The following is a 56,351-nucleotide window of genomic DNA, read 5'->3' as shown; positions in this document are numbered from 1 at the left end:
GTGAACGCCGTCGCGCCGGCGGTGGTCAAGACCCGCTTCGCCCGCGCGCTGTACGAGGGCCGGGAGGAGGAGGTCGCGAGCGGCTATCCGCTCGGCAGGCTCGGCGACCCCGATGACGTCGCCGGCGCGGTCGCGTTCCTGGTGGGCGACGACGCCTCGTGGATCACCGGCCAGGTGCTCACCCTCGACGGCGGCCTGCTCGGCGCGGGAGGTACGGCATGAGCCCGGCCGAGCTCGACGACCTGCGCGACCGCACGCGCGCCTTCATTCGCGAGGTCGTCATCCCGGCGGAGCCGAAGCCCGGGGCGCCACTTGACGACGCGACCCGCGACAGCCTGCGCGCGCGGGCCCGCGACGCCGGGCTGTTCGCACCCCACGCGCCGGTCGAGTACGGCGGTGGCGGCATCCCGATCGACCAGTGGTCCCCGATCTTCCAGGAGGCCGGGTACTCGCCGATCGGCCCCGCGGTGCTCAACATCATGGCTCCCGACGAGGGCAACATGCACCTGCTGCACGTCGTGGGCGCGCCCGCGCAGCACGAGCGCTATTTGGCCCCGCTCGTGCGGGGCGACGTGCGCTCGAGCTTCGCGATGACCGAGCCGCACCCCGGTGCGGGCTCCGATCCGCGGGCGCTCTCGACAAGCGCCGAACGGGTCGACGGTGGCTGGCGGATCACCGGACGCAAGCGCTTCATCAGCGGGGCGAACGGCGCCGCTTTCGCGATCGTCATGGCGCGCACGCCGGCTGTCGAGAGCTGGGACGAAGGCGCGACGATGTTCCTCCTCCCGCTCGAAGCACCGGGCGTCACCGTCGGCCCCGACATCCACACGATCGAGGGCGCGATCGCGGGCGGGCACCCGTACGTGAGCTTCGACGGTTGCCTCGTCCCCGACGACGACGTGCTCGGCGAACCGGGTCAGGGGTTCCGGTATGCGCAGGTGCGCCTCGGCCCCGCCCGGCTCACGCACTGCATGCGCTGGCTCGGGCTCGCGCGCCGCGCGCACGACACCGCGCTCGACCGCGCGAACGGCCGCGAGCTCTTCGGCTCGCGCCTGCGCGACCTCGGCGTCGCCCAGGCGCTCCTCGCCGACAGCGTCATCGACCTCGAGACCTCCGACGCGATCATCGACAAGACGGCACGGATGCTGCGCGCCGACCCCCGCGCCGGTGAGGCGCTGTCGTCTGTCGCCAAGGTGCACTGCTCCGAAGCCGTGTTCCGCGTCATCGACCGGGCCGTGCAGCTGTGCGGCGGCGACGGCGTCACCGACGCGCTGCCTCTCATCCAGTACCTCAACGAGGTGCGCCCGTTCCGGATCTACGACGGGTCGAGCGAGACGCACCGCTGGGCGATCGCGCGGCGCGCAGCATCCGCCCGTTCCCGCGAGGTCGACGCGGGCGCGGTGCGGCTCGATGAGGTGACCCCGTGATCACGGTCGCCGACGGCGTCGAGGTGGTCGAAACCTGGGCTGACGCCGACCGGCTCGAGCGGCCGCCCCTGTTGGTGGTCGATGCCGTCGAGGGGTATCTGCGCGGCGTCGGGCTCGGCGAGGGACCCCTCGCGTGGGAGCGTATCGGCGAGGGCCAGTCGAACGTCACGTACGCGGTGTCGTACGCGGGCCGCGACCTCGTGCTGCGGCGCGGGCCGCGCCCGCCGCATCCGCCGTCGACGCACGACATGGCCCGCGAGGCGCGAGTGCAGCGTGTGCTCGGCGCGGCAGGCGTGCCCGTGCCCGTGATCGTCGCAGAGTGCGACGACACCGCCGTGCTCGGCGTGCCCTTCTACGTCATGGAGCGCGTCGACGGAGACGTGATCACGGACGCTGTGCCCCCTGCCCTCGACGACGCCGGCGGGCATCGCGGCATCGGGTTCGCGGCCGTCGACGCGCTCGCCGACCTGCACGCCGTGCCCGTTGACGGCGGCGAGGTCGCGGCGCTGGGGCGGCCCGATGGCTACCTCGCGCGCCAGGTCGGGCGGTTCGCGGCGCTGTGGGAGATGAACTCGCGGCGTTCGTTCCCGGCGGTGGCCGAGCTCGCGGCGTGGCTGGCCGAGCGGATGCCCGCGACGCAGCGCGCGGCCGTCGTGCACGGCGACTTCCGCATCGGCAACCTCATGTACGCGCCGGACGCCCCGGCCTCGGTTGCGGCGATCCTCGATTGGGAGATGGCGACGCTCGGCGACCCGCTCGCCGACCTCGGCTACTTCACGGCGACCTATTCGCGTCCCGGTTCGGTGGCGACGCCACTCGAGCTGACGCCCGTGACCAGGCTCGACGGGTTCCCCGAGACCTCGGAGCTCGTCGCGAGGTATGCGGCGCGGCATCCGATCGATCTGTCGATGCTGCCCTGGTACGAGGCGCTCGCATTCTTCAAGGCCGCCGTGTTCTGCGAAGCCCTGTACACGCGCTGGCTCGACGGCCAGCGCCCGGGCGACACATTCGGCCCGACACTCGAGGAGGGCGTGCCGCGGCTGCTCGAAGCAGCGCAGGACAGAGCCGCGGCGCTGCGGGGCTGACGCGCGCTACTCGCCGGAGGGCTCGCCCCACCCGCGGCGGATGAGCATGTTCACGTCGCGGTCGAGGTGCTCGATCTTGGTGTTGACGGTGTCGAACCGGGCGTTCATCTCAGTGCGGAGGCCGTTGACTTCGGAGCGGAGCCCGTCGATCGCATTCGTCGTGGAACGGGTGATCAGAGTCGTCATGAGTGTCATGCCGCCGAGCATGATCGTTGTGAAGACGCCGATCAGGGTCCACACCTGCGGATCGTTCATGCCGCTCATCCCTTCATTGTGCGGGGGTGGGAGCCAGATTGCCAGGGTTCGCGGGCCTGGGAGCTCGCGAACGGAGCAGCCGTGGACAACTCGTGCATACGCAACGCCGGGGGAGGAAGGCCCGCGGCCGCCCGCAGCATCCATCACCGTCTTAGGCTTCTGAGCAGGAGGTCTCCCATGCCCCACGCTGTCATCGTCGATGTGGTCCGCACCCCGTCCGGGCGCGGCAAGCCCGGGGGAGCGCTCAGCGCGGTGCACCCCGTCGACCTCGTCGCGGGGGTGCTCGAGGCATTGCTCGAGCGCAGCGGCCTCGAATCGCGACAGATCGACGACGTGCTGATGGGGTGCGTCAGCCAGGTCGCCGACCAGTCCCTCAACATCGCCCGGCAGGCGGTGCTCGCCGCCGGGTTCGACGACACGGTGCCGGCCGTCACCATCGACCGCCAGTGCGGCTCGAGCCAGCAGGCGGCGCACTTCGCCGCGCAGGGCGTGATCGCCGGCGCGTACGACGTCGTGATCGCCGCAGGCGTGGAGTCGATGAGCCGCGTGCCCCTCGGATCCAACGCCCACGGCGGCACCGTGTCGCACGGCGTCGCCCACCGCTACCCCGATGGTCTCGTGAACCAGGGCGTGTCGGCTGAGCTCATCGCACACAAGTGGGGATTCAGCCGCGAGCAGCTCGACGCGTACTCCGCCGAGTCGCATCGACGGGCGGCGGATGCCTGGGCCCGCGGCGCGTTCGACTCGCACGTCGTGCCGGTCTGGGGCGGCGGCCCCGAAGCCGTCGCGTTCGACGAGACGGTGCGGTCCGGCACGACCGTGGAATCGCTGTCCGGGCTGAAGCCGGCCTTCCGCACCGACGAGCTCGCCGCCCGGTTCCCCGACCTCGACTGGCGCATCACGGCGGGCAATTCGTCGCCGCTCACGGATGCGGCATCCGCTGCTCTCATCATGAGCGAGGAGAAGGCCGCCGAACTCGGTCTCACGCCCCGGGCGCGCTTCCACTCGTTCGCCGTGGTCGGCGACGACCCGATGATGATGCTCACCGGACCCATCCCCGCGACCCGCCGCATCCTCGAGCGCAGCGGCCTGTCGATCGGCGACCTCGACGCGTGCGAGGTGAACGAGGCGTTCGCCTCGGTGCCGCTCGCGTGGCAGCACGACCTCGACGCCGACCCGGCGAAGCTGAACCCGTGGGGCGGCGCGATCGCCCTGGGCCACGCGGTCGGTGCCTCCGGCACGCGCCTGCTCGGCACGCTGGTGGCGCACCTCGAGGCGACCGGCGGGCGCTACGGGCTGCAGACGATGTGCGAGGGCGGCGGCATGGCGAACGCGACGATCATCGAACGGCTCTGAGCGCTCGCGCCGAGGCCTACGGCGCCTGCAGGCCCGCCTGCCACCGGTGGTGCTCGCGCACCAGGAGCAGGGCGAGGATGCTCCAGACGCCGAGGTCGTCGGTGAATCCGAGGGGTCCGAGCACGAGCTCGGGGATCAGGTCGATCGGCGAGACCGCGTAGACGACTGCAGCAGTCGCGGCCAGCCACGTCGTCGGCGCGACACGGTGCTCACCACCCTTGAGTGCCTTGAAGAACCTCCACCACATGCATCGAGTGTGCGCCGCAATCCACCGATCGAGGCCCGGCGAGATCAACTCGTGATGCTGAGCATTCGCTGATCGTCGCTGCAAGCGGTTGCGTAAACGGGAGGATAAAGGATGCCTCGGCCCGCGGCATCCGCTTGATTAAGGCCTTCTCATGATGTAAGCGCTTGCAGTTCTTATGAACCTGCTGTTAGTGTCGGCCGCACAACTGCACCGCGGGCACGTCGGCGTGCCCATCGCCCCACCCCAGGAGCTCCCGTGTCGAAGTCGACCCCAGGACGTGCCCGCTTCCTCGCCGCCAGCCTTGCCGCGGCGGCGCTCATCGTGACGGGGGGAGTGGTCCAGGTCGCGCCCGCGGTCGCCGCCGAGCGTACGTTCGCCCTCGTCGGCAGCCTGCAGTCCGAACTCGGATGCGCCGACGACTGGAAGCCCGACTGCGCGGCGACCGAGCTCGCCGCGACCGACACCGCCGGCGTGTACGCGGCGGAGTTCGAGGTGCCGGCCGGCTCGTACGAGTACAAGGTCGCCGTCAACGACGCGTGGGACGAGTCGTACGGGCTGAACGGCGGGGGCGACAACATCCCGCTGACGATCGCGGGCCCGTCGAAGCTGCGCTTCGTGTTCGACGACAACACCCACCGCGTGGGCCTGGAGGCCAGGGGCCTTCGCGCGGGCTACACCGCCGACGACGATGCGCTCGTCGCGGCGCCGGTGCGGCAGCCGGGAAGCCAGGAGCAGTTCTACTTCGTGATGACCGACCGCTTCGCGAACGGCGACACGTCCAACGACCAGGGCGGCCTCGCCGGCGACCGGCTCACCACCGGCTTCGACCCGGCCGACAAGGGCTTCTACAACGGCGGCGACATCGCCGGCCTGCGCGAGAAGCTCGACTACGTCGACGGCCTCGGCACGACCGCGATCTGGCTGACCCCGAGCTTCAAGAACAACCCCGTGCAGGGCGAGGGCGCGAACGCGAGCGCCGGTTACCACGGGTACTGGATCACCGACTTCACGCAGATCGACCCGCACCTCGGCACCAACGCCGAGCTCGAGGCACTGATCGCCGAGGCGCACGCCAAGGGGATCAAGGTCTACTTCGACATCATCACGAACCACACGGCCGACCTGATCTCGAACACCCAGGGGCAATACTCGTACATCGACCAGGCGACGAGCCCCTATCGCGACGCGAGCGGAACCGCCTTCGACCCGGCCGACTACGCGGGCACCGACACGTTCCCCGCGCTCGACGCGGCGACCTCGTTCCCCTACACGCCGGTCGTGAACGACGCGACCGCGAAGGTCCCGGCGTGGCTGAACGACCCCACGCTGTACCACAACCGCGGTGACTCGACCTGGTCGGGCGAGTCCGTCACGTACGGCGACTTCTCGGGCCTCGACGACCTGATGACCGAGCACCCGACGGTCGTGAACGGCTTCGTCGACGTCTACCAGAAGTGGATCGACCTCGGCATCGACGGCTTCCGCATCGACACCGCCAAGCACGTGAACTTCGAGTTCTGGGAGCAGTGGACGACCGAGGTGCTCGACTACGCCCACTCCCTCGGCAAGAAGGACTTCTTCATGTTCGGCGAGGTGTACGACGCCGACCCGGTGAAGCTGTCGCCGTACGTCCGCGACACCGACATGAACTCGGTGCTCGACTTCACGTTCCAGTCCTCGGCCGTCAGCTTCGCCGCGGGCAATAGCGCCAAGGGACTCCAGGCGCTGTACGCGGGCGACGACTGGTACACGACGACCGACACGTCGGCGACGGCGCTGCCGACCTTCCTCGGCAACCACGACATGGGCCGCGTCGGCTACATGCTGCAGTCGACCCCTGACGCCCTCGGGCGCGACCTCCTCGCGCACGAACTGATGTTCCTCGGCCGCGGCCAGCCCGTCGTTTACTACGGCGACGAGCAGGGCTTCGCCGGCACCGGCGGCGACAAGGACGCGCGCCAGACGCTCTTCGCGACCGAGGTCGCGGAGTACCAGAACCAGAAGCTCATCGACGGCACCACCGCCGGATCGGTCGACCGCTACGACACGAACGCGCCGCTCTACGCGCGCATCGCCGACCTCGCTGCGCTGCGTGAGGTTCACCCGACCCTGGTTACCGGCGCGCAGATCGAGCGCTACGCCGACAACGGCGCCGGCGTCTACGCCTTCTCGCGCGTCGACCGCGACGAGAAGGTCGAGTACCTGGTCGCGCTGAACAACACGACGGCTGCCAAGACGGTGACCCTCACGACGCTCACTGCGAACGCGTCGTTCGCGCCGGTCTACGGCGCCGGCGCGGCCCTGTCGACGGACGCCTCGGCCGCGGCATCCGTCACCGTCCCGGCCCTGTCGGCCGTCGTCTACCGTGCAGGCACGACGGTGTCGGCTCCGGAGTCGCCGCTGGCCATCTCGGTCAGCGCGCCGAGCGCCGGTGCGGGTCTCGCGGGCTCGGTCGCCATCAGCGCCGACGTCGATGACACGACCTGGCAGGAGACGAGCTTCTCGTGGCGCGTCGCGGGCTCCGAGGAGTGGCACGCGCTCGGCACGGCCGAGGACACCGACCCGCGCGTCTTCCACACCGTCGAGGGCCTCGCGAACGGCACGCTCGTCGAGTACCGAGCGGTCACGACCGACGCCGCCGGGCGCCATGCCGCCGCGTCGACCTATGCGTCGGTGGGCAACGCCGTGTCGCTCGTCGTCGAGGAGGAGCCCGAGTCGCCGGTCGACATGGTGACCGTGCCCGGCAGCCTCAACTCCGAGATGGGCTGTGCGGGCGACTGGACCCCCGGCTGCGAGGCGGCGAAGCTCACGCTCCGCGCCGACGGCATCTGGGCGGGCACGTTCGACCTGCCCGCGGGCGCCTATGAGTACAAGGCGGCGATCAACGGCACGTGGGACGTCAACTACGGGGCGAACGGCGTACCGGGCGGCGGCAACATTGCCATCACGCACGCCGGCGGCCCGATCACGTTCTATTTCGACCCGCGCTCGAACATCGTGCAGTCGACGGCCGAGGGCCCGATCGTGACGCTGCCGGGCTCGGCGCAGAGCGAACTGGGCTGCGCCGGCGACTGGGCGCCTGACTGCCTCGCGACCCTCATGGCCGATGGCGACAAGGACGGCGTCTACGAGTTCTCGACCGACGCGATCCCCGCCGGCGCCTACGAGATCAAGGTCGCGCACGGACTCAGCTGGAACGAGAACTACGGCGTGGGAGGAGCGCCGGGCGGCGCGAACTACTCGTTCAGCGCGAGCGACGGCAAGCTGATCGTGTTCCGCTACACCCTCGCCACCCACGTGCTCGAGATCGAGGTCACCGACCCGCCGCTCGCGGGCGTGGGCGAACAGCGCGCGCACTGGATCGACGCCGGCACCATCGCCTGGCCGGCCGACCTCGGCGCCGTTCCCGCGGACGCCTCGTGGCAGCTGCACGCCTCGGCCGACGCGTCCGTCGCTCTCGTCGACGGCGAGGTCACCGGCGGTGACGCGATCGACCTCGCGGTGGTCGAGGGCGGCCTGACCGCCGAGCAGAAGGCCGACTTCCCGGCTCTCGCGAACTTCGTCGCGCTGAGCGTGCCTGCGGGGACGGATGCTGCGGCCCTCGTGCGCGGACAGCTCATGGTGTCGCAGCGCGACGCCGAGGGCGTGCTGTCGGGCTTCACCGGGGTGCAGATCCCGGGTGTGCTCGACGACCTCTACGCGGATGCCGTGGCCGATGCCGCGCTCGGCGTGACCTTCAAGGCCGACAAGCCGACGTTCCGCCTGTGGGCGCCCACCGCCCAGAGCGCGACGCTGCTCACGTGGGACGCGGGTGCCGGCGGCGACCCCGTGCGTCACGAGGCCGCGTGGGACGCAGCATCCGGAATCTGGACCGTGAAGGGCGCGAAGGCGCTGAAGGGCGACGAGTACCTGTGGGAGGTCGTCGTCTACGCGCCGACCACCGGCGCGATCGAGACCAACCAGGTCACCGACCCGTACTCGGTGGCGCTCACGACGAACTCCGAGCGCTCCGTCGCCGTCGACCTCGCCGACAAGCAGTGGCGGCCGAAGGGCTGGGAGAAGACGAAGGCACCCGTGATCGACCGCCCGGTCGACCGGGCGATCTACGAGCTGCACGTGCGCGACTTCTCGATCACCGACGAGTCCGTGCCCGAAGCCGAGCGCGGCACCTACCGCGCCTTCACCCGCGACAGCGCGGGCACGGCGCAGCTGCGCCAGCTCGCCGACGCCGGCATCAACACCGTGCACCTGCTGCCCACCTTCGACATCGCCACGATCGAGGAGGACCGGTCGAAGCAGGCCGTGCCCGACTGCGACCTCGCGTCGTACGCGCCCGACAGCACCGAGCAGCAGGCGTGCATCGAGAAGATCGTCGATGCCGACGGCTTCAACTGGGGCTACGACCCGTTCCACTACACGACGCCCGAAGGCTCGTACGCGGTGGACCCCGAGGGCGGGGCGCGCGTGGGCGAGTTCCGCGAGATGGTCGGGGCGCTGCACGGCATGGGCCTGCAGGTCGTGCTCGACCAGGTGTTCAACCACACCTCGGCATCGGGTCAGGCGCCGACATCGGTACTCGACCAGGTCGTGCCCGGCTACTACCAGCGGCTCAACCTCGCCGGCGGCGTCGAGACGTCGACGTGCTGCCAGAACGTGGCCACCGAGCATGAGGTCGCGCAGAAGCTCATGGTCGACTCCGTCGTGACGTGGGCTCGCGACTACAAGGTCGACGGTTTCCGCTTCGACCTCATGGGGCACCACTCGAAGGAGAACATGCTCGCGATCCGTGCGGCGCTCGACGAGCTCACGCTCAAGGACGACGGCGTCGACGGGAAGGCGATCTACCTGTACGGCGAGGGCTGGAACTTCGGCGAGGTCGCGAACAACGCCCTCTTCGAGCAGGCCACGCAGGGTCAGCTCGGCGGCACCGGCATCGGCACGTTCAGCGATCGACTGCGCGACGCCGTGCACGGCGGCAGCCCCGTCGCCGGCGAGACGATCCAGCAGCAGGGCTTCGGCACGGGCCTCGGCACCGACCCCAACGGCGCGCCGATCAACGGCACGACCGACGAGGCCCTCGCGGACCTCGCGCACCAGACCGACCTCGTGAAGCTGGGACTCGCGGGCAATCTGCGCGACTTCGAGCTCCTCGCGTCGGACGGCACCGTGAAGGAGGGTGACGAGCTCGACTATCGCGGATCCCCGGCCGGGTACGCCGATCAGCCCGACGAGATCATCACCTACGTCGACGCGCACGACAACGAGACGCTGTACGACCTGTCGGTGCTCAAGCTCCCCGCCGACACGACGATGGCCGACCGCGTGCGAATGAACACGCTGTCGCTCGCGACGACGGCCTTCGCGCAGACCCCGTCGTTCTGGCACGCCGGCACCGAGCTGCTTCGATCGAAGTCGCTCGACCGCAACAGCTACAACTCGGGCGACTGGTTCAACCGCATCGACTGGACGGGCCAGGAGTCGACCTTCGGGTCGGGCCTTCCACGGTCGGCCGACAACGAAGAGTCGTGGACGATCAAGCAGCCGCTGTTGGCGAACCCGGCGAACAAGCCGGCGGCGTCCGACATCGCCGCGGCCGAGGCATCCGCTCTCGATCTGCTCCGGGTGCGTGAGGAAGTGGGGCTCCTGCGTCTCGGGTCTGCCGCGCTGATCGGCGAGAAGGTGACGTTCCCGAACAGCGGACCGGATGCTGCGCCCGGCGTGCTCACGATGCTCATCGACGACCTGGTCGGCGAGGATGTCGACCCCGAGCTCGAAGGCGCGCTGGTCGTGTTCAACGCGGGCGTCGAACCGACGACCCAGACGATCTCGTCGCTCGCGGGCCGCTCGTTCTCGCTCACGCCTGCGCTCGCGAACGGCTCGGACGCGGTCGTGAAGACGACCACGTGGGATGCCTCGGCCGGCACGGTGACGGTGCCCGCGAGGTCGGCGGTGGTGCTGGTCGACCGCGAGCCGGTCGCCACGACGACGCTCGTGGCGCCCACGAAGCTGCTGGTCAAGACGGGTGGCGGCGTGACCGTGGCGGGGAAGGTCACCGCCGCCGACGGCTCGGCCCCGGTCGGCACCGTCACCGTGACCGACAACGGCAAGGTGGTCGCGACGGTGGAGCTCACCGCGGCAGCGAAGGGCAGGGTCGCGGTCGACGTGAAGCTCTCGAGCCGGGGCGTGCACCTGATCCGCACCACGTTCACCGGAGCCGGCGACTACGTCGACTCGCGCGCCGCGATCCCCGTGCCGGTGCTCGTCTACTGACGACTGCGCCGGGTGGGCGCATCCCACCCGGCGGGTCCATCGGTGCCGAGCGGCTAGGGGAGTGGGCTGCCGATGCGCAGCAGGTTGCCATTGCGGTCGACGACCGCGAACTCGCACATGCCGTAGTCGGTGTCGACCGGGAGCTCGATGCGACTCCCGGTCGGCGGATCGGGCTCGACCAGGTCGGCCCACTCGGCGTGGAGCCGTCGCGCATCGTCGACATAGAGGTAGCACATCGATGCCGTCGACAGCGGGTCGACGTCGGGATCCTCGGAGAAGTGCAGGTCGATCGTGCCGCGCCCGATGATGAGGTAACCCCATTCCTCGGGCGGCGCGCCCCGGTTCTCGAAACCGAGCCGCTCGAAGAACGAGAGCGTCTCAGCGAGGTCGCGGCTGAGGAGGATCGGGACGGCGCGCTCGCTCATCCCGGCAGGCTAGCGCGACGCCCCCGCGGGCGACAGAGCTAGAGCAGGTCCATCAGCTGCGGGCCGAACACGGCGACGGCGGCCGCGGCGACGCCTGACACCCCGATCGCGGCGATGGTGACGACCAAGATGTTGCCGCCGATCGTCAGGAGCAATGCGGCCGCGGTGGAGAGCTCTCGATGGCGGGTGACCGGGACGGTGGACGTGGTGCTGGTCATGCCTTCGACGCTACGGAGCGGGCCGCGCCACCGCGTCAGCCCGGAGTCTCATCCGGGTCCACCCGGAGGATGATCTCTCCGGTCGAGACCGGGAGGAAGCCCCTGTCGAAAAACCCTCTCGGCGAACTGTCGAGATCGTCGCGGGTCGGGCGACGACTGGAGTGAGGCTGGCGGACGGCCGCCCACAACCGGAAGGATCACCCCATGAAGTACATGATGTTCGTCGTCACGTCGCTCGAACCTGACGCCGAGGTCGATGAGTCCGACGTCGACCTGTGGGTCGACCCGCTGGACGCGAGCGGCAAGCGCGTCATCGGGGAGGTGCTCGCGCCGCAGGCCGACTCCACGGTGGTGAAGGTACGCGGCGGCAAGGTGCTCACGAGCCGAGGGCCGTTCGTCGAGACGGCCGAGGTGATCTGCGGCTTCGACATCCTCGAGGTCGAGAACCTGGAGGAGGCGATCGAGATCGCGTCGCGGCATCCCATGGCCCGCAACGGTCAGCTCGAGCTGCGCCCGTTCATGGTCTGGGACCAGTGACACGCAGAGGCGGCCCCCACCCGGAGGTGGGGGCCGCCCTCGTGCGTACGGTGCGTCAGTCCGCGGTGGTCTCGCGGCGCTTGCGGATCACGAAGAGCGCCGCGCCGGCGATCATCAGTGCCGCTGCGCCGCCGACGGCGATGCCCCACGGGAACTCCGAGCCGGTGGCGGCGAGGGCCCCGGGCGCCACGACGGTGACGCCGACCTCGATCGGGTCGAGACCCGCCGACGTGATCACCAGGCGGTGGTCGCCGAGCGCGAGGTCCGACGGGATCGTCACCGTGAAGCTCAGGCGGCCCTGCGCATCGGCGGCCGGGATGCCCGAGACGACGACGGGGTCGCTGAACAGCGTCGCAGCGACCGTCTGGCCCGGCTCGAGGCCCGAGAGCGAGACGCGGAGCGTGCCGCCCTGCTCGACGCGGCCCGAGCCGACGTCGACCTGGGCCCAGTCACCGCCACGCTGCACACCCGCGGCCGGCGGGGTGCCGCCGGGGTTCACGGGCGTGGGCGGGGTGGTGGTGCCGGGTTCCGTCCCCGGATCGGTGCCCGGGTCTGTGCCGGGGTCGGTGCCCTCGACCGGGGGCTGCTCGCCGAGCAGGTACGCGCGGTTCGCGGGCGACGGGGCGACCGGGCCACCGGCGGCGGCGAAGAAGTCCACCGTGGCCTGGAGGTCGATCTGGCCCGAGTCGAGCACGTTCGTGCCGTCGGCGAAGGAGAAGAAGTTGTCTCCACCGGCCGAGAGGAACGAGTTCGTCACGACGCGGAACGTGTCGGTCGGATCGACCTCTTCCCCCTGATACTGCATCGACACGATGTGCGCACCGCGGGCGGCCGCCGGGTCGTACTCGAACGTGAAGCCCTTCGACACGCCCAGGGCGAGCTTCGGGCGCGATGCGCCGTCGGGCTGCCACTGCTGCTCGAGGATCTCCTTGATCTGCGCGCCCGTCAGGTCGAGCGTGACCAGGGTGTTGCCGAACGGCTGGACGTTCGCGACCTCGCGGTACGACATCGCGCCGTTGTCGTCGCCGAACAGCAGGTCGTTGCGCAGGCCTCCCGGGTTCATGAACGCGATCTGCGCGTCCTCGCCGCCGTAGGCCGGGTTCGCGCTCGTCGCCCACAGGTAGACGTCGGCGACGGTGTTGCCCAGCGTGGAGTGCACGCCGCGGTCCTAGCTGCCGGTCGAGGTCTTGCCGCGGAGGATGTCGGCCGTGATCGAGCCGACCTGCACCTGCCCCTTCTCGTTCGCGACCGTGACGGCCTGGTCGACGATCGCCTTCGTCGCGGTCTGCGGGTACGCGACGTGCTGGCTCACGACCGAGTCGTACAGCGACACGGTGCCGCCGGTGATCGACTCGAGCTCGCCGGCATCGGTCAGCTCGATGTCGAGCGTGCCGAGTGCCGTTCCGTACTGGTGCGCCTGGATGACCGGGCGGCCGCCGATCTCGTGCGCGTACCGCTGGTGCGTGTGCGCCGAGACGATGGCGTCGATGTCGTCGGAGGCGTTCTCCACCAGGTCGCCGAACGCATCGTCCGCCTGGCTGGCCTCGATCGCCGAGCTCGCGGCACCCTCGTGGGCGAGCAGGATGACCACGTCCGCGCCTTCCGCCACCGCATCCGCTGCCGCGTCGTTCGCCGAGCCGACCAGGTCGCGGAACTCGATGTCGGCGATGCCGTCGGGGCTCACCATGCCGGCCGTCTGCGTCGTGACGACGCCGACGAACGCGATCTTCGTGCCGTTCACGGTCTTGATCGTGTACGGCTGGAGTGCGGGAACGTCGGTGCCCTTCACGAAGACGTTCGCACCGAGCGCGAAGTCGCTCATGGCGTCGGCGTTCTCGTCGCCCTCGAAGCTCGGGATGACGTCGTTCACCAGGTCGTCGAAGCCCTGGTCGAACTCGTGGTTGCCCACCGCGCTGGCGTCGAGACCGGCGGCCACGAGCGCGTCGATGGTGGGGTCGTCGTCGTCGATGAACGACTCGAACGCCGACGCTCCGATGTTGTCGCCGGCCGAGACGAACAGCGTGTTCGGGTTCTGCTGGCGGTACTTGTCCACCGCACCCGCGAGCACCGCGGCTCCTGCGACGCCGCCGGTCTCCTGCACGAGGCGACCGTGGAAGTCGTTGATCGTCAGCACGCGCACGTCGGGCTGCTCGGAAGTGAGCTGCTCCACGTCCCACACGGTGGTCGTACCCGAGACCTCGCTGCCCACGACGAGCTGCGGGGTTCCGGTCGACGAGCGCAGCGCCGAGATGAACTGGATGCCCTCGGGGCCGAGGTCTCCGGCGAGCGGCGACTCGACGTCCTGCGTGAAGTCGCGGTTGTTGACGTAGGTGACGTACTGGGCGGCCGTCGGGTCGGTGATGTCGTAGACCATCACGCCGCCGACGCGCTCGAGGCCGACGAAGGCGTAGGTCTTGCCGCCGACGACGCCGATCGTGACGTTCTCGGGCTCCGGGCCCTTGTCATCGCTGCGGTCGTTGCTGTTGTTGTTGTCGTTGCTGGCGTTGAAGACCAGGCCCGGGATCTGCGACGTGATCTGCTCGAAGTCGTCGCCCGAGTCGAAGACCAGGTTGCCCTTCGTGTCCCAGATCGAGAACGAGCGGCCGCCGTACGCATACAGCTCGCTGTAGCAGTCGGCGCCCTCGGCCTTGCCGAGGTCGGTGACGGCCTTCAGCCGGCCGAGGTCGGCGTCGCCCTGCGTGCCGGCGAGCGGGCTGTCGGCGCAGATGCCGGCGAGGCCGTCCTTGCCGAAGTCCTTGATGCGTGCCTCGTCGATGAAGTACGAGTCGGTGTCTTCCACACCCCACTCGCGGGCGTCGCCCTCGTTCGCGGTGACGAGGTAGGTCGCGGTCTTGCCGCCGAGCGTCGCCGAGAACGACTGGATGCCGTCGGGCATGTACAGGCCCTTGAGGCCCGGGTAGGCCTTGATGTTGACCGCCGGCGCGCCCTGGGGATCGCGGTCGCTCGCGTCGAGGCCGTTGCCTGCGGTGCCGTAGTCCTTGTAGCCGAGCGGCAGGATCGAGGTGACCTCGGGCTTGGTGAGGTCGATGACGGCGATCGCGTTGGCCTCCTGCAGCGCCGCGTACGCGGTGGTGCCGTCGACCGTGATGTACTCCGGCTCGAGATTGCGGCTCACGCGGTTCGCCGTGAGCGGCTTGTCGCCCTGGTCGGGCGCCGCGACATCGGGGCCGAAGACGCGCACCTTGGAGTCGAGCGTCTTCGCGCCACCGGGCTCGAAGGCGCCGAAGCCGGCCGTCTTGACCGCGCTCGGGGCGGGTGCGGCCACACCGGCCGGCAGCGTCACGACGCTGACCGATCCCTCGGGGTCGACCGAGAAGTCGTCGGCGGGCTCGCCCTCGTTCGCCACGACCGCGTACTTGCCGTCCTTCGACACGGTGACCATGTCGGGGAGCGCGCCAACCTCGACGGTGCCGAGCACTGCCGTATCCGCGGAGTCCTTGTTCGCGTCGAAGAAGAGGAGGTGGCCCTTGTCGGTCTTCTCCTCCGCCTCGAAGGCGACGACGCCGAGGCCGTCGTCGCGGATGGCGAGCGAGTTCGCGACGCCTGCCGAGGCGATCGAGAACAGCTCGGTCGGGTTCTCGGGGTCGGTGTTGTCGAGCACGACCACCGTGCCGGCCTGCGCGTTGACCACGAACAGGCGGTCGCGGTAGGCCTGGACGATCTCGGCGGCGGACTCCGCGTAGACGCCCGACTCGTGCGTGCCGAGCGGGGTCAGCGCGAGCGCGGCACTCTGCGCGGAGTCGCTGAAATAGTCCGTGACGAGCGCGGCGGATGCCGCGGTGCTGCTGGTCAGCGCGAGCGCGCAGACGGCCGCGGTCGTCGCGGTGAACGCGACGGCGCGGCGGAAGAGATGCGAAGGCATGCGTGTCCTCGGTAAGGGGGTGCGGGTGGCGACACGGAATGGAACCCAGCGTCCAAACCGAATCGGTTCGAGCCTCTCTGTCGAAGGTGACCCCGGGGTGAACAGCGCAGGACGATTCGGGTGCACGGATTTCCGAACAACTGCATGGATGTCCTAGTATTCTGGAAGTCGTGACGAAGCCGTCACCCTGACTCACCGGAGAGACGTAATGGACGCCACCCCTGTCCCCGTGCTCGCTCCCGTCGCCATCAGCGAAGACGAGCGCGCCGCCATCATCGAAGCCGTGCGCGATTTCGCGCAGTCCGAACTCGCGCCGCACGCGCTCGAATGGGATGCGACGTCGCACTTCCCCCGCGAGACGCTGGGCCTCGGCGGCGAGCTCGGTCTCGGCGGCATCTACGTCCGCGAGGATGTCGGGGGCTCGGGCCTCTCGCGCTCCGATGCGGCCCGGATCTTCGAGGAGCTCGCGAAGGGCGACCCCGCGATCGCCGCCTACATCTCGATCCACAACATGGTGGCGTGGATGATCGACAGCTACGGCAACGAGGCGCAACGCCAGGAGTGGCTTCCGCTGCTGACGTCGATGCAGGGCTTCGGCAGCTACTGCCTCACCGAGCCGGGTGCCGGGTCGGACGCGGCCGCCATCGCGACGAGCGCGATCCGGTCGGGCGACGAGTACGTCCTGACCGGCGTCAAGCAGTTCATCTCGGGCGGGGGCGAGGCATCCGTCTACATCGTCATGGCCCGCACGGATGCGAACGCCGGCGCCCGTGGGATCACCGCGTTCCTCGTCCCTGCTGACACCCCGGGCCTCTCGTTCGGTCAGCTCGAGCACAAGATGGGCTGGAACGCCCAGCCGACGCGCCAGGTGGTCCTCGACGAGGTGCGGGTTCCCGCGGCGAACGTCCTCGGCGGCGAGGGGCAGGGCTTCAAGATCGCGATGTCGGCGCTCGACGGCGGCCGCATCAACATCGCCGCGTGCTCGCTGGGCGGCGCGCAGTGGGCGCTCGACCGGGCCGTGAAGTACGTCCACGAGCGCTTCACCTTCGGCGAGCCGCTCGCCGAGAAGCAGGCCGTGGTGTTCGCGCTCGCCGATATGGCCACCGAACTGCGTGCGGCGCGCGCCCTCGTGCGCGATGCGGCGGCCGCCCTCGACGCGAAGGCCCCGGACGCGTCGATGCAGTGCGCGATGGCCAAGCGCTTCGCGACCGACGCCGGATTCGCCGTCGCGAACCAGGCCCTCCAGCTGCACGGCGGGTACGGTTACCTCCACGAGTACGGGATCGAGAAGGTGGTGCGCGATCTGCGTGTGCATCAGATCCTGGAGGGGACCAACGAGATCATGCGCGTGATCATCGGCCGACAGCTGCTCGCGCACTGACGATCTCAGGACGAGGAGGTCCGACATGAAGATCGCATTCCTGGGGCTCGGCCACATGGGCCTGCCCATGGTGCGGAATCTCGCCGGCACGGGTCATGAGGTGGTCGGCTTCGACGTCTTCCCCGCCGCGGTCGACGCGGCACGCGACGCGGGGCTCGCCGTCGCGGATTCGGGAACGGATGCTGCGACCGCCGCGGACGTCGTCATCACGATGTTCCAGTCCGGCGCGCAGGTGCTCGACGCCTACCGGGGTTCCGGTGGTGCTTCGGGGCTGCTCGGGGTCGCAGCATCCGCTGCCCTGTTCATCGACTGCTCGACGATCGCGGTGGACGAGGCGCGCGCCGCGCACGCGCTCGCCGAGGCCGCCGGGCACCGCTCGCTGGATGCGCCCGTCTCCGGCGGGGTGGTCGGCGCCGAGAACGCCACGCTCGCGTTCATGGTGGGCGGAACGGACGACGACTTCGAGGCCGCCAGGCCGCTGCTCGAGGCGATGGGCCGCCGCGTCGTGCACTGCGGCGGGGCCGGGCTCGGCCAGGCCGCGAAGGTCTGCAACAACATGATCCTCGCGGTGTCGCAGATCGCGGTGGCCGAGGCGTTCGTGCTGGGCGAGCGGCTGGGGCTCTCGCACCAGGCACTGTTCGACGTCGCGTCGAACGCGTCGGGCCAGTGCTGGGCGCTGACGACGAACTGCCCGGTGCCCGGGCCGGTGCCGACGAGCCCCGCGAACCGTGACTATCAGCCGGGCTTCGCCGGCGCCCTCATGAACAAGGACCTCGGTCTCGCTGAGCAGGCGGTGCAACTCACCGGAGTGGACGCCCGCATGGGCATGCTCGCGCGCGAGATCTACGCGCACTACGCCGACGGCCCCGGGGCGGGTCAGGACTTCTCGGGCATCATCAACTCGATCCGCGAGTTCTCCGACTGACCCACCCCCGCCCGAGTCGGAATCGCGAAAGGGTGGATTCCCGCACGTTCGCGTTGGCGGGAATCTACCCTCTCGCGATTCCTGGCACCTCTACGATCGAACGGACCGCACGGACGCGGCCGGGACGGAGCACGCATGACCGAGTACGAGACGATCCTGGTCGAGACGCGAGGCCGGGTCGGGTGGATCACCCTCAACCGGCCCGAGGCGCTCAACGCGCTGAACTCGCAGGTGTGCCGCGACGTCGTGGCCGCAGCATCCGTCTTCGATGCCGATGAGGCGATCGGCGCGATCGTCGTGACCGGCTCGGAGCGCGCGTTCGCCGCCGGCGCCGACATCAAGGAGATGGAGTCCAAGTCGGGGCTCGAGATGCTGATGGGCGACCACTTCGGCGGCTGGACGCAGTTCGCCGCCGTGCGCACCCCGGTGATCGCGGCCGTCTCGGGCTATGCGCTCGGCGGCGGGTGCGAGCTCGCGATGATGTGCGACATCATCCTCGCGGCCGACACCGCGAAGTTCGGGCAGCCCGAGATCAACCTCGGCGTGATCCCCGGCATGGGCGGCTCGCAGCGCCTCATCCGCGCGGTCGGCTACTACAAGGCCGCCGAGCTCATCCTCACCGGACGGATGATGGATGCTGCGGAAGCCGAGCGGTCCGGACTCGTCTCGCGCGTCGTACCCGCCGCTGACCTGCTGGCCGAGGCGCAGAAAACGGCGGACACGATCGCGTCGAAGAGCCTCCCGTCGCTGTACGCCGCGAAGGCGGTGCTCGACGCCGCGCTCGAGACACCGATGGCCGAGGGCCTGCGTCTCGAGAAGCACGTGTTCGCGAGCCTTTTCGACACCGAGGACCAGAAGGAGGGCATGGCCGCCTTCCGCGAGAAGCGCACCCCCGAGTTCACGGGGCGGTGACCTCACAGGGGGTCGGGCTGGGGCCTCGGCTCGGTGAAATCGCCGGCGTCCTTGCGGAAGCGTGCGATGATGCGCACGAGCTCCGTCGTGTCGGCGTCCGTGAGGCCGGGGTCCTCGAAGACCTCGGTGTTGAGGGCCGTCGTCGCCCGTTCCACGAGCTCGCGCCCGCTGTCGGTGAGGACGAGCATCGCCGCTCGCCCGTCGCCGGGGTGCGGCTCGCGCGAGACGAGACCGTCGCGAGCCAGACGGTCGACGGTGTTCGTGACGCTGGTCGGATGCACCTGCAGGCGGGCGATCGCGCTGGCCATCGGCATCCGTCCCTCCCTGGTGAAGCCGAGCAGGCGCAGCATCTCGTACCGCGCGAACGACAGGCCGAACGGCTTCAGGGCGGTGTCGATGCGCGCGAACAGGAGCTGCTGCGCGCGGATGATCGACGTCACGGCGGTCATGCCCGCGGCGGCACTCTCCCAGCCATGGGCGATCCACTGACGCTTGGCCTCGGCGATCGGGTCGACCGGAAGACGCTTGGGTGCTGCCATGACGACCTCCTCGTGCCCACCGTATCGGTCCAGGGGCGTGGTGATGGACGGCGGATACGTCGAAACCCGCTTTATGTATACACACAGCGGGTCACGGGTCGGTCATCGCCGGTTCATTTCCCGAGATTGGGTACATTGCGCGGCGCGCCATAGACTCGTGCCCAGCGTGAGGAGATCGTATGAAGATCGTCGTCCTGGTCAAGGAAGTCCCGGATACCTATGGGGATCGCAAGCTGTCGCTGGAGACGGGACTTGCCGATCGCGCCGCGAGCGAGACCGTGATCGACGAGATCGGTGAACGTGCGCTCGAGGTGGCGCTGTCGTACGCCGACAAGACGCCGGGCACCGAGGTGGTCGTGCTCTCGATGACGCCGGAATCGGCGTCGGCGACGGTGCGCAAGGGCCTCGCGATGGGCGCCGCGTCGGCGGTGCAGGTCGTCGATGAGGGCCTCCTCGGGGCGGATCTGGGACTGACGGCCGAGGTGCTCGCGGCGGCGCTGCAGCGCACCGGGTTCGATCTGGTGATCGGCGGCAACCTGTCGACCGACGGGGTGGGCGGCATCGTTCCCGCGATGGTGGCCGAGATCCTCGACGTGCCGTCGGCGACGTATCTGAGCGCGGTCGAGATCCGCGAGGGCGAGGTGCTCGGCACGCGGGCCTCGGACGGTGCGACGCTGCAGGTGACGGCGGCGCTGCCGGCAGTGATCTCGATCACCGAGGCGCTGCCCGACGCGCGCTTCCCGAACTTCAAGGGCATCATGGCGGCGAAGAAGAAGCCGTTCGAGACGCTGTCGCTCGCCGAGCTCGAGATCGACCCGCACGATCCCGCTGCGTCGCGCTCGATCGTGATCGCGCTCAGTGAGAAGCCGCCGCGTGAGGCCGGCGTGAAGATCGTCGACGAGGGGGACGCGGGCCAGAAGCTCGCCGACTTCCTCATCCAGAACCGGCTCGCGTGAGGAACCCAGATGACTGTACTTAACGGGGCTCAGACGCCGCCGACTTTTCCCGCGGATGACTCGATCCTGGTCCTCCTCGACACCACACCGTCGGGCGGGCTCGCCAAGACGGCGGCGGAGCTGCTGGGCGCTGCCGCCTCGGTGGGCACGCCGGTCGCGGTGATCGTCGGCGACGCCGCGTTGGCGGTGGATGCTGCGGCCCTCGGCGCCGCGTCGGTGCTTGTCGCACCCGCCGGCGAGGGCCTCTCGGTCCCGCGGGTGGACGCGCTGACGGAGGCCGCCGACCTGGTGCGCCCGGACGCCATCCTGGTGGCGAACTCGGTGGAAGGCCGCGAGGTCGCCGGCCGGTACGCCGCCCGCACCCGCTCGGGCGTCGCGGTCGACGCCGTCGGCGTCTCGCGCGACGCGGAAGGGGTGGTCGCGCACCACTCGGTCTACGGCGGGGCGTACAACGTCGACTCGGCGGTCACGTGGGGCGCGCCGGTGATCACGATCCGGCAGGGCTCGATCGACGCCCGTGCCGAGGCTGTCGCCGGCGTCGAGGCGGAGCCGCTCGAGGTGCGCGCCTCGGGCCGTCGCGCCGCGACGGTGACCTCCGTCGACGAGGCCGTGGTGACCTCGTCGCGTCCGGAGCTGCGTGGTGCGGCGAAGGTGGTGTCGGGCGGGCGAGGCCTCGGATCGGGCGAGAAGTTCGCGCTCGTCGAGCAGCTGGCCGACGCGCTCGGCGCCGCGGTCGGCGCGTCGCGCGCCGCCGTCGATGCCGGCTACGTGCCGTACTCGTACCAGGTGGGGCAGACCGGCGTCTCGGTGGCGCCGCAGCTGTACGTCGCGCTCGGCATCTCGGGTGCGATCCAGCACAAGGCCGGCATGCAGACCGCCAAGACCATCGTCGCGATCAACAAGGACGCCGACGCCCCGATCTTCGAGATCGCGGACTTCGGCGTCGTCGGCGATCTGTTCACGGTCGTGCCGCAGCTGATCGCCGCGCTCGAGGCGAAGAAGGCGTAACCCGCATGGCGACGTTCGGTTCCTCGGTGCGGCGTGGTCTGCCGCGCGTGCCCGGCGGCGAGCCCTGGCCTCCGGCGGGCGTCGCGCCCGGCACGAACGGCAACGGCTCGATCGGTGAGCCCGTGGCCGAGCCCCCGCTCGTTGAGCAAGCGAGGAACGAGCGAGTCGAAACACCCCGGACCGACGAGCAACCGTCGGCCGGCGAGGCTGCGGCCACGGTCGCTGAGACTGAGGTGGCGAAACACGCGGGAACGGATGCCGCGACCCCGCGTGTCGCGACCCCCGAGGCGCCCGCGCCTGGGGCGCGCGCCGTGCGTCGGGGTCTGCCGCGTGTGCCCGGCGGCGAGCCGTGGCCGCCGGCGAGCGTCGTCGCCGCTGCCGGTGCCGTCGCTGCCGCAGCCCCGCCCCCGGTCGTTGAGCGAGCGAGGAACGAGCGAGTCGAAACGCCTCGGACCGACGAGCCACTCCAGGTCGGCGAGGTTGCCGCCTCGGTCGCCCCAGCGTCGGTGGCCACGGTCACCGCGGCGGAGGGTGCGAAGACGCTCCGCCGCGGCCTTCCCCGGGTCGCCGGCGGCGAGCCGTGGCCGCCGGCAGGGTTCGCGCCGACCGCGACCGCTGCAGCGGTGACGGATGCTGCGCCCGCGCCGGCCGCGCAAGCGCCGGCGGCCGCACCCGCCGAGGTGGCAGTATCCGTCCCCGTCGGAACCGCGGCGCCCGCAGCGCCCACCACCGCGACCGGCGTCCCGCTGTCGCAGCCCCTGCCGTTCCGTCGCACGGTGTGGGCGGGTGCCACCGCCCAGACCCGCCCCGCGGCGAAGCCCGAGCCGAAGCGCATCGGCCCGTTCACCCGGGGCCAGTGGGCCGGCGCAGTCATCGTCGGCGGCGCTGGACTGCTGTACGCGGCCGGCATGGCGGTGTTCGCAGTCCGCTGGCTGCTCAGCACGACCTGGGGGGTGGACTTCCTCGCGGCGTATCCGGGCGAGTACCACCTGCCCGAGGGGGCGCCGGTCGGCATCCCGGCGTGGCTCGGGTGGCAGCACTTCTTCAACGTGTTCCTGATGGTGCTGATCATCCGCACCGGTCTGCAGGTCCGAAACGACAAGCGGCCGAGCGTGTTCTGGTCGCCGCGCAACAATGGCCGGCGCAAGATGAGCCTGAGCCTGTGGTTCCACCAGTCGCTGGACATCCTGTGGATCGTCAACGGCGTGATCTTCGTGGTGCTGCTGTTCGTGACCGGGCAGTGGATGAAGATCGTCCCCACGTCGTGGGAGGTGTTCCCGAACGCCGTGTCGGCGGGGCTGCAGTATGTCTCGCTGGACTGGCCGACCGAGAACGGCTGGGTGAACTACAACTCGCTGCAGCAGCTCGCCTACTTCGCCACCGTGTTCCTGGCTGCGCCGCTGGCGATCGCGACAGGGGTGCGGATGAGCCACGTCTGGCCGAAGAACGCAGGCCGCCTGAACAAGGCCTACCCCGTGGAGTGGGCGCGCGCCGTGCACTTCCCGGTGATGCTGTACTTCGTCGCCTTCATCGCGGTGCACGTGTTCCTGGTGTTCGCCACCGGGGCCCTCCGCAACCTGAACCACATGTACGCAGCGCAGGGCTCGGTCGACCCGAACGCGTACGCCGACAACTGGACCGGCTTCTGGTTCTTCGTCGCCTCGCTCGTCGTCATCGCCGCCGCCTGGGTGGCCGCCCGGCCGCTCGTGCTCGCGCCGATCGCCCGCCTGTTCGGCAAGGTGACCGGCCGCTGACGCGACCGGCCTACTCGACGACGATCCCCGCGAGACCCGCGAGAGCCGGTGCCATGAGCTGCAGCTGATCGGGTGAGATGGTCGCGCCTCGAAGCCCGTCCATCCCGATCACCTGGCCGATGTCGGCGCCGCGCAGATCGACGTCGGTGAGCCGGGCGCCGCTGGCGTTCAGCGTGCCGATGCGGGCGCCGTCGAACGCGACGCGGCGGGCCGCAGCATCCAACAGGTCCATCTCGTCGATGGTGCAGTCGACGAAGGCGACGTCGAGCAGTTCCGCTCCGCGGAGGTTCACGTAGCCGAGCTTGCAACGGGTGAAACGGATGCCGCGCCACGCCGCGTCGAAGGCCTCGAGCGAGCCGAGTCTGCTGCCCTGGAACTCGACGTCGCGCCACCCGCCGCGTGCGGCCGAGACCGCGGGCACGTTCGCTGCGGCGAACACGGACTCGACGAGGTGGGCGCCGCGCAGCGCCCAGGTGGTGAGGTCGAGGCCGTCGAACCGGCAGGCCTCGACGGTGGCGCCCGACTCGAGCTGCCAGGTGTCGCGGGTGATGCCCGCGTACGCGACGCCGTCGAGACGGCCGGCGTCGAGCATGTCGTCATCGCCGGCGTCGAGCGCGCCGAGCGTCGATGCGTCGAAGTCGAAGGAGGGCGGCTGCGTGCCCGGGGTCTTGCGGGATCTGGCGGCTGGCATCGTCGCAACCCTAGCCCGTGCCTCCGACGTTGAGACTGGTAGCGCCCCGCCGAGCGTCTGACTCAGCCTCCGACTGGCCCTGGTGCCTTCAAAGTGATCCGTCGACACCGGGCGGGGCTTCTGAGGTCGCCGACCAGGCGGACATGACTTCATAGGAGCCTGGGCGAACAGGCCCCCATCAACGTCCTGTCTGCCCGCCCGGTCGGTTGCCGATCCGACTAGAGAAGGGCAGAACCATCATGACAACACCTGCGGTGGAAGTCATCGCCGGAGTCGACACGCACGCCGATACGCATCATGCCGCCGTCGTCGACAGCGCCGGGCGGAGACTGGGCGATCGTCAGTTCCCGGCGACTGAGGCCGGCTATCTCGCGCTGATCGCGTTCATCGTGTCGTTCGGTGTGCTGCTGCGGGTTGGTGTCGAAGGCACCGGTTCGTACGGGGCCGGCCTGGCCCGTGTTCTGCGTGATCACGGCATCCTGGTCAGTGAGGTGATCCGCCCGAACCGGCAGACCCGGCGGATGCGGGGCAAGTCCGACCCGATCGACGCGTACGCCGCTGCCGCGACCGCGCTGGCCGAGACCGATCTGCCCGTGCCGAAGACCGCGGATGGTCAGGTCGAAGCGATCCGACACGTCCTGGTCGCCCGCCGCAGCGCTGTCAAGGCCCGCACCGCCGCGCAAGTGCAGATCAAGACCCTGTTGGTGACCGCTCCCGAGAAGATCCGCCAGAAGTATCGGGGCCGGACCGATAAATCCCTGATCAGCACCCTCGCCGCCACCGGCCCGGCCGATGCCGTCGATGTGACGACGATCGTCGCCCGCACGCTCCGGTCCCTCGCCCGCAGACACCAGCAGCTCACCGACGAGATCACCGACCTCGAGTCCCTCCTCGAACACCTCACCAGGCAGCAGAACCCGGCCCTCGCTGCCGCGAAGGGCGTCGGCCCGGTCACCGCCGCGCAACTGCTCGTGACGGCCGGAGACAACCCGGAACGGCTCCACGGGGAAGCCGCGTTCGCCGCGCTCTGCGGAGTCAGCCCGATCCCCGCGTCCAGCGGGAAGACCACCCGCCACCGCCTGAACCGGGGCGGTGACCGGCAAGCGAATGCTGCCCTGCACCGGATCGTGCTGGTCAGGATGAGCTACGAACAACGCACCCGAGACTACGTCGCCAAGAAACGCGCCGAGGGCCGCTCAACGCGGGAGATCATCCGCTGTCTGAAACGCACCGTCGCTCGGGAGATCTTCACCCTGCTCACCCAAGACGTCGAGATCCCAGCCTTCGACGATCTCCGCCCTCTCCGCCAGCAACGCGGCATCAGCCTCGAGACCGCCGCCCAACACTTCAGCGTCTGGCCCATGAAGATCTCCACCATCGAACGCGGAAAACGACGCGACGACGACTTCGCCACCACCTACCGCAAATGGCTCCTCACGGCTTGACAACCAATAGGAGCATCGCTTGCCTCGCCGGGCGAGGGGAAGGGGGGATAACCCGAAGAGAAGTCTCCGGATGCCTCGGGCGCGCGGCGCGGCGCACGCGCCTAACTTTGGTGACATGACCTCCTCGGACTCTCCTCCCGTCCGCCCGGTGACGCGGCCCGCCCAGGTGGCGGGCGCCATCGCGCAGCTCGCCGCCCTCGGCGTCCTCGGCGCCGCGGCGTTCTCCCTCCTCTTCACGCTCCTCGGCGTCGGCATCGGACTCGTGTTCGTGGTCGGCATCGGACTCGTCATCCTCGTCGGCCTCGTCTACGTGCTGTACGCGCTCGGCTGGCTCGAGACCGAGCGGGTCGACGGCCTGTACCGGTTCGGGCTTCCGCGGCTGCGTCCGCGGTCGAGCGGCCGGCCCGGATTCGGCGGTTTCCTCCGCACCCTCTGGATGCAGACGATCGACCCGGGCACCTGGCGAGCGATCGCGAACCTCGCGATCGCGACGATCCTCGGCTGGGTCGTCGTGGCCCTCGCCGGGCTTCTGGTGTCGGGCGCGGTGCTCGCCTTCGCGCCGCTCTTCGCCGACGCCAGCGCCGTGCGCCTGGCGCGCACCGGCATCGAGGTGCCGCTCGCCTGGGCGGTTCCGGTGGGTATCTTCGCCGCGCTGTTCTCTGCCGCCGCGCTCATCGGGCTCGGCGTGCTCCACGGCATCATCGCGCGGGCGATCATGGTCCCCTCGCGCGAGGCGCAGCTCGCCGCCGCGGCCCGCATGTCGAGCCAGCAGCACGCCGGTGCGGTCCGCGCGGCCGACGTCGAGCGCACGCGCATCGAGCGCGACCTCCACGACGGCGTGCAGCCCCGCCTGGTCTCGGTCGGCATGACCCTCGGGCTCGCGCAGCAGAAGATCGACGCCGACCCCGAAGCCGCGAAGGCTCTCATCACCGAGGCCCACACCTCGACGAAAGCGGCCATCACGGAGCTGCGACAGCTGGCACGCGGCATCCACACCTCCGTCCTCGACGATCGCGGTCTCGACGCCGCCATCTCGGCGCTCGTCGCCCGCTCGGTCGTGCCGGTGCACACCGACGTCCGCCTCGACGGCCGCTGCAGCCGCGACACCGAGGCAGCCGCGTACTTCGTGATCGCCGAAGCCCTCACCAACGCCGCCAAGCACTCGCGGGCGACCGAGGTGCGCGTCGTCGCACGACTGCGCGAGCCCGGCACGCTCTGGGCCCGCGTCGAAGACAACGGCGTGGGCGGCGCGCGGGTGATCCCCGGCGGCGGCCTCGACGGCATCGTCAACCGCGTGCTCGCGGCCGGCGGCGAGGCCCGCATCGACAGCCCCGCCGGCGGACCCACCAGCGTGGAGGTGAGCATCCCGTGCGCATCCTGATCTGCGAGGATTCGGCGCTGCTGCGGGCCGGTCTGGTGCGGGTTCTCGAAGACGCCGGCCACGAGGTGGCCGCGGCCCTGCCCGACGCCTCGGCGCTCGACGAGACCGTCGACGAGACGGCGCCCGACCTGTGCATCCTCGACGTGCGGCTGCCGCCCACGTGGGTGGACGAGGGGATTCGCGCGGCGCTGTCGCTGCGGGCGCGGCTGCCCCAGCTCGCGGTGCTCGTGCTCTCGCAGTACGTCGAGGAGCGCTACGCCGCCGACCTCATCTCGTCCAGCGGCGGCGCCCTCGGCTACCTCCTCAAGGATCGCGTCGCCGACGTCACCGACTTCCTCGAGGCGATCGAGCGCATCGCGGCCGGTGCCACGGTGCTCGACCCGGAGGTCGTGGCGCAGCTGCTCAGCCGCAGGACGAGGGATGAACGGATGCTGCGCCTCACCGAACGCGAGGCCTCGGTGCTCGCTCTCATCGCGGAGGGACGGTCCAACCAGGCCATCGCGAAGACGCTTCACGTCACCGAGGGCAGCGTCGAGAAGCACATCACCGCGGTCTTCCAGAAGCTGGACCTCGAACCCGACGAATCGGGCAACCGGCGCGTGCTCGCCGCGATCGCCCACCTCGAGCACGGCGGCCCGACGCCGCCGGCTCCCACCACTCCCAGCGGCCGTGGGCCGCAGACAGGAACGAACCGATGAGCACGACCGTCACTCCTCCTCCCGTGGTGCCCGACACCCCCGTCGAACCGCCCCGGCCCTCCTCCGGAGGATCGCGCGCCGTCGCGATCGTCGTGATCGTGCTGGGCGGGATCGTGCTCCTGGGTGCGACGATCTCGGCCGCCGTCGGCACGATCGCCTCGGCATCCGTCCACACCTCCACCCGCGCGGTCGACGTCGCCGGCGTCGAGGCGCTCGCCGTCGATGCCGCCGCCGGCACGCTGCGTGTCGAGTTCACCGACGTGCAGGAGGCAGAGCTCGAGGTGACCAGCTCGTGGGACGCCGACGCGTGGCGGCTCGAGCGCGACGGCGACACGCTGCAGGTCTCGTCGCCCGACCGCTTCGGCTGGTTCGGCTGGCGCGGCTGGTTCGGCGACGGGGGAGCGGATGCCGTGCTGCGGCTGCCGTCGTCACTCGACGGTCTCGACGCGAACGTGTCGCTCGCGGCCGGCGAGTTCGTGACCGACGGCGAGTTCGGCGAGCTCGACCTCTCACTCGCGGCCGGGTCGTTCGACGTCTCGGGTTCGGCGGAGTCGCTGAGCGCTGATGTGAGCGCCGGACGCGGCACCCTCGAGCTCGATGGCGTGAGCGAGGCCGTCCTCACGGTGAGCGCAGGCTCCCTCGATGCCACGCTCACGGGCGCGCAGCCGGATGCCGTCGAGCTCGATGTGAGCGCCGGCTCGCTGCGGCTCACCGTGCCCGAGGGCGAGTACGACGTGCGCTCCGAGGTCTCGGCCGGGGAGTTCGACAACGGCATCGGCTCCACGCCCGATGCCTCGAGCACGATCACCGTCCAGGTCTCGGCCGGCCAGGCCGTGCTGAAGTCCGGACGCTGAGCCGCAGCATCCGTCTCCGACCCGTCGTCGCGGCTCCGCGGCGGCGGGTCGGTCGTCTGGTCAGGGGGAGACGGATGCTGCGCCCGCAGCGAATCCTTCGGCGTAGGCCTCGTCGGCGCCGAGGCGGAACATGTCCTTCTCGAGGGGACGCACGATCGAGCGGGCGCCGGGCAGATCCAGGGCCCCGACGAGCTCGGCACGTCCGCGCACCACGGCGACGGGGCGCCGGGTGGCCTTGCCCTTGACGAGGTCCGCGGCTGCGGCGAGTTCGTCCCCGACGCACGGCATGGTGACGACGAGGGGCCGGCCCTCAGCATCCGTGCCCCCGCGAAGGTCCTCGAAGACGTGCACGCCGCCGGCGCCGATCGCGTGGTCGGTCTGCCCCTCGCGCCAGGCGCGCCCGAGCGTGTCCGACACGATGACGCCGACCTCGACGCCGAGGCGCTCGCGCAGGCCTGCGGCGATCGCCCGGGCCGAGGCGTCGGGGTCGACCGGCAGCAGCAGCACGGTGCCCTCCGGGGTGTTCGATGCGTCGACGCCCGCGGCCGCGGAGACCATGCCGAGGCGATTCTGGACGATGCGCGTGGTCGAGCCGTTGGGGGTGCTGCGGGATGCCACGACCCGCACCGTCTCGGAGGTGATCGCGTCCTCTCGGTCGTCGGCGACGACGAAGCGCCCCTCCGCCTTCGAGACGATCTTCGAGGTCACGACGAGGATGTCGCCGTCGGCCAGTTCGTCGTCTGCCGCGCGGGCGATGATGTCGACGAGGTCGGCGCCCGCCTCGATCTCGGGGATGCCCTCGAGGGGCCAGACGGTGAGCGCGGTGCGAGGCGGCATGGCTCCAGTCTTCCGGATACGCAGGTGCGTCGGCGCCGCCGGGTGAAAGGCCGAGGGGGCGTGCCCGGCGAACCGGACACGCCCCCTCGGGACAGCAGTTGATCAGCGCACGAAGCGCACCTCGGTGAGGGTCTCGCCGAGGAAGGGCTCGGTGTGCGTGGCGCCGTCGAGCGCGAAGCCGTTGCGCGTGTAGAAGCGGTGCGCACGCGGGTTGTCGTCGGCGACCCACAGGTACAGGCCCTCGGCCGTCTCGACGACCGCGTCGAAGAGCTTCTGGCCGATGCCGGTGCCGTGGTAGGCGTCGAGCAGGTAGATGAAGTACAGCTCGCGGAAACGCGGGGCGTCCTTGTCGCGAGCCGGGCCGGACCCGGCGAATCCGACGATCTCGCCGTTCACGAGGGCGGCGAACATCCTGAACTCGGGGCCCTGGACGGCCCAGTGCGTCCAGAGCTCGGCGAGGCGCTTGGGCGAGACGGCCTCGAGGGCCGCCTTGCTGATGAGGTGGTCGTACGTCTCGTGCCAGGCGGTCGCGTGGACGCGACCGAGGGCCTCCGCGTCGACGTCGCGCACCGGACGGACGACGATGTCGGTCTGGGTTTCGGCTTCCATGGCCAGACTCTACGCGCGTCGGCGCGAGACCCGAAATCGGGGGAACGCCCGGTGAACGCGCAGTGGCGAACGTACGTCTTGCGCGGACAGATGCCGCGGCGCGAGGCATCCGTCCACTCCCAGACTTCGCAGAATCGCGCGTACCTCGCAGCGATCCGCCGATACCCTGCGCAGTCAGCGAGCATCTGCGAACTCTGTGCGGGGCGACTGTCGGGAATCGACAACCGAATCGGCACGCCCGTCGAGGATCGCTACGATCGCACCTCGTGAACGTGATGTGGCGGACCCTGATCGTGATGCTGACCGCGCGACGGCGGCTGCGGCGTGGTGGGCGCCTCGGCCCCAACGAGATCAGCCGCATCCGGCTCACCACACTGCTCACCGACATCGATCTGCTGCGTCATATGAACAACGGGCGCTACCTGTCGCTGTTCGACCTCGGGCGGTGGGACCTCCTCGTGCGGACGGGCCTCTGGGACGTCATGAAGACCCACGGCTGGTACGCCGTCGTCTCGAGCGAGACGGTGACCTTCCGCAAGTCGCTGAACCTCTGGCAGAAGTTCGACGTCGAGTCGCGCATGATCGGGCACGATGACAAGGCGGTTTACCTCGAGCACCGTGCCGTCGTGGGCGGCGAGGTGTACGCTCGCGCGATCATCCGGGCCCGCATGATGAAGCGCTCGGGCGGCACGCTGTCGCACGAGGAGCTGTTCGCGGCGGTCGGCCGCCCCGAGGGTGTGCCGGAGGTGGATGCATGGGTGCACGACTGGGCGGCAGCATCCGCTCTCCCTCCCACGCGTGCGGAAGCGCCCAGCGTGTGGAGCTGACGCGTCAGCGGAACACGTCGAGGTCTATTGCGGCGCTGCGGGGCCCTCGGGCTCGGGCACGATCGTCAGTCCCGCGGGCGAGTTCGCCGCCTTGGTGAGGGCCTCCACCCACGCGGGGTTGAGGCGAGGCTGGCGCCCGCCGAAGTACTCGAATGCCAACGATACGTTCGGACTCAGCCACACGGAGGTGCGTCCGAGGCCGGCGCGGGTCGGGTCGCTCCACGTGAACGGGAACGATTCGCCGCGCCGGAGCTTGGCCCAGATGACGGCCTGCAGATGCGCGAGGATGCGATCGTCGATCGACGTCGTGACGCGGGTGTCGTAGGTGAGCGTGCCCATCGCCCCCACCTTAGCCCTCGGGCACGGCAATGCGTCCGATCGCGGGTTCGACGGCGGAGTCGCGCATTGTACGCCGATTCTCGGCATTTGTCCGGTGTTGCGCCTCGACGCGAATCTGCTCGACTCTTGTGGCATGCCCCGTACTCCCCAGCTCGCTCGTGACTTGCGCGCTGCGCTCTCGACAGGCGAGCTGTGGATCGCATTCCAGCCGCAGTACGACCTCGTTCCCACCGGCCCCACCGGCGCCCCGGCGCCGACCGAAGCCGTCGCGGTCGAGGCGCTCTGCCGCTGGAACCACGCGCTCCTCGGCGCCGTCCCGCCCGACACCTTCATTCCCCTTGCGGAGCAGGGACACTTCCTCGACGAGGTGGATCTGCAAGTATTCGATCGCGCGGCGGGCCAGGTGCGGCGGTGGCGCGAGTCGGGACACCCGCTCGGCCTCGCGGTGAACGCCTCACCCGCTCATTTCTCGAGACGGTACGCCGACACTGTCGTGGCGCGCTTGGACGGGCTCGACATCGACCCTGCCGGACTCACGATCGAGATCACCGAGGCGCCGACGCCCCAGCTGCGTCCGGAGATGATCACGGCGATGCAGACACTGCAGTCCGTCGGCGTCTCGATCTCGGTCGACGACTACGCCGGTGGCGACACCACCGTGGCGATGCTGGAAGCCCTGCCGATCGACGAGATCAAGATCGACCGATCGCTCACGCAGCGGACGGACGCCGAAGCCCACGACGCGATCGCCGCCGTGGTGGAGAGCAGCGCGGCGAACGGCTGGCGCGTGCTCGCGGAGGGCATCGAGACCATCGCAGACCTCGAGCGCTCCCGTGAGAGAGGCTGCGACCGCGGACAGGGCTACCTGTGGGGGCTGCCGATGCCGTCCGAGGATATGGACGCGCTGCTCGCCGCGGTGTGACCGGCGAGCAGCAGCGCGCGTCAGAGCTCGTAGTCGGCGAGCTCGTCGACGGGCTCGTCGATCGGGGCCGGCGCCTCGCCGACTTCGAACTGCGACCACGTCACCGGCATGCCGGGGGAGAAGAGGATGTCGACGCCCGGGCCGCCACGCAGCGGCGGGATGTTCACGTAGCCGCCGCCCGCCTTGATCGCCTCGAGGATCTTGGTCTTCAACTCCGACACCGGGTCGGGCAGGAAGTAGTCGCGTCCATCGACGGTGAGCCGGTTCACGATCGCCATCGCCCCAGCGTACCTGCGCCGATGCGCCCGTAGGATCGAACGGTGGGCATACTTCACTACGGCGCACCCCCGGCGTCCTTCACGATCGACGATCGCACCCTTGCTCACCTGGAGCTGGTGATCATGGCGAAGCTGCGCCGCCGGGAGAACCTGTCGTTCGCGCACGTCGACGAGAACACGTCGTTGCGTCAGGCGGTCTGGATCTCGCCGGTGACGACGCTGAGGTTCGAGTACGAAGGGCCGATGCCCGAGATCAACCGGCTCTGGCTGCAGGAGCTGATCGACGCCGCCAACTCGTCCGCCGGGCTGCGGGTCCTCCCCGAGCCCGACCTCCCGTCACGCTGAGACGCGCCCGCCGCCCTCGCGCTTCGCGCGGTACATCGCCGCGTCCGCGGCATCCAGCAGCCCTCCCGGAGAGATCCCGCGCTCTGCCGCCACCACACCTGCGGAGGCGTTCACGCCGACCTCGACGCCTCGCACGGTGATCGGCTCGGTGATCGCGGCCAGCGCCCTCCCTGCGATCGCGGCGGCCTCCTCCGGTCCCGCGCCGACGCAGACGATCACGAACTCGTCGCCGCCCAGCCGCACGACGATGTCGGAGCTGCGGGCCACCCCGCTCAGCCGTCGGCCGATCGCGGCCAGGACGGCGTCGCCCATCTCGTGCCCGTGGGTGTCGTTGATGATCTTGAAGTCGTCGAGGTCGAGGAACACGACGGCGACGGCGGCCTCCGAGCCGTGCAGCAGCTCGTCCAGCCGGTCGTCCAGGAAACGGCGGTTGTGCAGACCGGTGAGCGCATCCCGCAGAGCGAGCTCGGCGAGTTCCGCCTGCGTGCGCGCGATCATCGCGGACCTGATCTCCTCGCCGAGGTCGAACGCGTCCTGCGCGTGCTCGCCCCAGGGGAGGCTGCGGCCCGTCACGCTCTCGCGCCACGCGGAGAACGACCGGCGAGGAGAGAGCGGCGTGTCGCGGTTCTCCGGTCGCTGGTCGCCGAGCCAGTCGACGGTGCGCGAGACCTCGCTGCGCACGAAGACGAGCGCGTCGCCGTCGCCGCCGAGCGGGACGATGAGGAGGCCGGTCACGCCCGGCACCTCGACCGCGAGCTCGGGTCGCTCGATCGGCAGAGCCTCCCACAGCAGCCTTCCCGGGCCGAGTTCGTCGATGACCGCGAAAAGCCGAGCCGGGGGCGGCACCACGCCCACGGTGTGGACCGCGTCTCCCAGCCGCAGCAGGGCACCGTCGGCGGGGACCACATCGAGCACGGTCCGCTCGCCGCTCATCAGCACGGCGCCGACATCGCCGCGCCCGTACAGCGGCGCGATGATGGCGATCCGCCGCTCCCGCGCCTCGAGCTGCCGACGCAGGCGCCGGATCTGCTCAGCGGCGGCGAGCTGAGTCACCACCTGGGTCGCCAGGACCTCGAGCGCACGGCGCAGCAGCACGGGGAGGCGTCGCGGCGTGCGGTGCGCGCAGGTGAACATCCCCACGAGGCGCTCCTCGATGACGAGCCCGAACGACACCGTCGCCGCCTGCCCCATGTTGCGCATGAACTGGAGGTGGTGCCGCGACACGGCGCGCAGCTCCGTGCCCCCGAGATCGAGGGGGGCGTCCTCCGGCAGGAGCGTGTGGAGGGCGAGCCCCGGGTCCTCCGTGTCGGCGATCACCCGTGAGCGCTTCTCGACGTACAGTGCGCGGGCCTGGGCGGGAATGTCGGAGGCCGGGAAATGCAGCCCGAAGTACGGCTCCATGTCGGGCTCGCGCTCATCCGCGACCACCTGCCCATGGCCGTCGTCGTGGAATTCGTAGCACATCACGCGGTCGTACCCGGTGATGGCCTTGATCTCTCGTGCGGCCATCTGCCTCAGCTCGTCGGGATCGGTGACCCCCGCCAGCCGTTGGATCGCGCCGACGACTCCGGTGCGGATGTAGTCGAGATCCGGCACGACGGGCTCGAGCTCGACGATGAGCGGGGCGGTGCCGCGATGCGCGATGACGTCGTAGATCGAGCCCTCGAACTCCGCCCGCACCGGATCGACGGCGAGCCCCTGGCTGATCGCCCAGGAGAGCATCTCGCTGCGGGCCTCCCGCAGGTCGCGTCCGAGCCAGTGCTCGACGTTCTCGCTCGCGACGACCACCGCACCGGTCGCCTCATCGACACCGAAGAGGGCGCCGTGCGCCTGGATGCGTCCGATCGTGCGGATCTGCTCCTGCGAGCATTCCTGCAGGCGGAGCGTCTCGGCGTCGTCGCGAGGACGGTCTCCGTCGAAGACGAGGGCAGGCGTGTCGGTCAACGCGGGTCCTTCGGGCGTGGCGGGTGGGGGGGGGGGAACTGCGTCGGCGAGAGCCTCATCCTATGTGCGCGGGCGTCGGGAACCTATCGGCCCACGTTGTCACGTGCGCGATAGCGCAACCGGCCCTCGCGCGCAACGGGTTTGCCGCTGACGCGGAGGCGAGGTTGCCTGGCAGTGGTGGCGCCGGCCGACCCCCGCCCGGCGCCGGAGGGAGAAGGAGGAGCCGTGGACACGACCACCCTGATCTGGATCATCGTCGGCGTCGTCATCGTGCTCGCGATCGTCGTCGTCGCCCTGCTGCTCACCGCGCGCGGGCGCCGCGAGCGTCGTCAGGCGCACCAGCACGATCGCGCCGAGAAGATGCGCGAAGACGCGCGCGACACCGAGCTGCAGGCACGCCAGCACGAGGCCGAGGCGGCGCGCGCTCGCGCTGACGCGGCAGCGGCAGCGGCAGCCGCGGAGGACGCCAAGGCCCGTGCCGCCGAAGCGTCGATGGACGCCGAGCGCCGCGCGGGGCGCGTCGACGACCACCGCGCCGAAGCCGAAGACCTGCGCCGGCAGCACGCGGAGGCGATGCGCAAGGCCGACGACGTCGACCCCTACGTCGACAGCTCCGGTGGCGCAAGCGCCGCGTCCCCGTCGGCCGCCGCGGGGCCGACGGTAGCTGCCGACACGGGCGACGAGGTCGCGAGCGACCAGATCACCCGGCCGCCCGCTCCGCCGGAACGCCGCGAACGCACCGAACGCACCTGAGAACGGGAGACGGATGCTGCGACCCCGACGCCCCGCGACGGCCCTGCCCGTCAGGTGCGCGGGGTCGCAGCATCCGTCCGACGCAGCGGAAACGCGTCGTGCAGGGCGCGCCGCACCTCGAGGATGCCCGCGCGCGCACCGGACGCCGTGCGCTGTGCCGTGAAGATCTCGCGCGCCGGTCGACCGGGCAGGTCGAGCAGCGACACCGGGATCTCCGAACCCTCCCACAGCAGGTCGGGCAGCACCGCGACCGCCTGTCCCGCCGCGACCAGACGCGCATGGGCCGAGAGATCGGCCAGCTCGTACCGCACGTCGGGCTCGAAGCCGGCGGCCCGGCACTGCTGCACCGCCCAGAGGCGCGCCGCGGTGCCGGCGGGCTCCATCACCCACGGACGCGCCCGCAGATCGTCGAGCGAGCGCGCGGGATCGACGGGTGGCACGGCCAGATGGATCGGGTCGGTGCCGAGCGGGTCGCGCTCGAGGCCCTCGGCGTGGGCCCGCGTGTGCCCGGGGTACTGCTCGGCGATCACGAGGTCGACGCCGCGCGCCGAGAGCTCGAACAGCCCGAGCTCGGGCGGCATCTCGACGAGCTCGACGCGCAGAGCGGGTGCGCGCTCGGCGAGGAGCGCAAGTGCGACCGGCACGATCGTGAGCGCCGCAGTCTGCATGACCGCGACCCGGACGGGCGCGAGACCCGGATGCAGCGACTCGAGATCCCCGCGCGCCTGTTCGTCGAGATCGAGCGCCCGCGCCGCGTGCGCCGCGAGGACGCGGCCGTGCTCGGTGAGTCGAACCCGTCGTCCTTCGGGCGCCAGCAGCGCCACGCCGGCCTCCTTCTCGAGCTGCGCGAGCTGATGCGAGATCGTCGACGGACTGTACGAGAGCGCCTCCGCGACGGCCGCCAGCGTGCCGCGCAGCGCGAGCTCGTGGAGCAGTCGCAGGCGTCGCAGCTCGAACATCGGCATCCCATCGAGAATCTCGAATGATATCGATCGTAGATGATCGCTTTTCACGAATGAATGGATGCCTCACCCTTGACCTCATGCAGCATGTGGAGCCGATTGCGCACGATGAGGTGCAGGCTGGAAGCACGGAGTCCGACGACGTGACGGCTGGAGTGCGAATGGAAGACCGATCCGACGAGCGCCTGGCCGGCGAGGCCGTCGCCCTGGCGCAGCGATGGATCGCCGAGGCCGCAGAGGTCGAGGTTGACCCGGCCGCCGAGCGCCTGGCCGGTGTGCTCAAGGACCCGAACGGGCTGCCGTTCACGATCGGGTTCGTCGACGGTGTCATGCGTCCGGAGAGCCTGTCGGCCGCGGCATCCCATCTGCATCGCGTCGCTCCTCTCGTGCCCGGGTTCCTGCCGTGGTATCTGCGCGGCGCCGTGCGCGTGGGCGGCGCGGTCGCGCCGGTGCTGCCGTCGCCGGTCGTGCCGATCGCGCGCCGCGTGCTGCGCGAGATGGTCGGGCACCTCGTCGTCGACGCCCGGCCCGACAAACTCGGTCCCGCGATCGCCGCACTTCGCGAGAGCGGCGCGCGGCTCAACCTCAACCTGCTCGGCGAAGCGGTGCTCGGCGAGCAGGAGGCGCTGCGGCGGCTGGAGGGCATCCACGAGCTCATCCGCCGGCCGGACGTCGACTACGTCTCGGTCAAGGTCTCGGCGATCGCGAGCCACATCTCGATGTGGGCGTTCGACGAGGTGGTCGACAAGGTCGTCGAGCGGCTGCGGCCGCTGTACCTGACGGCGGCGTCTCCGACGAGTTCGGTGAGCGGCCCCACGTTCATCAACCTCGACATGGAGGAGTACCGCGACCTCGACCTCACGATCGCGGTGTTCACGCGCCTCCTCGAAGACCCGCGCCTGCGGCAGCTCGAGGCGGGCATCGTGCTCCAGGCCTATCTCCCCGACGCCCTGCCGGCGCTCCAACGGCTCACCGCGTGGGCAGACGACCGCGTCGACGGCGGCGGAGCGCGCATCAAGGTTCGTCTCGTCAAGGGCGCCAACCTCGCGATGGAGCGTGTCGACGCCGTCATGCACGACTGGAGCCTTGCCACCTACAGCGAGAAGGTCGACTCCGACGCGAACTACGTGCGGTGCCTCCGCTTCGCCCTCGACCCCGCGCACACGCGGGCGGTGCGCATCGGCGTCGCCGGGCACAACCTCTTCGACATCGCGTACGCGTGGCTGCTTGCCGGAGCCGCAGGGGTTCGCGATGATGTCGAGTTCGAGATGCTGCTCGGCATGGCACAGGGCCAGGTCGAGGCCGTCACGCGCGAGGTCGGCCACGTGCTGCTCTACGTGCCGGTCGTGCGCCCCGACGAGTTCGACGTGGCCATCAGCTACCTGGTGCGACGCCTCGAGGAGAACGCCTCGAGCGACAACTTCCTCTCGGCGGCCTTCGATCTCGCCGACGATCCCGCGATGTTCGGCCGCGAGCGCGACCGGTTCCTCGCGTCGCTCGCCCGCGCCGACGACCCCGCGCTCGCCACCGGTGCAAACCGATCGCAAGACCGCGCGGCCGAAGCCTCGGCATCCGCGGACCCCGAAGCGGCCCGGGCCGAATCCCCACGGGCCCAGGCGCGCCTGCGCCGGGCCTCCGCGGCGTCCGACGAGGCCGGTCTCACCCAGGCGGTGATCGGCATCGCGCGCTCGGCCGTGTCGGGCGACACCGCCCCGGTCGCGCGCTCCGTCCCCGAGCAGGTGTTCGGCGCCGAGGCGTTCGTCGAGACGGCGGTCTTCGCGCCACGCGAGTCCGGGGTCCAGGTCGCGGGCGCGCCGGGATTCCGCAACACCGCCGACAGCGATCCCGCTCTTCCGGCGAACCGGGCGTGGGCCCGCGGCATCCTTTCCCGCATCGAGACCTCGCGCGCCGGCGACGCCAGCGTCGAGGCGGCCCGCGTCACCGACGAGCCTGGGCTTCAGGCGATCGTCGCGCGCGTGCGCGACGCCGCCCCGGCATGGGGCGCGCTCCCCGCGGCCGAGCGCAGCCTCGTGCTGACCGCCGCCGCCCGTGCGCTCGAGGCCCGGCGCGGCGAGCTCATCGAAGTGGCTGCGTCCGAGACAGGCAAGGTCTTCGCCGAGGCCGACGTCGAGGTGAGCGAGGCCGTCGACTTCGCGAACTACTACGCCGCCACCGCACGCGAACTCGACCGCGTGAGCGGCGCCGTGTTCGAGCCGGCGCGGCTGACCGTCGTCACGCCGCCCTGGAACTTCCCGATCGCGATCCCCGCCGGCGGCGTGCTGGCGGCGCTCGCCGCGGGGTCCGGCGTCGTCTTCAAGCCGGCGCCGCAGGCGCGGCGCTGCGCCGCGGTCGTCGCCGAAGCCCTGTGGGATGCGGGCGTGCCGCGCGACGTGCTCGCGCTCGTCGACATCGACGAGGGCGGCCTCGGGCAGACGCTCCTGTCGCACCCCGACGTCGACCGGGTGATCCTCACCGGAGCCTGGGAGACGGCGGCCCTGTTCCGCTCGTGGCGCCCCGATCTGCCGCTCCTCGCCGAGACCAGCGGCAAGAACGCGATGATCGTCATGCCGACCGCCGACCTCGACCTCGCAGCATCCGACCTCATCAAGAGCGCGTTCGGTCACGCAGGCCAGAAGTGCTCCGCGGCATCGATCGCGATCCTGGTGGGTCCGGTCGGCCACTCGCAGCGCTTCGCGCGGCAGCTGGTGGATGCTGCGACCTCCCTGCGCGTCGGACCGCCATCGAATCCGCTCAGCGAGGTGGGCCCGGTCGTCGAGGTGCCGCGCGGCAAGCTCGAATGGGCGCTCACCACTCTGGACGAGGGGGAGTCCTGGCTCGTCGAGCCGAAGCGCGTCGACGCCGCTCCCGAATACGACGGACGGCTCTGGGCCCCCGGTATCCGCACCGGCGTCCAGCCCGGCTCGCGGTTCCACCGCGAGGAGTTCTTCGGACCCGTGCTCGGCATCATGCACGCGTCGTCGCTCGCGCATGCCATCGAGCTGCAGAACGCCGTCGCCTACGGACTCACCGCGGGGCTCTACACGCAGCACCCCGACGACCTCGCGCTGTGGCTCGACCGCGTCGAGGCGGGCAACCTCTACGTCAACCGCGGCATCACCGGCGCGATCGTGCAGCGCCAGCCGTTCGGCGGCTGGAAGCGCTCGTCGGTCGGCGCCGGCGCCAAGGCGGGCGGCCCGAACTACCTCGTGGGCCTCGGCCGCTGGCGTGCGACCTCCGGCGCCCCGGCGTCGGCGACGCTGCACCTGCGGGGTCTCGACACCCGCATCGCGGCGCTCATCGAGGCCGCCCAGCCGTCGCTCGACTACGAGGCGTTCGAGTGGCTGCGCCGCGGCGCCCTGTCGGACGCGATCGCGTGGGACCGTGAGTTCGGTCAGGTGAAGGACGTCTCGGGCCTCGGCGTCGAGCGCAACCTGTTCCGCTATCGCCCGATTCCGTCGGTTGCGCTCCGCGCCACCGCGGACGCCTCGTGGCAGGCCGTGCTGCGCGTCGTGATCGCGGGCCTCCGCGCCGGGTCGCGACTGACGCTGAGCGCGCCCGTGGGCCTCCCCGCCGCCGTGCGCCGTGTGCTCGCGGAGGAGGACGTCGCCGTCTTCGTCGAGACCGACGAGCAGTGGCTCGAGCGCCTCACCGCCGTCGACATCGTCGCGGCGGCCGCCGATGCCGACCCCGAGCCCCGGCCCGCGCGCGTGCGGCTCATCGGCCAGGCCGCCTCGGTCGCGGCGCTCCACACCCTCGTGGCGCAGGCCGTGGGCGGCGACCCCGACCTCGCGGTCTACGACAACGAGGTGACCACGGCCGGCCGGCTCGAGCTGCTGCCTTTCCTCCACGAGCAGTCCGTGACCATCACCGCGCACCGCTTCGGCAACCCCGATCCCTGGAGCGAGTCGGTCATCTGACGCGAAGGAATCCGGATGCTGCGACCCGCGGCATCCGGATTTCTCGGGCGCGTTTCTACAACGTTAGAACTTTCTTGGTCGTTCGGCTTGACAGCGACTTGGGTCGCGTCGCACACTGTTGTCCACCGAATAATTCCAACGTTGTAAATCAACGAAGGCACCCCCCCACGGTCAGCGACGATCGATCTCCCGATCCGAGCGCTGACCACCACAGCACTAAGAGAGGAAACGTGATGACGAAGTCACGCAAGTCGGTCGTCGCCGCAGCGGCGATGCTCGCCGCCGGCGGTCTGATCCTGTCCGGCTGCGCCGGCGGCTCGGGCGGAGGCACCGAGCAGCTGACCTTCATGTTCCGCGGGAGCGACGCCGAGAAGGCGGCCTACACGGCGGCGATCGAGCAGTTCGAGAAGGACAACGACGTCGACGTCAAGATCATCATGACGACGGCCGACGAGTACAGCACGAAGCTCAAGGCGGCCATCACCGGCAAGCAGGTGCCCGACGTCTTCTACGTCGACCCGGGCAGCGTGCAGGCGTACGTCAAGACCGGCATCATCAAGGACATCACCGAGTACGTCGAGAGCGACGAAGACCTCGACCTCGACAACGTCTGGCAGTACGGCGTCGACAGCTACCGCTTCGACGGCAAGCTGATGGGCCAGGGCGCGATCTACGCGATGCCCAAGGACGTCGGCCCGTTCTCGTTCGGCTACAACCGCACGATGTTCGAGGCCGCCGGCATCCCGCTCCCCGACAAGGACACCCCCTACACGTGGGATCAGTTCGTCGATGTGGCGAAGCAGCTCACGCTGGACACCAACGGCGACGGCACGCTCGACCAGTGGGGCACCGGACTCAACGTGCAGTGGAACCTGCAGCCGTTCGTGTGGTCGAACGGCGGCGACTGGCTGAACGAGGACCGCACCGAGGTCACCGTCGACAGCCCCGAGTTCGCCGAGGCGCTGCAGTGGTTCGCCGACCTGTCGACCGTCGAGGGCGTCACGCCGTCCACCGCCGACGCGCAGACGCTCGACACCTACCAGCGCTGGATGCAGGGCCAGATCGGCTTCTTCCCCGTCGGCCCGTGGGATGTGCCGGTGTACGAGACGCTCGACTTCGACTGGGACCTGATTCCTTACCCGGTCGGCGCCACCGGTGAGACCGCGACCTGGACGGGCACCCTCGGCATCGCCGTGAGCGAGAGCACGAAGGACCCCGACACCGCCGCGAAGCTCGCCATCTACCTGTCGACCGATCGCACCGCGCAGCAGTCGCTCGTCGACGCCGGCGTGCAGGTCCCGAACCTCATCGACATGGCGAACGAGTGGGTCACCTCCTCGACGCTCCCGCCCGAGAACAAGCAGGAGTTCCTCGACATCGTCCAGGACTACGGCCGCGCGCTCCCGGCGAACACCACGTACTCGGCCGAGTGGTACGACGAGCTGTTCAAGAACATCCAGCCCGTCCTCGACGGCGAGCAGACCGCAGCGGACTACCTGGAGGAAGTCCAGCCGCGCATGCAGGAGATGCTCGACAAGGCCAACGCCGACGCCGGAATCGGCTGACCCGGAACGGATGCCGCGGCCCGCGCCGCGTCGTGATCTCCGGCCGCGCCGGGCCGCGGCATCCGTCCCCCTCCTCCTGCTTCTGAAGAAACGAGGTTCCCCATGTCGACGACGACACCCGTCCGCCGCTCGCGGCTGCACCGCCGCGAACACCGCGCGGCCCTCGCGTTCGTCGCGATCCCGGTCATCGGGTTCCTGGCCTTCACCGGCTACCCGCTGGTGTTCTCGGTGTACGCGTCGTTCACGAAGTGGAACGGCCTGAGCGAGCCCGTGTTCAACGGACTCGACAACTTCGTCGAGATGGCGGCCGACCCGTACTTCTGGCAGGCCATGGGCAACACGATCTACTACATGATCGGCATCCCGATCGGCCTGATCCTGTCGCTCATGCTCGCGCTCGCGCTCAACCGCAAGATGCGCGGCACCACCTTCTTCCGCACGGTCTACTACGTGCCGGTGATCTCGTCGCTCGCCGCCGTCGCGATCCTCTGGCAGTGGGCCTACAACGGCGACTTCGGCCTGGTGAACCAGGTGCTCGCCGTGTTCGGCATCGAGGGCCCCAACTGGCTGCAGAACCCGGACACCGTCAAGCCCGCGATCGTCATCATGGCGGTCTGGAAGGGCCTCGGCTACTCGATGCTGCTGTACCTCGCGGCGCTCCAGTCGGTGCCGCGGCACCTGTACGAGGCAGCCGCGCTCGACGGCGCCGGAGCGTGGGGGCAATTCCGCCACATCACCGTGCCGCTGCTCAGCCCCGTCACGTTCTTCCTCGTCGTCACGAGCATCATCGGCGGCGCGCAGATCTTCATCGAGATCAACATCATGACCCCCACCGGCGGCCCGGAGTTCAGCTCCGCCTCGATCGTCTGGTACATCTGGCAGAAGGCGTTCAATTACCTCCAGATGGGCTACGCGACGGCGATGTCGGTGGTCCTCGGACTCCTCGTCTTCGTCGTGACCGCGATCCAGTTCCGGCTCAACCGCCGCTTCCAGTTCTCGATCGACTGAGGCACATCATGACGCTCACCACTCCCGACACCCTGTCCGCGCTCGACGCGGAGGTCACCGGCAAGCCGACGCGCCGTCTCCCCAAGCGCCGCCTCGGCCGCCCCACCGGCAACACCGCCGGCGTCACGCGCCGCGCGTCGACGTCGCGGCGCCTCGTGAACATCGTGCTCATCGCCGTGCTGGCGATCGGCGGCATCGTGATGATCGCGCCGCTGCTGTGGACCTTCTCGACGTCGCTCAAGACCCGCGAGGCCGTCTTCGCCCTCCCGCCGCAGTGGATCCCCGATCCCGTGATGTGGGAGAACTACGTGCGCGTGTGGTCGGCCGGCCCGCTGCTGTCGGGCATCGTGAACTCGATCATCGTGTCGGCGACGGTCACGATCATCGGCACGGTCACCTCGATGCTCGCCGCCTTCGCGTTCGCGAAGCTGCGACTGCCCGCGAAGAACCTGCTGTTCCTGATGCTGCTGTCGGCGATCATGATCCCGTTCCCGACGATCATGATCCCGCAGTTCAAGCTCTTCGCCGACCTCGGAATGGTCGACACGCTGTGGCCGCTGATCCTCCCCGGCGTCTTCGGCAACATCGTGATGATCTTCTTCATCCGCCAGTACCTCGATTCGGTGCCGGACTCGATCATCGAGGCGGCCAAGATCGACGGCGCGGGCTACCTGCGGATCTTCTTCACGCTGATCTTCCCGGCGATCCGCCCGGCGATCGCGGCGCAGTTCATCCTCTGGTTCATGGCGGTGTGGAACGACTACCTCGCGCCGATCATCTACCTGAACTCGCCTGAGAAGCAGACGCTGCAGCTCGTCATCGCGAGCTTCAACGCGACCTACGCGAGCCAGACCGACTACCCGCTCATCATGGCGGCGTCGTTCATCGCGCTGATCCCGGTGCTCGCCGTGTTCATCATCTTCCAGCGGCAGATCATCGAGTCGGTCGCGCTCACCGGGGCGAAGGGCTGACATGTCGCTTCCCATCGCACCCGCGAACGCCGACCCGACGACCTGGGGCGCGCGCAACGCGCACGACCCCACCGTCGTGCGCGGCGACGACGGCCAGTGGTACATGTTCTCGACGGACGCCGCCGTCGGCGTCGACGACATCCCCGCCGGCGTGCACGTCCGCACGTCGCCCGACCTCGTCGAGTGGACGTTCGTCGGCACCGCCCTCGACGGCGTGCCCGCCCCGGCCCTCGCGCACACCGGTGCCGCCGGCCTCTGGGCGCCCGAGGTCGTGCGCTGGCCGACCGCCGACGGGTCGCCTCGCTGGCACATGTACTACTCGGCCTCGACGTTCGGATCGCGCACCTCCGTCATCGGACTCGCGACGGCCTCCTCGCTCGCCGGACCGTGGACGGATGCCGGACCCGTCGTGTCGACCACGCACGACCTCGACGGGCACAACGCCATCGACGCCGCGGTCGTCTTCGACCGCGCCGGGCGCCCGTGGTTCACCTACGGCTCGTTCTTCGGCGGGATCCACATCCTCCCGCTCGATCCCGCGACGGGCTTCGCGGAGAAGCCCGTGGAGACCGGCACGCTCATCGCCCGCCGTCCGGCGAGCGTCGACGGCGCCGTCGAAGGGGCGTACATCGTGTACCGGCCCGAAGAGGACCGCTACGTGCTGTTCGTCTCATTCGACTCGCTGTTCGACAGCTACAGCGTGCGCGTCGCCGTGGCCGACGAGGTCACCGGGCCCTACCTGGATGTGAACGGCCGCGCCCTCACCGACTCCGCGGACGACGCCCCGGATGCCGTGGGAACGAAGATCCTCGGCGGCCACGCGTTCCCCGGCGGAACGGCCTGGATCGCGCCGGGTCACAACTCCGTGTTCCGCGACGGCGAGCGGCTCTTCGTCGTACACCACGTGCGCCTGGCTGACGACCCGACGCGGCACGAGGCGCAGATCCGCCGGATCCACCTCACCGCGTCCGGCTGGCCGCTGGTCTCGCCGCACCCGTTCGCCGGGTACGAGGCTGAGCGGCTGCCCGAGGCCGAAGGCGTCGACGGCGAGTGGAACGTCGTGCGTCTCGATCCCGCGTGGCGCGGGGTGGCGGCATCCGTTCCCCTCCGCGTGATCGGTGCCGCGCACACCGACGGTCAGACCGTGACGACTCCGCTCATCGTCCGGGCGGAGGGCGGTGACGTCGTGCTCGACGCCGTCGTGTTCGGCGCGTGGGACCCGGTCGCCGCGCGGCCGGTGCTCGCGTTCGCGGGACTCGACGCCGACGGCATCGTCTGGACCGGGTCGAAGGCGGTGACGTCATGATCGCCGAGTACGGCTGGACCGGCCGCGTCATGGCGTGGCTGCGCGTCGTCGCCGGGCTCATCGTCGTGAACCTGCTGTTCCTCGCGGGCACCCTCGTCGGTCTCGTCGTGCTCGGGCTGGCGCCCGCGGCGCTCGCCGCGACCGCGTGCCTCACGCGCCTCCGCGACGGCGAGGGCGACACCGGGCTCGTGCGCGAGTTCGCCGGCGTCTACCGCGCCGAGTTCTGGCGCGCGAACCTCATCGGCCTGCCGTTCGGCGTCGTCGTGGTGCTGCTCGCCGCCGACACCGCCGTGCTCCCCGTACTCGACGGCATCGCCGCCGCAGCCCTCGCCGGGTTCACGTGGGTCGCGGGAGCTGTCGCCGCCCTCATCTTCGCGTGCGCCCTGACGGTCGCGGTGCGCTACGACGAGACCGCCGGCGCGGTGCTCCGCTACGCCGCGGTGCTGCCGTTCACCTCGCCGCTGATGAGCGTCGTGATGCTCGTCAGCCTCGGCGCCGTCGGGGTCGCGCTGGCGCTCCTGCCGATGCTCGTCCCGCTCGTCGGCTTCGCGGTGCCGCTCTTCGTCGCGGGCTGGTTCGTCGACCACCGCCTCGCCGCCCTCGACCCCGACCACCCCCGCGCCGGCGACCGTCGGCCCGACCCCGCACCTATGGCCGAGGCATCCGCCCGCTGACCGGCCACCCGAACACCCCTCGCCTTGCGGCGCACCCTGCGCCGGAATGTCCCTGCCGTGCTGCCCGCAGCCGGCCCGTCCCTGGAGAAGAGAACGTGACCCTCACGACCACCACGACCACCACGACCGCCACGGCCCGTGTCTCGGTCGACCGCGAGGCGGTCGTCGCGCAGATCGACCGCCGCATCTTCGGCTCGTTCGTCGAGCACCTCGGCCGCTGCGTGTACGACGGCATCTACGAGCCCGGCCACCCGACCGCCAACGAGGACGGATTCCGCCTCGACGTCGTCGACCTGGTGCGCGAGCTCGGCTCGACCACGATCCGCTACCCCGGCGGCAACTTCGTGTCGGGCTTCCGCTGGGAGGACAGCGTGGGCCCGCGCGAGGAGCGCCCCGTGCGCCGCGACCTCGCGTGGCACTCGCTCGAGACCAACCAGGTCGGTGTCGACGAGTTCTCGCGCTGGCTCAAGCTCACCGGCTCCGAGCTGATGATGGCCGTCAACCTCGGCACGCGCGGCATCGAGGCGGCCCTCGACCTGCTCGAGTACTGCAACCACCCGTCGGGCACGACGCTCAGCGACCAGCGCATCGCGAACGGCTCGGTCCAGCCGCACGGCATCCGCATGTGGTGCCTCGGCAACGAGATGGACGGCCCCTGGCAGACGGGCTACATGACCGCCGACGACTACGGCAAGCTCGCCGCGCGCACGGCCCAGGCGATGAAGGCCGCCGACCGCGACCTCGAGCTCGTCGTGTGCGGCTCGTCGGGCTCGGCCATGCCGACGTTCGGCGACTGGGAGCGCACCGTGCTCGAGCACGCCTACGACCACGTCGACTTCATCTCGTGCCACGCGTACTACCAGGAGCGCGGCGGCGACCTGGCCTCGTACCTCGCGTCGTCGCTCGACATGCAGTACTTCATCGAGACGGTGGTCTCGACCGCCGACCACGTCGGCAACAAGCTGAAGTCGTCGAAGAAGATCAAGCTCTCGTTCGACGAGTGGAACATCTGGTACCTCGACGAGCACCGCGAGTCCGACGAGGTCAACCACGAGTGGCGGTATGCCCCGCGTCAGCTCGAGGACGTGTACTCGGTGGCGGATGCTGTGGTCCTGGGCAATCTCATGATCACGCTGCTGAAGAACCACGATCGGGTCGCGTCGGCGTCGCTCGCGCAGCTCGTCAACGTCATCGCGCCGATCATGACCGAGCCGGGTGGCGCCGCGTGGCGCCAGACGACGTTCTTCCCGTTCTCGGTGACCTCGCGCCTCGCGCGCGGCGAGGTGCTGAAGCCCCGCATCGACGCCGGCACCTACGAGACCGCCGTGTACGGCGACGCGCCGCTCGTCGACTCGGTCGTCACGACCGACGGAAACGCCGCCGCGGTGTTCCTCGTGAACCGCAGCCAGACCGAGGCCATCGAGGTCACGGTGGACGTCTCGGAGCTGGGTGTCGCCACGGTCGCCGAAGCCCTGACGCTCTGGGACGACGACGTGTACGCCAAGAACACGCTCGCCGACCAGGAGCGCGTGGGCCTCAAGACCCTCGACGGCGTCGTGCTCGACGACGGCACTCTGACCGTGACGCTGCCGCCGGTGTCGTGGTCGGCCATCTCCCTCGCATGACCCCGGTGGGCCGGCGGGCGGCGGCCGCAGCATCCATTCTTCTCGCGATTCTCGCGATCGCGACCGGATGCGCGGGCGCGCCCGCCGTGCCCGCCCCGACGGGCGATACGTTCGTGCACGACCCCGCGTTCGTCGCGGGGGAGGAGGGCGAGCCGTCGTACTTGTACTCCACGGGCAACGGGCAGATCGGCGACGGGAACATCCAGATCCGCCGGTCGGCCGACGGCGCCCGGTGGGAGGACGCCGGCACCGTCTGGGACGAGAAGCCCGCATGGCTCGTCGAGGCCGTGCCCGGCGTCGACAACCTGTGGGCTCCCGAGCTCTACGAGCACGACGGCACGTGGTACCTGTACTACTCGGCCTCGACGTTCGGCAAGAACACCTCCCTCATCGCGCTCGCGACCAACACGACGCTGGACCCCGAAGACCCGGACTACGAGTGGGTCGACCGCGGCGTGGTGATCGAGTCGGCGGGCACCGACTTCAACGCGATCGACCCGGGCATCGTCGAGGACGAGGACGGCGATCCGTGGATGGCGTTCGGCTCGTTCTGGAGCGGCATCCGCATGGTGCCGCTCGAGTGGCCGAGCGGGCTGCGGGCCGATGAGTCCGAACCGCTCCTCATCGCCGATCGGCAGCTGCCGCCCAACGCCATCGAGGCGCCGTACATCCTGCCCCACGACGGGTTCTCCTACCTGTTCGTCTCGAAGGACTTCTGCTGCAAGGGCGTCGACAGCACGTATTCGATCGCGGTCGGCCGGTCGGAATCCGTGACCGGTCCCTACGTCGACGCCGACGGCGTCCCGCTCCTCGAGGACGGCGGCACCCCGCTGCTCGCCGCGGACGGAACCCGCGTGGGCCCGGGCGGCCAGTCGGTCTCGGGCGGGATGCTCGCCTTCCACTTCTACGACGCCGACCTCGACGGGCAGTTCCGTCTCGGACTGCTGCCGCTCACGTGGCGCGACGGCTGGCCGGTCGTGGAGTGGCCTCAGGACTGAGCGGATGCCGCGACCCGCGGCCCGCTCGCGTCAGCGGGCGACGGCGGGTGCGGACTCGCGCTGCACGATCTCGAAGTCGGCGAGGAGCAGACGCGGCGGCACGTCGAGGCCGCCGATGCGCTCGATGAGCGTCGCGACCGCCGTGCGCGCGATCCAGTCACTGCCGGGGTCGACGGTCGTGAGCGACGGGATGGAGTACTGCGCCTCGTCGATGTCGTCGAAGCCGAGCACCGCCACGTCGTCGGGCACGCGCAGCCCCGCCTCCTGCAGGGCGCGCATCGCGCCGAACGCGAGCGTGTCGTTCAGGGCGAACACAGCGTCGAACTCCACGCCGCGCTCGATGATCTCGCGCATCGAACGCGCGCCGTTGGCGCGGTGCCACTCGATCGACGGGCCGATGAGGCGGCCGTCGAACGGGATGCCGCGTGCCTCGAGCGCCTCGCGATACCCCTGCAGACGCAGTGCGGCCGAGCCGAGGAGCTCGCCCTCGTGCGCGCCGACGATCGCGATGCGCCGGCGACCCGAGTCGATGAGGTACTCGGTCGCCGCGCGGGCAGCCTCGATGTTGCGCATCGTGAGGTGGTCGGTGGGACCGTCGAAGATGCGCTCTCCGAGCAGCACGAGCGGGTAGTCGACGTTCAGCTGGGCGACGTCGTCCTGGCTCATCTCAAGCGGGCTGAAGATCAGGCCGTCGCTCATCTTGCGTCGCGGGCTGGTGAGGAGGTCGAGCTCGCGCTGGCGGCCCCCGCTGCCCGTCTGCTCGATCGTGACGACGAGACCGGATGCCTCGGCCGCCGCGATCACGGCGGCGGCGAGCTCTGCGAAGTAGGCGAGTGCGAGATCCGGCACGGCCAGCGCGATCGAGCCGGTGCGGCCGGAACGGAGGCTGCGGGCGGTGAGGTTCGGCGTGTAGCCGAGCTCCGCGATCGCCGCCTCGACGCGTTCCTTGGTCGTGGGGCGGATGTGGGGGTAGTCGTTGATGACGTTCGACACCGTCTTGATCGACACGCCCGCGAGGCGGGCGACGTCGTGCAGCGTGGCGGCCATCGTCACATCCCCCCTCGCCGAGATCTCGACGTGCTCCGAGCCTACAACGTTGTACCGGCGAGGGCCGCCGAGGCGCGGGCGGGAACAGAGGGACGCGCGGGACGGATGCCGCGGACCAGCAGATACCCGACCATCCAGAGTTCGCCGACGGTGGCGGGGATCACGATCAGGTCCGCCGCCACGCCCGCCGTGCCGGGGAGGGCGGCCGAGAGCAACGCGTTCACGACGTAGCCGATGCCGCCGACCACGAGGATCCAGCCGAGGACCTGGGGCATGCGCCCGGTGGAAACGGCGAACCAGCCCATCGGCACGAGCCACAGGCCGAAGAACACGGCGCCGACCGTCCAGAACGCATCAGCGACGAGGAGCAACAGGGGCGCGGCATCCGTTCCCGTCACGATCGCGGGATCGAGCGAGACCCCGAGGGCTGCGGTGAGCATGGCGGCGCTTCCCAGGACGGCGAGGGCGTTGCCCATGCCGAAGGTGGCGACCGCGTAGGCCGCGACGGGCCGGTCCTCGCGGTAGAGGGCGAAGAACCCGACGGCGGCGAGCGACTGTGCGAGCACCACGCCGAGTTCGAGCGCGATGCCGAGCTGCGCAAAGCCGGGCGACTCGCTCGCAAGCGGGCGCACGAGCAGGAAGCCGAGGCCGCCGAGCACGGCGAGGGCGAGGTAGGCGCCGCCGGTCCAGCGGGCGGTGCGGAGGAGAGCGGACATGTCGGATCCCTTCGAGGCGTGTAAAAGATTCTTGACACGCACGGTAGACCCGCCTATCTTCGGTGTCAAGAATCTTTTACACACACCCGGGGAGGGGCCATGGTCTACGAAGAGCGCAACATCTGGGCGAGCCTCATCGTCAGCGTGATCGGCACGATCGTCTACGTCGTGATCGTGCTGCAGCAGGCCGGCGGCGGTCCGCTCACCGACGTGGACTGGGTGCCGATCATGCTGTGGGTCATCGGTGCCAGCATCGTCGGCGCCATCGTGCTGAGCATTGTGTGGGGCATCCTCGCGGGAATGTTCGACCCCGACGGCGTGGGTAAGAGCGACCAGCGCGATCGCGACATCTCGCACATGTCGACGCGCGTCGGCCAGGCCTTCCTCGTCATCGCGGGGCTCGGCGTCCTCATCCTGTGCGCGTTCGAGGTCGACTGGTTCTGGATCGCGAACACCATGTACTTCGGCTTCGCGCTGTCGTCGATCGTCGGCGGCATCGCGAGCGTCATCGCCTACCGCCGAGGGCTCGTCTGATGGTGAAGCCCACCAAGGTCACCAACTCCATCCGCGCCGTACGCGAGGCGGCGGGGATCACGCAGGCCGAGCTCGCGCGTCAGATCGGCGTCACCCGGCAGACCCTCATCGCCATCGAGCAGGGCCGGTACTCGCCGACCCTCGAACTCGCCTTCCAGCTCGCCCGCGCCTTCGGCGTCGGGCTCGACGACCTCTTCGACTACCCGGAGGAATGACATGTCCGAGACGCTCCACGGGCCCGCGGGCCTGCGCACCGACTCGATGCCCGCGTGGACCCAGCATCGCTACGGCGAGAGCGACGTGGTCGCTCTCGAGAACATCGACGTGCCGGCGCCACGCAGGGGCGAGGTGCTCCTGCGCCTGCGCGCGACCGGCCTGAACAACGGGGACGTCCGCGTGATGCGCGGCGAGCCCCTCCTCGTACGGCTCGCGTTCGGCCTGCGCCGCCCGCGCCAGGCTGTCAGAGGGATGGATGCTGCCGCCACCGTCGCCGGACTGGGCGACGGCGTGACCGGGCTCGCGGTCGGCGACGAGGTCGTGGGCGAGCTTCCGGGCGGCGGCGGGCTGGCGAGGTACGCCGTGTGCCCGGCGTCGCGGCTCGTGGCTCGGCCCGCTGCGCTCGACCCCGTGATCGCCGCGAGCCTGCCGGTCGCGGCCGGGACGGCGTGGCAGGCACTGGAGTTCGGAGGAGTCGCCGCGGATGCTGCGGGCACGGGTGCGTCGCCGCAGCGGGTGCTCGTGATCGGGGCGTCCGGCGGGGTGGGCACGTTCACCGTGCAGCTCGCGGCGGGGCGGGGCGCCGAGGTGTGGGCGCTGTGCGGGGAGCGCAACCGCACGCTCGTCGAGGGCCTGGGCGCCACGCGGACGGTCGACTACCGCGCGGTGCAGCCGGGGTCGCCCGAACTCGGAGAGGGGCGGTTCGACGCCGTCATCGACATCGTGGGCACCTCGCCGCTGCGCGTGCTGCAGCGGCTGGTGCGGGACGGCGGACGCGTCGTGCTCGTGTCGGGCGAGGGCGGCCGCGTCCTCGGACCGATCGGGCGGATCGCGGGCGCTGCGGTGCGCTCGATCGGATCGAAGCGGCCGGTGCGTCCGCTCGCCGCGGTCGCCAGGACCGACGTGCTCGCCGAGCTGGTCAAGCTCGCGGCCGACGGACGCCTCCGCCCGGTCATCGAGGCGCGCCACCCGTTCGGCGAGGCCGTCGCGGCGCTCGCACGCGTCGCCGACGGCCACGTGGCGGGCAAGGTGGTGGTTCTCGCGGACTGACGGGGCGCAGCATCCGGTGTCCGCATTCCCAGGCCGCGGACGGCGTCCGTGAGACAATGGACGTGGCGTGCCCGGATCGATGGCTTCCTCAGCTCCGCCGGGCCTCTGGACAGCGTCCGCCGCGCCTCTACAGGAGCATGATGTCCACGCAGAACACCGCGCCCGCCACCGCCCCCGAGGCCGGGCTCGCCTCCGGCCGGATCCAGCAGATCCGCCGCTACCTGATGTGCCGGCCCGAGCACTTCACGGTGAGCTACACCATCAACCCCTGGATGGAGCCGGCGAACCCCACCGACACCGCGCTCGCGGTGCGTCAGTGGCAGGCGCTCTACGACACGTACCTCGCGCTCGGCCACGAGGTGCACCTCATCGACCCGATCGAGGGCCTTCCCGACATGGTCTACACGGCCAACGGCGGGTTCGTCATCGACAACGTCGCGTATGGCGCGAAGTTCCGCTTCCAGGAGCGCGTGCCGGAGGGTCCCGCGTTCATGGACTGGTTCCGCGACAACGGCTTCGAGGTGGCCGAGCCCGTCGAGGTCAACGAGGGCGAGGGGGACTTCCTCCTCGTCGGCGACACGATCCTGGCCGGCACGGGCTTCCGCTCGACCGGCGACAGCCACCGCGAGCTCGGCGACGTGTTCGGCAAGGAGGTGGTGAGCCTGAACCTCGTCGACCCGCGGTTCTACCACCTCGACACCGCCATCTCGGTGCTCGACCCGGTGGAGGGTCCCGGCGGCGTCGAGAAGGCCAACATCGCGTACCTCGAGCACGCGTTCGACGCGCGCAGCCAGGCGATCCTCGCCGAGCGCTACCCCGACGCGATCCGCGTCGCCGACGCCGACGGCGCCGTGTTCGGGCTCAACTCGGCCAGCGACGGCCGCAACGTGATCATCTCGCCGCGCGCGACGGGCTTTGAGGCGCAGCTGCGCGAGCGCGGCTACAACCCGGTGCTCGTCGACCTGTCGGAGCTGCTGCTCGGCGGCGGCGGCATCAAGTGCTGCACGCTCGAGCTGCGACGCTGAGCGGAAGAGGAGACATCATGACCGCCACCTCCCTCGATGCCGCGATGAGCCAGATCATCGCCGCCGAAGAAGAGCACGTCGCCCACAACTACCACCCGCTGCCTGTCGTGATCTCGCGCGGCGAGGGCGCGTGGGTGACGGATGTCGAGGGCAAGCGCTACCTCGACCTGCTCTCGGCCTACTCGGCCCTCAACTTCGGGCACGGGCACCCCGCCATCCTCGCCGCCGCGCAGGAGCAGCTCAATCGCCTCACCCTGACCAGCCGCGCGTACCACAACGACCGACTCGGCCCCTTCGCCGCCGCGCTCGCCGAGCTGTGCGGCAAGGACCTCGTGCTGCCGATGAACACCGGCGCCGAGGCCGTCGAGACCGGCATCAAGGTCGCCCGCGCGTGGGGTTACCGGGTGAAGGGCGTGGCTCCCGACGCCGCGAAGATCATCGTGGCCCACGGCAACTTCCACGGCCGCACCACCACGATCGTCGGCTTCAGCGACGATCGCCAGGCGCGCGACGGCTTCGGGCCGTTCACACCCGGGTTCGTGTCGGTGCCGTTCGGCGACGCCGCGGTCATCGACGCCGCGATCACGGCCGACACCGTCGCCGTGCTCATCGAGCCGATCCAGGGCGAGGCGGGCGTGGTCCTCCCGCCTGACGGCTACCTGAAGAAGGTGCGCGAGATCTGCACCCGTCGCGGCGTGCTGTTCATCGCCGACGAGATCCAGTCCGGTCTCGGCCGCGTGGGTGAGACGTTCGCGTGCGATCGCGAGGGCGTCGTGCCCGACGTCTACCTCCTCGGCAAGGCGCTGGGCGGCGGCATCCTTCCGCTCTCGGCGGTCGTCGCCGACCGCGACGTGCTCGGCGTGATCCGCCCGGGCGAGCACGGCTCGACTTTCGGCGGCAACCCGCTCGCCGCGGCCGTCGGCCTCCGGGTCGTCGAGATGCTGCAGACGGGCGAGTTCCAGAGCCGCGCGAAGCTCCTCGGCGAGCACCTCGAGGCGAAGCTGGAGGAGCTCGTGGGCCACGGGGTGACGGCGGTGCGCGTTGCGGGCCTCTGGGCCGGCGTCGACATCGACCCCGCGGTCGGCACCGGCCGCGAGATCGCCGAACGCCTCATCGCGCGCGGCGTGCTCGTGAAGGACACGCACGGCCAGACCATCCGGATCGCGCCGCCGCTCGTCGTGCGCGCGACCGAGCTGGATTGGGCGGTCGAGCAGCTGCGCTTCGTGCTCGCGGGCTGAGGCGCTGCTTCGGGTGGCGCAACACTCGGGGTGGGCGGGGGCGGCGGTTCACGCCACGTCGACGTTGAGCTGGTGCCACCCTGTCGCGCCGTCGGGCGCCGGCCACGCGTCGGTCTCGGTCTGACGCTCGCCGTTCGCGTTGGTGGCGCGGCAGCGGATCGCGTGGGAGCCTCGCTCGGCGGTCCACGGGATCGACCATTGCACCCACGTGTCATCCGAGATCGCCGAGGCGAGTCTCGCCTCGCGCCACGGCCCGCCGTCGACCTGCACCTCGACCTTCGCGATGCCCACGTGCTGCTGCCACGCGACGCCCGCGATGGTGGTGTCGCCGGCGCTCAGCCCCTGACCGCGGCGCGGCAGGTCGATGCGGGACTGCAGCTTGATCGGGCCCTTCGCCGACCACCCGCGCGTCGTCCAGTACGCGGTGGCCTTGTCGAACCGCGTCACCTCGAGCTCGGCGACCCACTTGGTCGCTGACACATAGCCATAGAGGCCCGGCACGACCATGCGCACCGGGAAGCCATGCTCCGCCGGGAGCGGTTCGTCGTTCATCCCGACCGCGAGGATCGCGTTGCGGCCCTCCTCCTGCAGCACCTCGAGCGGCGTGCTCGCGGTGAAGCCGTCGATCGAGCGCGACAGCACCATGTCGGCGTCGGACGTCGGCCGGGCGCGTTCGAGCAGCCGGCGGATCGGATACCCGAGCCACTTCGCGTTGCCGATGAGGTCGCCGCCGACGGGGTTCGAGACGCACGCGAGGGTGGTCCAGCTCTCCTCGAGGGGAAGCGCGAGCAGCTCGTCCCACCCGATTTCGACCTCGTTCTCCACGAGCCCGTGGATGCGCAGGCTCCAGTCGGCCGGGTCGACCTGCGGCACGACGAGAGCGGTGTCGATGCGATAGAAGCTCGCGTTCGGGGTCACGACCGGCGTCATGCCGGTGAGGTCCAACTGGGCACCGGCCGGGACGGCGGGCGCGGCGACGGCTGGCGCAGGAAGGCGCAGCGCTCGCCTCACGGCGCTGACAGTGTGCGACGCGGACTGCATCGCCGTCCCCGCGATCGCCGCGATGACCCCGGCTGCGGCGGCCGCACCCGCCCACACGAGGAAACGACGGCGCGACGGGTCGTCGCCTGCTGTGTCGCCGGTGGCTGCCTCCGTCGAGGCGAGGGACGAGGCATCCGTCGTCCGTCTCGCGAGCTGCGTCAGCAGCCGCACCGCGGCCGCCGCGACGAGGCCCGCGGCGAGCGGCGGGAGCCACGCGAGTCCGGCCGCGCCGGCGCGGGTCATCGCGAGCACCGCGACCACCCCGCCGAGGACGGAGAACAGTGCGGCGCCGAACCACGGGCGGCGCAGCTCCAGGATGCCGACGCCCGCCGCGGCGACCAGCAGCACGAGCGCGATGCCGATGAGCAGGGCGAGCTTGTCCGCGGTGCCGAACAGCGAGATCGCGGCATCCTTCGCCCATGACGGTGCGAGGTCGATGAGCACGCCGCCGACGACGGAGAAAGGGCTCGACGACGGTGCGACCAGTGCCGCGACGAGCTCGCCCACCCCCGCTCCGAGGACGACGGCCGTCACGCCCGCGGCCGCACCGGAGAGCGTCGAGGCCTTCGCGGCGACGCGCGTCGCGGCACCCGCCTCACGAGTCATAGCGGGAGCATACGTCCGATCCGCCCGGAGCGGACCAGGAGAACGGCTCGGAAACACGAGCGCAACGAAGGCCGCATTAGGCTCTTCGCATGGGTGATCTGTTCGACGGCTACGGCTCCACGCTGGCGCCGCGCAAGACGCCCTCGGGGGTACCCGCGTTCGACGAGATGTTCGGGAGCCCGGCTCACCCGGGTGCACCGGCCGAGTCGCGCGAGGCCTATCGAGAGCTCTACCAGGCGCTCGCGCAGATGACCCAGGAGGAGCTGCGCGGCCGCACCGATTCCCTCGCGAGCTCGTACCTCGCGCAGGGCGTGACGTTCGACTTCGCGGGTGAGGAACGACCCTTCCCGCTGGACGCCGTACCGCGCGTGATCACGTACGACGAGTGGTCGCGCGTCGAGGCCGGCGTCAAGCAGCGCGTCCGCGCGCTCGAGGCGTTCCTCGACGACGCGTACGGGCATCAGTTCTGCGTCCGCGACGAGGTGCTCCCCGCCGGGCTCATCGCGAGCTCGCAGTACTTCTATCGCCAGGCCGCCGGCATCCACTCCGCCAACGGCGTGCGCATCCAGGTGTCGGGCATCGACCTGATCCGCGACGAGCACGGCGAGATGCGCGTGCTCGAAGACAACGTGCGCGTGCCGTCGGGTGTCAGCTACGTCATCTCGAACCGCCGGGTCATGGCGCAGACGCTGCCCGAGCTGTTCGTCTCGATGCGCGTGCGCCCGGTCGGCGACTACCCCAACAAGCTCCT

General features: G+C 70.5%; 50 protein-coding genes and 1 pseudogene (2 of these 51 cut by a window edge). 34 read left to right on the top strand and 17 right to left on the bottom strand.

All coding sequences use genetic code 11. The features are described 5' to 3' along the window. The 3 genes in view from ACVN90_RS18515 to ACVN90_RS18505 are tightly spaced (each overlapping or abutting the next) and all read left to right on the top strand, a layout consistent with a single transcriptional unit that may run on beyond the window. A protein-coding gene (locus ACVN90_RS18515) for an SDR family oxidoreductase (protein WP_475099666.1) crosses the window boundary here: on the top strand, positions 1-222 show its 3' portion. The gene continues 540 nt to the left of window position 1, outside the view; 222 of the gene's 762 nt are visible here — the last part of the coding sequence; its start codon lies beyond the left edge, outside the window; its stop codon occupies positions 220-222. Beyond that, positions 219-1,427 carry an acyl-CoA dehydrogenase family protein gene (locus ACVN90_RS18510; RefSeq protein WP_475099665.1) on the top strand — a complete coding sequence of 403 codons (1,209 nt, stop codon included), beginning with the start codon at positions 219-221 and terminating at the stop codon, positions 1,425-1,427. The genes ACVN90_RS18515 and ACVN90_RS18510 overlap by 4 nt, the downstream gene beginning before the upstream one ends. Then, the gene (locus ACVN90_RS18505; RefSeq protein WP_475099664.1) at positions 1,424-2,512 is read left to right on the top strand and encodes a phosphotransferase family protein; all 1,089 of its coding nucleotides are present in this window, start codon (positions 1,424-1,426) and stop codon (positions 2,510-2,512) included. The genes ACVN90_RS18510 and ACVN90_RS18505 overlap by 4 nt, the downstream gene beginning before the upstream one ends. Positions 2,513-2,518: 6 nt before the next feature. Here the strand turns inward: ACVN90_RS18505 and ACVN90_RS18500 are convergent, their stop codons facing one another. Next, on the bottom strand, positions 2,519-2,776 hold the full coding sequence (locus ACVN90_RS18500) for a hypothetical protein (RefSeq protein WP_475099663.1): 258 nt from the start codon (positions 2,774-2,776) through the stop codon (positions 2,519-2,521). Positions 2,777-2,944: 168 nt separating this feature from the next. On the opposite strand from ACVN90_RS18500, the gene ACVN90_RS18495 reads away from it, so the two are divergent. Continuing rightward, on the top strand, positions 2,945-4,123 hold the full coding sequence (locus ACVN90_RS18495; RefSeq protein ID WP_475099662.1) for a thiolase family protein: 1,179 nt from the start codon (positions 2,945-2,947) through the stop codon (positions 4,121-4,123). A gap of 16 nt (positions 4,124-4,139) precedes the next feature. On the opposite strand, the gene ACVN90_RS18490 is transcribed toward ACVN90_RS18495, so the two are convergent. Then, entirely contained in the window at positions 4,140-4,370 is a 231-nt protein-coding gene (locus tag ACVN90_RS18490; protein WP_475099661.1) for a DUF1232 domain-containing protein, read from the bottom strand. 255 nt (positions 4,371-4,625) lie between these two features. On the opposite strand from ACVN90_RS18490, the gene pulA reads away from it, so the two are divergent. Next, positions 4,626-10,640 carry a pullulanase-type alpha-1,6-glucosidase gene (pulA, locus tag ACVN90_RS18485; protein ID WP_475099660.1) on the top strand — a complete coding sequence of 2,005 codons (6,015 nt, stop codon included), beginning with the start codon at positions 4,626-4,628 and terminating at the stop codon, positions 10,638-10,640. Between the two features lie 53 nt (positions 10,641-10,693). Here pulA and ACVN90_RS18480 read toward each other — a convergent pair whose 3' ends face one another. Together ACVN90_RS18480 and ACVN90_RS18475 are read right to left on the bottom strand one after the other, a co-directional pair. Then, positions 10,694-11,065 (bottom strand): bleomycin resistance protein, encoded by a 372-nt coding sequence (locus ACVN90_RS18480; protein ID WP_475099659.1) that lies wholly within the window; start codon positions 11,063-11,065, stop codon positions 10,694-10,696. A 38-nt stretch (positions 11,066-11,103) separates the two neighbouring features. Then, the gene (locus ACVN90_RS18475) at positions 11,104-11,283 is read right to left on the bottom strand and encodes a hypothetical protein (RefSeq protein WP_475099658.1); all 180 of its coding nucleotides are present in this window, start codon (positions 11,281-11,283) and stop codon (positions 11,104-11,106) included. Positions 11,284-11,487: 204 nt separating this feature from the next. Between ACVN90_RS18475 and ACVN90_RS18470 the strand changes: the two genes are divergently transcribed. Continuing rightward, positions 11,488-11,820 carry a YciI family protein gene (locus tag ACVN90_RS18470; RefSeq protein WP_475099656.1) on the top strand — a complete coding sequence of 111 codons (333 nt, stop codon included), beginning with the start codon at positions 11,488-11,490 and terminating at the stop codon, positions 11,818-11,820. 55 nt (positions 11,821-11,875) lie between these two features. Here ACVN90_RS18470 and ACVN90_RS18465 read toward each other — a convergent pair whose 3' ends face one another. Together ACVN90_RS18465 and ACVN90_RS18460 are read right to left on the bottom strand one after the other, a co-directional pair. Continuing rightward, entirely contained in the window at positions 11,876-12,979 is a 1,104-nt protein-coding gene (locus tag ACVN90_RS18465; RefSeq protein ID WP_475099655.1) for a 5'-nucleotidase C-terminal domain-containing protein, read from the bottom strand. Between the two features lie 9 nt (positions 12,980-12,988). Then, the gene (locus ACVN90_RS18460) at positions 12,989-15,703 is read right to left on the bottom strand and encodes a choice-of-anchor I family protein (RefSeq protein WP_475099654.1); all 2,715 of its coding nucleotides are present in this window, start codon (positions 15,701-15,703) and stop codon (positions 12,989-12,991) included. 208 nt (positions 15,704-15,911) lie between these two features. On the opposite strand from ACVN90_RS18460, the gene ACVN90_RS18455 reads away from it, so the two are divergent. The 3 genes from ACVN90_RS18455 to ACVN90_RS18445 all read left to right on the top strand — a co-directional run bounded on the left by ACVN90_RS18455 (position 15,912) and on the right by ACVN90_RS18445 (position 18,921). Continuing rightward, positions 15,912-17,084 (top strand): acyl-CoA dehydrogenase family protein, encoded by a 1,173-nt coding sequence (locus tag ACVN90_RS18455; RefSeq protein WP_475099653.1) that lies wholly within the window; start codon positions 15,912-15,914, stop codon positions 17,082-17,084. Positions 17,085-17,109: 25 nt separating this feature from the next. Beyond that, on the top strand, positions 17,110-18,009 hold the full coding sequence (gene mmsB / locus ACVN90_RS18450) for a 3-hydroxyisobutyrate dehydrogenase (RefSeq protein ID WP_475099652.1): 900 nt from the start codon (positions 17,110-17,112) through the stop codon (positions 18,007-18,009). A gap of 135 nt (positions 18,010-18,144) precedes the next feature. Continuing rightward, on the top strand, positions 18,145-18,921 hold the full coding sequence (locus ACVN90_RS18445; RefSeq protein ID WP_475099651.1) for an enoyl-CoA hydratase: 777 nt from the start codon (positions 18,145-18,147) through the stop codon (positions 18,919-18,921). A gap of 2 nt (positions 18,922-18,923) precedes the next feature. On the opposite strand, the gene ACVN90_RS18440 is transcribed toward ACVN90_RS18445, so the two are convergent. Next, on the bottom strand, positions 18,924-19,460 hold the full coding sequence (locus tag ACVN90_RS18440) for a MarR family winged helix-turn-helix transcriptional regulator (protein ID WP_475099650.1): 537 nt from the start codon (positions 19,458-19,460) through the stop codon (positions 18,924-18,926). Positions 19,461-19,639: 179 nt separating this feature from the next. Between ACVN90_RS18440 and ACVN90_RS18435 the strand changes: the two genes are divergently transcribed. Genes ACVN90_RS18435 through ACVN90_RS18425 form a run of 3 tightly spaced genes read left to right on the top strand, consistent with a single transcriptional unit; the run spans position 19,640 to position 23,178 of the window. Then, on the top strand, positions 19,640-20,416 hold the full coding sequence (locus tag ACVN90_RS18435) for an electron transfer flavoprotein subunit beta/FixA family protein (protein ID WP_475099649.1): 777 nt from the start codon (positions 19,640-19,642) through the stop codon (positions 20,414-20,416). Positions 20,417-20,425: 9 nt separating this feature from the next. After that, complete coding sequence (locus ACVN90_RS18430; protein ID WP_475099648.1) at positions 20,426-21,424, top strand: electron transfer flavoprotein subunit alpha/FixB family protein; 999 nt, start codon at positions 20,426-20,428, stop codon at positions 21,422-21,424. Positions 21,425-21,429: 5 nt separating this feature from the next. Continuing rightward, on the top strand, positions 21,430-23,178 hold the full coding sequence (locus ACVN90_RS18425; RefSeq protein WP_475099647.1) for a cytochrome b/b6 domain-containing protein: 1,749 nt from the start codon (positions 21,430-21,432) through the stop codon (positions 23,176-23,178). 10 nt (positions 23,179-23,188) lie between these two features. On the opposite strand, the gene ACVN90_RS18420 is transcribed toward ACVN90_RS18425, so the two are convergent. Then, a complete protein-coding gene (locus tag ACVN90_RS18420; RefSeq protein WP_475099646.1) occupies positions 23,189-23,869 on the bottom strand; it encodes a pentapeptide repeat-containing protein in 681 nt (226 codons plus the stop codon). A gap of 239 nt (positions 23,870-24,108) precedes the next feature. Between ACVN90_RS18420 and ACVN90_RS18415 the strand changes: the two are divergent. The 4 genes and pseudogenes from ACVN90_RS18415 to ACVN90_RS18400 all read left to right on the top strand — a co-directional run. After that, a pseudogene (locus tag ACVN90_RS18415) lies at positions 24,109-25,134 on the top strand (IS110 family RNA-guided transposase); the annotation flags it as partial. A gap of 295 nt (positions 25,135-25,429) precedes the next feature. Beyond that, on the top strand, positions 25,430-26,695 hold the full coding sequence (locus tag ACVN90_RS18410; protein WP_475099645.1) for a sensor histidine kinase: 1,266 nt from the start codon (positions 25,430-25,432) through the stop codon (positions 26,693-26,695). Next, positions 26,683-27,393: a response regulator gene (locus ACVN90_RS18405; protein WP_475099644.1), complete on the top strand. Its 711-nt coding sequence runs from the start codon at positions 26,683-26,685 to the stop codon at positions 27,391-27,393. Before ACVN90_RS18410 ends, ACVN90_RS18405 begins: the two co-directional genes overlap by 13 nt. After that, positions 27,390-28,247 carry a DUF4097 family beta strand repeat-containing protein gene (locus ACVN90_RS18400; RefSeq protein ID WP_475099643.1) on the top strand — a complete coding sequence of 286 codons (858 nt, stop codon included), beginning with the start codon at positions 27,390-27,392 and terminating at the stop codon, positions 28,245-28,247. The genes ACVN90_RS18405 and ACVN90_RS18400 overlap by 4 nt, the downstream gene beginning before the upstream one ends. A 60-nt stretch (positions 28,248-28,307) precedes the next feature. Here the strand turns inward: ACVN90_RS18400 and cofE are convergent, their stop codons facing one another. Both cofE and ACVN90_RS18390 read right to left on the bottom strand, forming a co-directional pair. Further along, complete coding sequence (cofE, locus tag ACVN90_RS18395) at positions 28,308-29,084, bottom strand: coenzyme F420-0:L-glutamate ligase (RefSeq protein ID WP_475099642.1); 777 nt, start codon at positions 29,082-29,084, stop codon at positions 28,308-28,310. A gap of 102 nt (positions 29,085-29,186) precedes the next feature. Next, positions 29,187-29,693, bottom strand: a complete 507-nt coding sequence (locus ACVN90_RS18390) for an N-acetyltransferase family protein (protein WP_475099641.1) — start codon at positions 29,691-29,693, stop codon at positions 29,187-29,189. Positions 29,694-29,959: 266 nt separating this feature from the next. Between ACVN90_RS18390 and ACVN90_RS18385 the strand changes: the two genes are divergently transcribed. Beyond that, a complete protein-coding gene (locus ACVN90_RS18385; protein ID WP_475099640.1) occupies positions 29,960-30,520 on the top strand; it encodes a thioesterase family protein in 561 nt (186 codons plus the stop codon). A 24-nt stretch (positions 30,521-30,544) separates the two neighbouring features. On the opposite strand, the gene ACVN90_RS18380 is transcribed toward ACVN90_RS18385, so the two are convergent. Beyond that, positions 30,545-30,859 (bottom strand): DUF7882 family protein, encoded by a 315-nt coding sequence (locus ACVN90_RS18380; protein WP_475099639.1) that lies wholly within the window; start codon positions 30,857-30,859, stop codon positions 30,545-30,547. Between ACVN90_RS18380 and ACVN90_RS18375 the strand changes: the two genes are divergently transcribed. Then, the gene (locus ACVN90_RS18375; protein ID WP_475099638.1) at positions 30,846-31,781 is read left to right on the top strand and encodes an EAL domain-containing protein; all 936 of its coding nucleotides are present in this window, start codon (positions 30,846-30,848) and stop codon (positions 31,779-31,781) included. The genes ACVN90_RS18380 and ACVN90_RS18375 overlap by 14 nt on opposite strands. A 20-nt stretch (positions 31,782-31,801) precedes the next feature. On the opposite strand, the gene ACVN90_RS18370 is transcribed toward ACVN90_RS18375, so the two are convergent. Then, complete coding sequence (locus ACVN90_RS18370; RefSeq protein WP_475099637.1) at positions 31,802-32,059, bottom strand: hypothetical protein; 258 nt, start codon at positions 32,057-32,059, stop codon at positions 31,802-31,804. A gap of 42 nt (positions 32,060-32,101) precedes the next feature. Between ACVN90_RS18370 and ACVN90_RS18365 the strand changes: the two genes are divergently transcribed. Beyond that, on the top strand, positions 32,102-32,404 hold the full coding sequence (locus ACVN90_RS18365) for a DUF7882 family protein (RefSeq protein WP_475099636.1): 303 nt from the start codon (positions 32,102-32,104) through the stop codon (positions 32,402-32,404). On the opposite strand, the gene ACVN90_RS18360 is transcribed toward ACVN90_RS18365, so the two are convergent. Continuing rightward, positions 32,396-34,348 (bottom strand): bifunctional diguanylate cyclase/phosphodiesterase, encoded by a 1,953-nt coding sequence (locus tag ACVN90_RS18360; RefSeq protein ID WP_475099635.1) that lies wholly within the window; start codon positions 34,346-34,348, stop codon positions 32,396-32,398. The two genes, ACVN90_RS18365 and ACVN90_RS18360, sit on opposite strands and share 9 nt — an antisense overlap. 225 nt (positions 34,349-34,573) lie before the next feature. Here ACVN90_RS18360 and ACVN90_RS18355 point away from each other — a divergent pair, with 225 nt between their 5' ends. Beyond that, a complete protein-coding gene (locus ACVN90_RS18355) occupies positions 34,574-35,101 on the top strand; it encodes a hypothetical protein (protein WP_475099634.1) in 528 nt (175 codons plus the stop codon). Between the two features lie 50 nt (positions 35,102-35,151). Here the strand turns inward: ACVN90_RS18355 and ACVN90_RS18350 are convergent, their stop codons facing one another. Beyond that, positions 35,152-36,060 carry a LysR family transcriptional regulator gene (locus ACVN90_RS18350; protein ID WP_475102154.1) on the bottom strand — a complete coding sequence of 303 codons (909 nt, stop codon included), beginning with the start codon at positions 36,058-36,060 and terminating at the stop codon, positions 35,152-35,154. A 164-nt stretch (positions 36,061-36,224) separates the two neighbouring features. Between ACVN90_RS18350 and ACVN90_RS18345 the strand changes: the two genes are divergently transcribed. From ACVN90_RS18345 to ACVN90_RS18310, 8 genes are all read left to right on the top strand, one after another. Further along, positions 36,225-39,980: a proline dehydrogenase family protein gene (locus tag ACVN90_RS18345; protein ID WP_475099633.1), complete on the top strand. Its 3,756-nt coding sequence runs from the start codon at positions 36,225-36,227 to the stop codon at positions 39,978-39,980. A gap of 233 nt (positions 39,981-40,213) precedes the next feature. Beyond that, the gene (locus tag ACVN90_RS18340; RefSeq protein WP_475099632.1) at positions 40,214-41,545 is read left to right on the top strand and encodes an ABC transporter substrate-binding protein; all 1,332 of its coding nucleotides are present in this window, start codon (positions 40,214-40,216) and stop codon (positions 41,543-41,545) included. A 102-nt stretch (positions 41,546-41,647) separates the two neighbouring features. Further along, positions 41,648-42,553, top strand: a complete 906-nt coding sequence (locus ACVN90_RS18335; protein WP_475099631.1) for a carbohydrate ABC transporter permease — start codon at positions 41,648-41,650, stop codon at positions 42,551-42,553. Positions 42,554-42,561: 8 nt separating this feature from the next. Continuing rightward, positions 42,562-43,524 (top strand): carbohydrate ABC transporter permease, encoded by a 963-nt coding sequence (locus ACVN90_RS18330; protein ID WP_475099630.1) that lies wholly within the window; start codon positions 42,562-42,564, stop codon positions 43,522-43,524. Position 43,525: 1 nt separating this feature from the next. Further along, a complete protein-coding gene (locus ACVN90_RS18325; protein WP_475099629.1) occupies positions 43,526-44,830 on the top strand; it encodes an arabinan endo-1,5-alpha-L-arabinosidase in 1,305 nt (434 codons plus the stop codon). Further along, positions 44,827-45,504, top strand: coding sequence for a YesL family protein (locus ACVN90_RS18320; protein WP_475099628.1), 678 nt, complete (start codon positions 44,827-44,829; stop codon positions 45,502-45,504). The genes ACVN90_RS18325 and ACVN90_RS18320 overlap by 4 nt, the downstream gene beginning before the upstream one ends. A gap of 95 nt (positions 45,505-45,599) precedes the next feature. Continuing rightward, positions 45,600-47,129, top strand: a complete 1,530-nt coding sequence (gene arfA, locus ACVN90_RS18315) for an arabinosylfuranosidase ArfA (RefSeq protein WP_475099627.1) — start codon at positions 45,600-45,602, stop codon at positions 47,127-47,129. Then, complete coding sequence (locus ACVN90_RS18310) at positions 47,126-48,127, top strand: arabinan endo-1,5-alpha-L-arabinosidase (RefSeq protein WP_475099626.1); 1,002 nt, start codon at positions 47,126-47,128, stop codon at positions 48,125-48,127. The genes arfA and ACVN90_RS18310 overlap by 4 nt, the downstream gene beginning before the upstream one ends. 30 nt (positions 48,128-48,157) lie before the next feature. Here ACVN90_RS18310 and ACVN90_RS18305 read toward each other — a convergent pair whose 3' ends face one another. Together ACVN90_RS18305 and ACVN90_RS18300 are read right to left on the bottom strand one after the other, a co-directional pair. Beyond that, positions 48,158-49,174 carry a LacI family DNA-binding transcriptional regulator gene (locus ACVN90_RS18305; RefSeq protein WP_475099625.1) on the bottom strand — a complete coding sequence of 339 codons (1,017 nt, stop codon included), beginning with the start codon at positions 49,172-49,174 and terminating at the stop codon, positions 48,158-48,160. A 41-nt stretch (positions 49,175-49,215) separates the two neighbouring features. Continuing rightward, on the bottom strand, positions 49,216-49,890 hold the full coding sequence (locus ACVN90_RS18300; RefSeq protein WP_475099624.1) for a DUF4386 domain-containing protein: 675 nt from the start codon (positions 49,888-49,890) through the stop codon (positions 49,216-49,218). A 99-nt stretch (positions 49,891-49,989) separates the two neighbouring features. On the opposite strand from ACVN90_RS18300, the gene ACVN90_RS18295 reads away from it, so the two are divergent. The 5 genes from ACVN90_RS18295 (at position 49,990) to rocD (ending at position 53,953) form a co-directional block, all read left to right on the top strand. Beyond that, entirely contained in the window at positions 49,990-50,424 is a 435-nt protein-coding gene (locus tag ACVN90_RS18295; protein WP_475099623.1) for a hypothetical protein, read from the top strand. Then, a complete protein-coding gene (locus tag ACVN90_RS18290; RefSeq protein WP_475099622.1) occupies positions 50,424-50,639 on the top strand; it encodes a helix-turn-helix transcriptional regulator in 216 nt (71 codons plus the stop codon). The genes ACVN90_RS18295 and ACVN90_RS18290 overlap by 1 nt, the downstream gene beginning before the upstream one ends. A 1-nt stretch (position 50,640) precedes the next feature. Beyond that, positions 50,641-51,690 (top strand): NAD(P)-dependent alcohol dehydrogenase, encoded by a 1,050-nt coding sequence (locus tag ACVN90_RS18285; protein ID WP_475099621.1) that lies wholly within the window; start codon positions 50,641-50,643, stop codon positions 51,688-51,690. Positions 51,691-51,830: 140 nt separating this feature from the next. Next, positions 51,831-52,715 (top strand): dimethylargininase, encoded by an 885-nt coding sequence (ddaH, locus tag ACVN90_RS18280; protein ID WP_475099620.1) that lies wholly within the window; start codon positions 51,831-51,833, stop codon positions 52,713-52,715. A gap of 17 nt (positions 52,716-52,732) precedes the next feature. Then, complete coding sequence (gene rocD, locus ACVN90_RS18275) at positions 52,733-53,953, top strand: ornithine--oxo-acid transaminase (protein ID WP_475099619.1); 1,221 nt, start codon at positions 52,733-52,735, stop codon at positions 53,951-53,953. A gap of 48 nt (positions 53,954-54,001) precedes the next feature. Here the strand turns inward: rocD and ACVN90_RS18270 are convergent, their stop codons facing one another. Then, on the bottom strand, positions 54,002-55,600 hold the full coding sequence (locus ACVN90_RS18270; protein ID WP_475099618.1) for a molybdopterin-dependent oxidoreductase: 1,599 nt from the start codon (positions 55,598-55,600) through the stop codon (positions 54,002-54,004). An 89-nt stretch (positions 55,601-55,689) separates the two neighbouring features. On the opposite strand from ACVN90_RS18270, the gene ACVN90_RS18265 reads away from it, so the two are divergent. After that, a protein-coding gene (locus tag ACVN90_RS18265; RefSeq protein ID WP_475099617.1) for a circularly permuted type 2 ATP-grasp protein crosses the window boundary here: on the top strand, positions 55,690-56,351 show its 5' end (the start). It continues 1,024 nt past the right edge of the window; only the first 662 of its 1,686 coding nucleotides appear in the window; the start codon lies at positions 55,690-55,692; its stop codon lies off the right edge, out of view.

It is taken from the genome of Microbacterium sp. F01 (genome assembly GCF_056156365.1).
Note: the sequence above shows the minus strand (reverse complement) of the source record. Positions and strands in the feature narration are given on the sequence as shown.

Excerpts from the sequence above, each read along its gene's own strand:
- ACVN90_RS18510 (WP_475099665.1), top strand. The coding sequence starts at position 219 with ATGAGCCCGGCCGAGCTCGACGACCTGCGCGACCGCACGCGCGCCTTC.
- ACVN90_RS18500 (WP_475099663.1), bottom strand. The coding sequence starts at position 2,776 with ATGAGCGGCATGAACGATCCGCAGGTGTGGACCCTGATCGGCGTCTTC.
- ACVN90_RS18495 (WP_475099662.1), top strand. The coding sequence starts at position 2,945 with ATGCCCCACGCTGTCATCGTCGATGTGGTCCGCACCCCGTCCGGGCGC.
- ACVN90_RS18490 (WP_475099661.1), bottom strand. The coding sequence starts at position 4,370 with ATGTGGTGGAGGTTCTTCAAGGCACTCAAGGGTGGTGAGCACCGTGTC.
- ACVN90_RS18480 (WP_475099659.1), bottom strand. The coding sequence starts at position 11,065 with ATGAGCGAGCGCGCCGTCCCGATCCTCCTCAGCCGCGACCTCGCTGAG.
- ACVN90_RS18475 (WP_475099658.1), bottom strand. The coding sequence starts at position 11,283 with ATGACCAGCACCACGTCCACCGTCCCGGTCACCCGCCATCGAGAGCTC.
- ACVN90_RS18470 (WP_475099656.1), top strand. The coding sequence starts at position 11,488 with ATGAAGTACATGATGTTCGTCGTCACGTCGCTCGAACCTGACGCCGAG.
- ACVN90_RS18460 (WP_475099654.1), bottom strand. The coding sequence starts at position 15,703 with ATGCCTTCGCATCTCTTCCGCCGCGCCGTCGCGTTCACCGCGACGACC.
- ACVN90_RS18455 (WP_475099653.1), top strand. The coding sequence starts at position 15,912 with ATGGACGCCACCCCTGTCCCCGTGCTCGCTCCCGTCGCCATCAGCGAA.
- mmsB (WP_475099652.1), top strand. The coding sequence starts at position 17,110 with ATGAAGATCGCATTCCTGGGGCTCGGCCACATGGGCCTGCCCATGGTG.
- ACVN90_RS18445 (WP_475099651.1), top strand. The coding sequence starts at position 18,145 with ATGACCGAGTACGAGACGATCCTGGTCGAGACGCGAGGCCGGGTCGGG.
- ACVN90_RS18440 (WP_475099650.1), bottom strand. The coding sequence starts at position 19,460 with ATGGCAGCACCCAAGCGTCTTCCGGTCGACCCGATCGCCGAGGCCAAG.
- ACVN90_RS18435 (WP_475099649.1), top strand. The coding sequence starts at position 19,640 with ATGAAGATCGTCGTCCTGGTCAAGGAAGTCCCGGATACCTATGGGGAT.
- ACVN90_RS18430 (WP_475099648.1), top strand. The coding sequence starts at position 20,426 with ATGACTGTACTTAACGGGGCTCAGACGCCGCCGACTTTTCCCGCGGAT.
- ACVN90_RS18425 (WP_475099647.1), top strand. The coding sequence starts at position 21,430 with ATGGCGACGTTCGGTTCCTCGGTGCGGCGTGGTCTGCCGCGCGTGCCC.
- ACVN90_RS18420 (WP_475099646.1), bottom strand. The coding sequence starts at position 23,869 with ATGCCAGCCGCCAGATCCCGCAAGACCCCGGGCACGCAGCCGCCCTCC.
- ACVN90_RS18410 (WP_475099645.1), top strand. The coding sequence starts at position 25,430 with ATGACCTCCTCGGACTCTCCTCCCGTCCGCCCGGTGACGCGGCCCGCC.
- ACVN90_RS18400 (WP_475099643.1), top strand. The coding sequence starts at position 27,390 with ATGAGCACGACCGTCACTCCTCCTCCCGTGGTGCCCGACACCCCCGTC.
- cofE (WP_475099642.1), bottom strand. The coding sequence starts at position 29,084 with ATGCCGCCTCGCACCGCGCTCACCGTCTGGCCCCTCGAGGGCATCCCC.
- ACVN90_RS18390 (WP_475099641.1), bottom strand. The coding sequence starts at position 29,693 with ATGGAAGCCGAAACCCAGACCGACATCGTCGTCCGTCCGGTGCGCGAC.
- ACVN90_RS18380 (WP_475099639.1), bottom strand. The coding sequence starts at position 30,859 with ATGGGCACGCTCACCTACGACACCCGCGTCACGACGTCGATCGACGAT.
- ACVN90_RS18370 (WP_475099637.1), bottom strand. The coding sequence starts at position 32,059 with ATGGCGATCGTGAACCGGCTCACCGTCGATGGACGCGACTACTTCCTG.
- ACVN90_RS18350 (WP_475102154.1), bottom strand. The coding sequence starts at position 36,060 with ATGTTCGAGCTGCGACGCCTGCGACTGCTCCACGAGCTCGCGCTGCGC.
- ACVN90_RS18345 (WP_475099633.1), top strand. The coding sequence starts at position 36,225 with ATGGAAGACCGATCCGACGAGCGCCTGGCCGGCGAGGCCGTCGCCCTG.
- ACVN90_RS18340 (WP_475099632.1), top strand. The coding sequence starts at position 40,214 with ATGACGAAGTCACGCAAGTCGGTCGTCGCCGCAGCGGCGATGCTCGCC.
- ACVN90_RS18335 (WP_475099631.1), top strand. The coding sequence starts at position 41,648 with ATGTCGACGACGACACCCGTCCGCCGCTCGCGGCTGCACCGCCGCGAA.
- ACVN90_RS18330 (WP_475099630.1), top strand. The coding sequence starts at position 42,562 with ATGACGCTCACCACTCCCGACACCCTGTCCGCGCTCGACGCGGAGGTC.
- ACVN90_RS18325 (WP_475099629.1), top strand. The coding sequence starts at position 43,526 with ATGTCGCTTCCCATCGCACCCGCGAACGCCGACCCGACGACCTGGGGC.
- ACVN90_RS18320 (WP_475099628.1), top strand. The coding sequence starts at position 44,827 with ATGATCGCCGAGTACGGCTGGACCGGCCGCGTCATGGCGTGGCTGCGC.
- ACVN90_RS18310 (WP_475099626.1), top strand. The coding sequence starts at position 47,126 with ATGACCCCGGTGGGCCGGCGGGCGGCGGCCGCAGCATCCATTCTTCTC.
- ACVN90_RS18305 (WP_475099625.1), bottom strand. The coding sequence starts at position 49,174 with ATGGCCGCCACGCTGCACGACGTCGCCCGCCTCGCGGGCGTGTCGATC.
- ACVN90_RS18300 (WP_475099624.1), bottom strand. The coding sequence starts at position 49,890 with ATGTCCGCTCTCCTCCGCACCGCCCGCTGGACCGGCGGCGCCTACCTC.
- ACVN90_RS18295 (WP_475099623.1), top strand. The coding sequence starts at position 49,990 with ATGGTCTACGAAGAGCGCAACATCTGGGCGAGCCTCATCGTCAGCGTG.
- ACVN90_RS18290 (WP_475099622.1), top strand. The coding sequence starts at position 50,424 with ATGGTGAAGCCCACCAAGGTCACCAACTCCATCCGCGCCGTACGCGAG.
- ACVN90_RS18285 (WP_475099621.1), top strand. The coding sequence starts at position 50,641 with ATGTCCGAGACGCTCCACGGGCCCGCGGGCCTGCGCACCGACTCGATG.
- ddaH (WP_475099620.1), top strand. The coding sequence starts at position 51,831 with ATGTCCACGCAGAACACCGCGCCCGCCACCGCCCCCGAGGCCGGGCTC.
- rocD (WP_475099619.1), top strand. The coding sequence starts at position 52,733 with ATGACCGCCACCTCCCTCGATGCCGCGATGAGCCAGATCATCGCCGCC.
- ACVN90_RS18270 (WP_475099618.1), bottom strand. The coding sequence starts at position 55,600 with ATGACTCGTGAGGCGGGTGCCGCGACGCGCGTCGCCGCGAAGGCCTCG.